We start from the raw sequence: 57,671 nt of genomic DNA, 5'->3' as shown, positions 1-57,671 counted from the left end.
TCGCCGGGTACACGGCGGAGTCGCGGCACCGCGCGGAGGGCCTGGGGCTGCCGCTGTTCGTCCTCGACCTGACCGGCACCCCACAGCCGGTCAACACCCCCGCCAACCGGCTGCTGCGCGCCGCTCCCTGACCGCGCCAAGCCGCACGCCCGCTCCGCACGCCACATCGGGTACGCCGGACGGACCGGGTCGGCTCCCGTCAGCCGACCGGTCGGCGCCCCGCGATGCGCGCCAACTCCCCACCAGGCGGGGGCACTTGCGGCCTGCTCGCCTGAGGTGGCCACCTCCCGCCCAATCCCGGTCGGTTGGCTGACCGGTCCCGTCGGGCACCGCCCAGCGCCCCGGGACAGCCTGGCGGCACCCGGCGACCGCACGGGATGATCGAGTCATGAGCACTGTCCGCGAAGCGCTGTGGAACGACTCGGTCGGACCGGCCTCGTACACCGAGCCGGAGGAGAGGTACCAGACCGCCCTGTTCGAGCAGTACCGGCTGTGTGTGGAGATGGCCGACCGGGTGAGCGCCCGGCGGAACATGCCAACACCTTCTTCCTGAGTCTCAACTGCCTTGTCGTCACCGCTCTCACCGGCGTGCTGAGCGGCCCGGGGGTACGGCCGACGCGGACAGCCCGGGCCCTCCTCGCGGTTCCGCTAGCCCAGGTCCTCCTCGCGGTACTCGGTGCCGGGGCCGTCCGTCTCGCCCGCCGCGTGGCCGCGCAGTTCGACCCGGCGGATCTTCCCGGAGATGGTCTTCGGCAGCTCCCCGAACTCGATCACCCGGAGGCGCTTGTAGGGCGCGAGCGCGGCACGGGAGTGCGCGAACAGCGCCTTGGCGGTCTCCGGCCCCGGCTCCCAGCCGTCGGTGGTCACCACGTACGCCTTCGGGACGGCGAGCCGCACCGGGTCAGGTGAGGGGACCACCGCCGCCTCGGCCACCGCCTCGTGCTCCAGGAGCGCGCTCTCCAGCTCGAACGGCGAGATCTTGTAGTCGGACGCCTTGAACACGTCGTCGGAGCGGCCGACGTAGGTGATGTAGCCGTCGGCGTCCCGCGCGCCGATGTCGCCGGTGCGGTAGTAGCCGCCCGCCATCGCCTCGGCGGTGCGCTCCGGGTCGCCGTGGTAGCCGGTCATCAGCCCGGCCGGGCGGGCGCTGAGGTCGAGGCAGATCTCGCCCTCCTCCACCCCGGCCTCCCCGGTGACGGGGTCCACCAGGACCACCGCGTACCCGGGGGTCGGCCGCCCCATGGAGCCCGTCTTCAGCGGCTGCCCCGGCGTGTTGGCGACCTGCACGGTGGTCTCCGTCTGCCCGAAGCCGTCCCGAGGGGTGACGCCCCACGCCTGCCGGACGTGCTCGATCACCTCGGGGTTGAGCGGCTCACCCGCCGCGACGACCTCGCGCGGTACGGAGCGCAGCTGCCGCAGGTCGGCCTGGATCAGCATCCGCCACACCGTGGGCGGCGCGCAGAAGGTGGTGACGGACGCCCGGTCCATCTCGGCCATCAGCCGGGTGGCGTCGAACCGGGTGTAGTTGAACAGGAAGACCGTGGCCTCCGCGTTCCAGGGCGCGAACACGTTGGACCAGGCGTGCTTCGCCCAGCCGGGCGAGGAGATGTTCAGGTGCACGTCTCCCGGGCGCAGCCCGACCCAGTACATCGTCGCCAGGTGGCCCACCGGATAGGAGAGATGGGTGTGCTCCACCAGCTTCGGCTGGGCGGTGGTCCCGGAGGTGAAGTAGAGCAGCAGCGGGTCCTCGGAGCGGGTGGGGCCGTCCGGCGTGAACTCGCCGTCCGCCGCGTACGCGTCCTCGTAGGCCAGCCAGCCGTCCTCGGCGATTCGCTCCCCCGGCTTCCCGCTGACCCCGATCCGGGTGTAAGTGCCGGGCACCGAGGCGAACTTGGCGGCGTCCTCGGCACGGGCCACCACGTGCCGCGCCTGCCCGCGCTCCACCCGGTCCACCAGGTCGACGGAGCCGAGCAGCGGGGTCGCGGGGATGACCACGGCCCGCAGCTTCATCACCGCGAGCAGCGTCTCCCACAGCTCCACCTGGTTGCCCAGCATCACGATGACCCGGTCCCCCGCCTGGACGCCGTTCGCCCGCAGCCAGTTGGCGACCTGGTTGGAGCGCAGCCGCATCTCGTCGAAGGTGCGGCGGGTCTCCCCGCCGTCCTCCTCGACGATGTGCAGCGCCGGACGCGCGTTGCCCTCCGCTATGGCGTCGAACCAGTCCAGCGCCCAGTTGAAGTGCTCGGGCCGGGGCCAGCTGAACCGCTCACACGCCGTGTCGTAGTCCGTGGCGTGTTCGAGCAGCAGGTCACGCGCGGCACGGAACTGTTCGGTGGGGGTGCCGGGTCCGGGCGTCGTCATCGGGGGGCCTCCTCGGTGCGGGTACGCGGCACATCGTGTACGCCACCCCGTGGTTTTCGCCATACCCGTCGCTGACTTGTCCCGGGTGGCGAGGGGGGTTGACGCCGCCCCGGGAGGCGCCGGGCCGGTCAACTCCCTGGTGAGCGCGGCGTGTACGGGCATCAGACCCCGCCGGGGGACGCCACCCACGACCTCCGCCCACACTCGTTCGAGGGAACTCCGAGGGGTCGGGGGGGGGGAGTCGCGGGGATCCGAGGGAACCCCGGCTCCCGCCACTCTCACCGTATAGCCGAGTGGGGGCCTTGCGGCAAGGCCCGGGGGCTGGCGCAGAATCCTCCGCCGTAGCCAGCGCCCGAGGGCACGCGGGCCGCGCGGCCCGCCCGTGACGTGGTCCCGGCGCGCTCCCGACCTACTTCCGGCGGGGCCCGGTGACCGGGGCGCGCGACCCGGGTGGCCAGCACCCGCGGTCCCGCCGTCCCACGGCACGACGACGCCAGGGCCCGAGCGGACCGCGTCCCCTCGTGACACGCGGTGGCTCCGGGGCGGTGGTTCCCGGGGCGAGGGGTTCTGGGGGCGAGGGGTTCCGGGGGCACGGGCGCGGCTGGCGTGAACGCACTTCGTCGAGTGGGGGATTCATGACTGACGTGATCATTGCCGGGGCCGGGCCGACGGGCCTGATGCTCGCCTGCGAGCTGCGGCTGCACGGGGTGCGGGTTCTCGTCCTGGAACGGGAGGCGGAGCCGCCCCGCGCCGTCCGGGCGCTCGGGCTGCATGTACGCAGTATCGAGCTGATGGACCAGCGCGGGCTGCTGGACCGGTTCCTCGCGCACGGCCAGCGGTATCCGATCAGCGGCGGCTTCGCGGCGTTCGCGGGGATCACCGTGCCCGCGCCGGAACGGCTGGACACCACCCATCCCTACGTCCTCGGTATTCGGCAGCCCGTCACGGACCGGTTGCTGGCCGAGCGGGCGGCCGAGCTGGGCGCCGAGGTCCGGCGGGGGCGCGCGCTGGTGGGCCTGGGGCAGGACGAGCGGGGGGTGACCGTCGAGCTGGACGACGGCGCGCGGGCGCGGGCGCGCTACCTGGTCGGCTGCGACGGCGGGCGCAGTACGGTGCGCGGGCTGCTCGGGGTCGGCTTCCCCGGAGAACCGGCGGCGGCCGAGACGCTGCTGGGCGAGATGGAGGCGACGGAGGAGCCGGAGACGATCGCCGCGATCGTCGGGAGGGTCCGCGAGACGGAGAAGCGGTTCGGCGTCGGGCGGCTCGGGGACGACGGGGCGTACCGCGTCGTCGTCCCCGCCGAGGGGGTGGCCGAGGACCGGGCGGTACCGCCGACCCTGGAGGACTTCCGGCGCCGTCTGAGGGTGTTCGCGGGGACCGACTTCGGGGTGCACTCGCCGCGCTGGCTCTCCCGTTTCGGGGACGCCACCCGGCAGGCGGAGCGCTACCGGGTCGGGCGGGTACTGCTGGCCGGGGACGCCGCGCACATCCACCCCCCGATGGGTGGGCAGGGGCTCAACCTCGGGGTGCAGGACGCCGTCAACCTCGGCTGGAAGCTGGCCGCCACCGTCCACGGCTGGGCGCCGGAGGGCCTGCTGGACAGCTACCACGCGGAGCGGCACCCGGTCGCCGCCGACGTGCTGAACAACACCCGCGCGCAGGCCGAGTTGGTGTCCACCGAGCCGGGGCCGCTGGCGGTGCGGCGGCTGCTGACGGAGCTGATGGGCTTCGAGGAGGTCAACCGCCACCTGATCGAGAAGATCACCGCCATCGGCGTCCGCTACGACCTCGGCGGCCACCACCCCCTGGTCGGACGCCGGATGCCCGACCACACCCTCACCCACGGCCGCCTCTACGACCACACCCACCACGCCCGCGGCCTCCTCCTCGACCAGACGGGCCGCCTCAGCGCCGCTGGCTGGACCGACCGCGTCGACCACCTCACCGACACCAGCGACACGCTCGAAACCCCCGCCGCCCTCCTGCGCCCCGACGGACACATCGCCTGGGCCGGCGACGACCAGCACGACCTCCACACCGCCCTCCGCGCCTGGTTCGGCGAGCCCACCGGCTGACCCGGCGCCGTCCCGGTGCCGCCCGTCGCCGGGACGGGCGGCACCCGGCGGCCGGGGGCGGCCTCGTCCCCGGGATGCGGCATCATCGTGGGGTGCACACGGGGGAGCGCGCCGAGCGCGAGAGACCTGGACAGCCCGGGACCACGCCCGCACCGCGCGGCGTGGGGCCCGGCCACGGCGACGGAGCGGGCGCCGGGCCCCGACGGCGCCGGGTGCGGCGCCCGTGGCTCACGGCCTCCGCCGTACTGCTGCTGCTCGTGCCCGTCGGTCCGCTGGTGCTGCGGGCCCTGGACGCGGACGGGCCGTCCCCCTTCCCGCAGCTGCTGGCCTTTCTGCCGTGGCTGCTGGTTCCGGGGTGGCTGGCGCTGGTGTGCGCGATCTTCGCCCGCCGGGTGCTGCTGATCGTCGTGGCGGTGGTGGTGCTGGCGGGCACCGGCTGGTTCGTCCAGCCCTACGGTCCGGACGCGCCCCCGGGCGCCGAGGAACGCCCGGGGAAGGCCCGGTTCCGGGTGCTGACCGCGAACCTGGAGTACGGCGGGGCCACCGAGGGCCTGCTGAGGGCGCTCCGCAGGGAGCGGCCGCAACTGGTCGCGGTACAGGAGTGCGACCACCGGTGCGCGAAGGCGCTGCGGAGCGCGGAGATGCGCGCCGAGTACCCGCACCGGGTGATCGCCACCGGGAGCCGGGCCGAGGGCTCGGCGCTGCTCAGCGTGTTCCCGCTGAGCGACCGGAGCGAGGTGCCCGGGCTGCTGTCGATGCCGGGCGCGGTCGCGGACGTACGGGGGACGGCGGTGCGGGTCCAGGTGGCGCATCCGATGCCGCCGGAGACGGACTCGCTCTCCACCTGGCGGGCCGAACTGGGGCGGCTGCGGGACTACGCGGCGGAGCGCGGCCGGACGCCCACGCTGATCGCTGGCGACTTCAACGCCTCCCAGGACCACGCGGCCTTCCGCGCCCTCCTGGACACCGGGATGCGGGACGCGGCACGGCAGACCGGGCACTCCCGCACCCCGACCTGGCCCACGCTCACGGCGCCGCCGCTGGGGGTGCAGATCGACCACGTGCTGCTGAGCGATCCGATGGTGCCGGTGGACGCGCAGTTCGTCGACCTGCCGAACACCGATCACCGGGCGCTCCTGGTGGACGTGAAGCTCTTCTGAGGGCGCCGCCCGGGCCCGCCCGGACCGACCCTCGGGCCCGCCCGGCCTGACCGGTCCTCGGGCCACCCGGCGTGACCGGTCCTCGGGTCCGTCTCCGCGTGACCGGTGGCCCCTCGGGGCGTCGGCGGGTCAGCGGGTGGGACGGGGGCCGGAGTCGCCGCCCTCCTCGGCGGCGACCTGCCGCAGGGTGCGGTTGCTGAGCACCGAGCGGGCGCGCTTCGGGTCGGGGGTGGCGTGCGGGGTGGGGTGGCCGTCGTTCTCCTTGACCATCAGCCACGCCTCGCGCTCCTCGTCGCCACCCCGGAAGCGGATGAGCGCGTAGCCGCCGCGCAGCTTCGAGCCGCGCAGCCGGAACGAGACGTGCCCGCGCTCCAGGGCCGCGGGGAAGTCCCGGGACAGGGGTTCGTAGCTGCCCCGGTCCCAGACGATCACCGAGCCGCCGCCGTACTCACCGCGCGGGATGACGCCCTCGAAGTCCCGGTACTCCAGCGGGTGGTCCTCGGTCGGCATCGCGAGCCGTCGAACGCCCGGGTCGGCCGAGGGGCCCTTCGGTACCGACCAGGACTTGAGCACCCCGCCGACCTCCAGCCGGACGTCGAAGTGCGTGGTGGTCGCCGCGTGGATCTGCACCACGAAGCAGGGCGCGCCCCCGGTCTCCGAGGCCGGTACCGCCGGTTCCGCCGCCGGAGCCGGTCGGCCGTGCGCGCCGGGGACCGGGGGCCCGGTCTCGTCCGGCTCCGGAGTCCCGTCCTGCTCCGGGGTCGCGGTGCCCGGCCGCTCCCGGGCCGTGGGTCTCCCCGCTCCGCTGGGCTCCGAGGTCCGGTTGAAGCGCCGCTTGCGGCGGTACTTCCGCAGCGCGTCGTCCTCACCGCTCACGGCGACGCCTCCTCTCCTCAGGCCGGACCGCCCCGGCCCGGGCCGGGGCACCTCGCCGGGCGCGTCGGCCGAGCGGCCCGTGCGACGTGCGGACCGTGTCCGGTGGGCCCGGCCGGGAGCCGCGCGGGTCCCCCGCCGCCGGGATCACGCCCCGCTGGTACGCGGAACGGGCGGCCGGTACGGGACGGGCGTGCGGGCCTCGGGTCGAGGGTGGCACCGCCGGGGAGGGCGCGCGAGCCGGGCGGGGCGACCGATCGGCGGCCACGCCGGACGGCGCGGGCCGGGATCCGGCCGGTGACGGGTGCGGGACCCGGCCGGGAAGGTGGGATCGCGGGTCAGGCGGCGGGGGCGGGAGCGGGACCGTCGCGGTGGCCGGGCACCGGGGGAACCGTGGCCTCGGCGTCCGGTCCGCGTCCGTCCGGCTCGTGGTGGATGGGGGTGTGCGCCCCGGTGAGGGAGACGCCGGAGCCGCCGCGCCGGTCCGCGACGATCTCCGCGACGATCGAGACCGCCGTCTCCTCCGGGGTGCGGGCCCCGAGGTCGAGGCCGATCGGCGAGTGGAGCCGGGCGAGTTCGGCCTCGGTCAAGCCAACGGCGCGCAGCCGGTCCAGCCGGTCCTCGTGGGTGCGCCGGGAGCCCATGGCCCCGACGTAGCCGACGGGCAGCCGCAGGGCCCGCTCCAGCAGCGGGATGTCGAACTTGGCGTCGTGGGTGAGGACGCAGATGACCGTGCGGCCGTCCACCTCCTGTCCGTCGAGGTAGCGGTGCGGCCACTCGACGACCACCTCGTCCGCCGCCGGGAACCGGCGTTCGGTGGCGAAGACGGGACGCGCGTCGCAGACGGTCACGCGGTAGCCGAGGAAGGATCCGGCACGGGTCAGCGCCGCGGCGAAGTCGATCGCGCCGAACACCAGCATCCGGGGCGGCGGCACGCTGCACTCCACGAAGAGCGTCACCAGCTCCCCGCACTCCGCGGGCGCGGGCTCCCCGGTCGCCGCGACCGGCTCGGCGCCGCCCGCCCACCCGACCCGGACGGTTCCGGTGCGACCCAGGTCGAGCAGGGCCGCGGCCTCGGCGGCGGCCTCGGCGTCCAGTGCGGGGTCGCCGTACAGCGAGCCGAGCCAGCCGCCGTCCGGCAGCACGGCCAGCGCCCCGGTGGCCGCCACGGCGGGCACCGGGGCGGACGGCTCCCGGCCGGGCCCCGCGCCGGGCGGGTCTCCGGTCCCGGGCCGGGGGCCGGGCGCCGGTCCGGACTCCGGGTCGCGCTCGACACCCGGCCCGTCCACGGGCCGGACCAGCGCGATCCCCGAACCGGCCGCCGAGGCCGCGAGCACCCGGCCCAGCACCGCGCGCGCCGGGGAGTCCGCGGGCACCGGCGTCACCAGGATGTCGATGGTCCCGCCGCAGGTCAGCCCGACGGCGAAGGCGTCCTCATCGCTGTAACCGAAGGTCTCGACCCGGCTGACCCCGCTGCGCAGGCTCTCCTGGCACAACTCGTAGACGGCGCCCTCCACGCAGCCGCCGGACACGCTGCCGACCGCCTCGCCCCCGGCGTCGACGGCCAGCGCGGCCCCCGGCTGCCGGGGGGCGCTGCCGCCGACGCCGACCACGGTGGCCACGGCGAACGCGCGGCCCCGCGCGCACCACCGGTCCAGCTCCTGCGCGATGTCCAGCATGGGTGCTCCTTCGTGCGGTCCGGTGCCGGGCGGGGACCCGCCGCCGGGGGTTACGCGGCGCCCAGCCAGCTCTGGAGGGGGCTGAGGGCGAAGTACGCAAGGAATATCAGGGCCAACGTGTACATCAGCCACCCAGGGTCCCGAAATCTTCCTCTGACCAGCTGGATCACCACGTGCGAGATCACGCCCGCCGCGATCCCGGCGGTGATCGAGTAGGTGAACGGCATCAGCACCACCGTCAGGAAGACGGGGATGGAGACGGCGGAGTCCGCCCAGTCGACGTGCCGGGCGTTGCTCAGCATCATCGCCCCGATCACCACCAGCGCCGCCGCCGCGACCTGGGTGGGGATGAGCCGGGCGAGCGGGGTGAAGAACAGGCAGAGCGTGAACCCGAGTCCGGTGACGAGGCTGGCCAGACCGGTGCGCGCGCCGTCCCCGACGCCCGCCGTCGACTCCACGAACACCGTCTGCCCGGAGGCCCCGGCCACCCCGCCGACGACCCCGCCGGCGCCGTCGACCACCAGCGCCCTGCTCAGTCCGGGCAGCTTCCCGTCCCGGTCGGCGAGGCCCGCCTGCTGACCGATGCCGATGATGGTGCCCATCGCGTCGAAGAAGCCCGCCAGCACCAGGGTGAAGACGATGACGCCGACGGTGACGGCGCCCACGTCCGCGATCCCGTCGAAGGAGACCTCGCCGAACAGCCCGAAGTCGGGGGCGCTCACCACGGATCCGGTGAACTCGGGGACGTTCAGCCCACCCCAGTCCCTCCCGGTCAGCCCGGCGGCCTGGTGGACCACGGCGGCCAGCAGGGTACCGCCGACGATACCCAGCAGGATCGCGCCCGGGACGGCGCGCACCTGGAGGGCGAAGATCAGCAGGACGGTGACGGAGAAGCACAGCACCGGCCAGCCGGTCAGCATCTCCCGGGTGCCGAGCTGGATCGGCTTCGATCCGACGTCCCCCGGATCGCTCGGCATCGAGCTGACGAACCCGGACTGCACCAGCCCGATCAGGCAGACGAACAGGCCGATGCCCATGGTGATCGCGTGCTTGAGCGCGGCCGGGATGGCCCGCATGATCGCCTCGCGCAGCCCGGTGACCACCAGCACCACGATGACCAGCCCGTAGACCACGCACATCGCCATGGCGTTGCCCCAGCTCATCACCGGGGCCACCTGGAAGGCCAGGACGGCCGACACGCTCAGCCCGGCGGCCAGCGCCAGCGGCACGTTGGCCACCAGCCCCATGACGAGGGTGGTGGTCGCGGCGGCGAAGGCGGTCGCCGTGACCAGCTCCCCGTTGTCGAGCCGGTGGCCCGCCACGTCCGGCACCGAGAGGATCACCGGGTTCAGCAGCACGATGTAGACCATCGCCATGAAGGTCGTGACGCCGCCGCGCACCTCCCGGCCGAGTGTGGAACCCCGCTCGGTGATCCGGAAGTGGCGGTCGGCCCAGGACGTGCTGGGGCGGCGGCTCCGGACACCGCTGGCGGGCTCCGGCGAGCCGCCGGGCACCCGGTCCGACGGGGACTTGTCGTGTGCGGAGGACATACGTGTCAACTCCCGGGGTCACGAGGGGTGCCCGCGCACGGCGCGCACGGGCTCGGAACGCCCGACCACCGGACGGGCCGAGGGACCGCGCCGGCCCAACCGGCCCGTCCGGCCCACCGTCCGGCCACCCACCACCCGGCTGGCCGCCCGGCCGGGGACGGCGAAGGTCCCCGGCCGGAGGGTTGCCGGGCGCCGGGCCCGGCCGGTGGGTGCGGCTATCCGGTGATGTGCTCCGGACGGACCGGGGTGCGGGGCAGTTCGGCGCCGGTGGCCTGCCGGATCGCGGCGAGCACGGCCGGGGTGGAGGAGAGGGTCGGCGCCTCGCCGACCCCGCGCAGCCCGTACGGGGCGTGCTCGTCGGCCAGTTCGAGGATGTCCACCGGAAGAGCGGGGGTGTCCAGGATGGTGGGGATCAGGTAGTCGGTGAACGAGGGGTTGCGCACCCTGGCCCCCGCGTCCACCTGGATCTCCTCCATCACCGCGAGGCCGAGTCCCTGCACCGAGCCGCCCTGCACCTGGCCCACCACCGCCTGCGGGTTGATGGCCCGGCCCACGTCCTGCGCGCAGGCCAGCTCCACCACCTTCACCAGGCCGAGTTCGGTGTCGACCTCCACGACCGCCCGGTGCGCCGCGAAGGAGTACTGGACGTGGCCGAACCCCTGGCCGGTGTGCGGGTCCAGCGCCTCGGTGGGCCGGTGCCGCCACTCCCGTTCGGTCTCGACGACCTCGTCGCCGAGCACCTCCGCCAGGTCGGCCAGCACCTCCCCGGCCTCGGTGACCACCTTTCCGCCCTCCAGCAGCAGCCCCGCGGTGTCCCAGCCGGGATGGTGGGCGGCGAACCGGGCCCGCCCGAGCTGGAGCACCCGCTCGCGCACCAGCTCGCAGGCGTGCTTCACGGCGCCGCCGGTGACGTAGGTCTGGCGGGACGCGGAGGTCGAACCGGCCGAGCCGACGCGGGTGTCGGCGGGCAGGATCGTCACCCGGTCCACGCCCAGCTCGGTGCGGGCGATCTGGCCGTGCACCGTCACCCCGCCCTGACCGACCTCGGCCATCGCGGTGTGCACCGAGGCGACCGGCTCCCCCGCCACGACCTCCAGCCGCACCCGGGCCGTCGAGTAGTCGTCGAAGCCCTCCGAGAAGCCGACGTTCTTGATACCGACCGCGTAGCCCACCCCCCGTACGACGCCCTCGCCGTGCGTGGTGTTGGACAGCCCCCCGGGCAGCGCCCGCACGTCGACCGCGCCCCCGCCGGACGAGGCGCCCGCGCCGCCGGTCTCCCACTGCCGGTCCGGCGGCATCGGCAGCGCCTGGACGCGGCGCAGCAGCTCCGCGACGGGCGCGGGCGAGTCCACCCGCTGCCCGGTCGGCATCAGCGAGCCCCGCTCCATCGCGTTCCGCCGCCGCAGCTCCACCGGGTCCATCCCGAGCCGGGCGGCCAGCTTGTCCAGCTGCGCCTCGTAGGCGAAGCACGCCTGCACCGCGCCGAAGCCCCGCATCGCGCCGCACGGCGGGTTGTTGGTGTAGAGCGCGAGCGCCTCGATGTCGACGTGCTCGATCTCGTACGGTCCGGCGCCCAGCGAGGCGGCGTTGCCGACGACGGCCGGGGAGGCGGAGGCGTAGGCCCCGCCGTCCAGCACGATCCGGCAGGTCAGATGGGTGATCCGGCCGTCCAGGGTGGCGCCGTGCTCGTAGCGCAGCACCGCCGGGTGACGGTGCACGTGGCCGAAGAAGGACTCCTCCCGGTTGTAGACGACCTTCACCGGGCGGCCGGTGCGCAGCGCCAGCAGACTGGCGTGGATCTGCATCGACAGGTCCTCCCGGCCGCCGAAGGCGCCGCCCACCCCGGAGAGCGTCATCCGCACCTTCTCCTCCGGCAGGCCGAGCACCGGCGCGATCTGCCGCAGGTCGGAGTGGAGCCACTGGGTGGCGACGTACAGGTCGACGCCGCCGTCCTCCGCGGGCACCGCGAGCCCGGACTCGGGCCCGAGGAACGCCTGGTCCTGCATGCCGACGTGGTACTCGCCGGTGACGACCACGTCGGCCCGCGCCCGGGCCGCCGCCACGTCGCCGCGCACCACCGGCTGCCGGTGCAGGACGTTGCCGTGCGGGACGTGCCGCAGGTGCGGGTCGTCGCGGTGCGGGTGGAGCAGCGGGGCGCCGGGGGCCAGGGCCGACTCCTCGTCGTGCACCACGGGCAGTTCCGCGTACTCGACGTGGATCTTCGCGGCGGCGCGGCGGGCGGTCTCCGGGTGGTCGGCGGCGATGATCGCGACCGGTTCCCCGTGGTGCCGCACCCGGCCGTGCGCGAGCACCGGGGTGTCCTGGATCTCCAGGCCGTAGTGGGTGACGGCGGCCGGGAGGTCGTTGTGGGTGAGCACCGCGTACACCCCGGCCTGGGCCAGCGCGGCCGAGGTGTCGATGGAGCGGATCTCGGCGTGCGGGTACGGGCTGCGCAGGGTGTGCCCCCAGAGCATGTCCTCGTCCCACATGTCGGAGGCGTAGGCGAACTCGCCGGTGACCTTGAGGATGCCGTCGGGCCGCGGGGTGGAGTCGCCGATCCGGCCTCCGGGGCCGGGGGCGCGGGTCGCCTCCCGGCCGTCGGGCGCGGCGCCCGGTTCGGTGCGTGCCGCGTCCGGGCCGCCGCGCGGCGCGCTGTGGGTGTCCCTCATCTCAGACCACCTCCCCCTCGCCGCCCCCGGTGGCGCCGGCCGTCTCGCCGCCCCAGGCGGCGGCCAGCCGGACCGCGTCGAGGATCTTCTCGTAGCCGGTGCAGCGGCACAGGTTGCCGGAGAGCGCCTCCCGGATGTCCGCGTCCGAGGGGTTCGGCTCCCGCGCGATGAGGTCGTCCGCCGCGACCAGCAGCCCCGGCGTGCAGAACCCGCACTGCACGGCACCCGCCTCGATGAACGCCCGCTGGACGGGGGAGAGTCGGGCCTGTTCCTCGGTGGCCTCCGGGGTGGGGAGGGCGGTCCAGCGGCGCGCGGCGTCCAGCGGGGTGCCGCCGGTCTCCCCCACGTCCGAAGCGTCCGTGCCGTCGGGGCGGTCCTGCTCCGGACCGCCGTGGGCGCGGCGCCCGGCGTGGTCCGCCAGTCCCTCGACGGTCACCACCTCGCGGCCCTCCACCTGCCCGGCCGCGACCAGGCAGGCGCAGACCACCTCGCCGTCCAGCCGGACCGTGCACGAGCCGCACTCGCCCTGTTCGCAGGCGTTCTTCGAGCCGGGCAGTCCCAGCCGCTCGCGGAGCACGTAGAGCAGGGACTCGCCCTCCCACACGTCGTCCGCCTCCTGCCGCCGCCCGTTGACGGTGAGTGTCACGCGCACTGTGCGTCTCCTTCGGTCGCCATGGTGCGGTACTGCTCCCAGGTCCAGCCGAGGGTGCGGCGCGCCAGCACGCCCACCGCCCGGCGCCGGTAGGCCGCGCTGCCGCGTACGTCGTCCACCGGACGGCAGGCGGCGGAGCACAGCTCGGCGAAGTGGGCGGCGACCGGCGGCGGGATCGGCCGCCCGCTGTCCCAGAACCCGCCGTCCCGCAGCGCCGCGTCGAGGTACTCCTCGGCCTCGGTGGCGCGCAGCGGGGTCGGCGCGGCGGAGCCGATACCGGTGCGCACGGTGCGCGTGCGCGGATGCAGGGCGACCGCGAACGCGCACACCGCGATCACCATCGCGTTGCGCGTGCCCACCTTGGAGAACTGCTGCGGCCCGTCCGCCTTCCGGATGCGGACGGCGCGGATCAGCTCGTCCGGGGCGAGCGCGTTCCGTTTGACGCCGGTGAAGAAGTCCTCCACCGGGATGAGCCGGGTGCCGCGCACCGACTCGGCCTCCACGTCGGCCCCGGCGGCGAGCAGCGCGGGGTGGGAGTCCCCTGCGGGGGAGGCCGCCCCGAGGTTGCCGCCCACGGTGCCGCGGTTGCGGATCTGCGGCGAGCCGACGGTGTGCGCGGCGAGCGCGAGCCCCGGAAGGTCGGCGCGCAGCCGCTCCATGATCCGGGTGTACGGCACGGCGGCTCCGAGCCGTACCGTCTCCGCGTCCGTCTGCCAGGTGCGCAACTCGTCGATCCGGCCCAGGTCGAGCAGCCGGTCCGGGCGGCGCTGGTCGAAGTTCAGCTCGACCATGACGTCGGTGCCGCCCGCGAGGGGCAGGGCGGTCGGGTGCTCGGCCTTGACGGCCAGAGCCTCCTCCCAGGTGGCGGGACGTAGGAACTCCATGGACTTCCCTTCTCCGGCCTCGTGGGACGCCGGGGTGCGGCACGGTGGTGGAACACGGAACGGACGGAGGAGACGGACGAGGGACGGGCATGCGGTGGTCCGGAGCGAGTCCGGACCGGGAGACGCCGGTTCCGGTCGGCGGGGGCTCGTGGGCCTCGGCGCTCTCCTGACGGTGGCGGGCGGGCGCCTCCGGCGGCACCGGGGCCCGGCGGGCCGGGCCGGAACGGCGGGGTGGTCCGGGCGGGTCGGCCGCCCGCCCGGAACCGGGTACGGAGCGGTGCGGGTGCTGTTCACCCGCCGCACGTCCAGTACACCGAGGTACGCCCCATCGGGTGCAGTCACCGAAACCATGAAGCCGGTAACCGGCCACCCCCGGTGTCTTGTAGATTCGAACGAAACCGGGGGACGCGGAAACCCGGCGGAATCCCCGCGTCCGGGGCCCGTGCCCCTCCGCACCCCCGGTCCGGCTCCGAGCCCACGGGGAAGGCCCTCGCGGAAACCACCACCAGTCCGCCACCCACCGGCGACGGCAGAACGGAAGGCCATCCGATGCGGCTGCGCACCCTGCTGGAGACCCGGTCGCTCGGGCTCCGCCTGCTCAGCGGGGACGAGGAGCTGGACCGCCCCGTACGCGGCGTGATGACCACCGACCTGCGCGACCCCAGCCGCTACCTCTCCGGCGGCGAACTGGTGCTCACCGGAATCGCCTGGCACCGCGAGGCCGCCGACTCCGAACCGTTCGTCCGCCGCCTGGTCGCCGCGGGCGTCGCCGGGCTGGCCGCCGGGGAGGCCGAACAGGGCGCGGTTCCGGACGACCTCGTCCAGGCGTGCGCCCGGCACCGGCTGCCACTCTTCTCCGTCTCCGAGGACGTCGCCTTCGCCAGCATCACCGAGCACATCCTGCGGCAGGTCTCCACCGAACGGGCGGGCGACCTCGCGGCCGTCGTCGACCGGCACCGGCGGCTGGTGGCCTCCGGGCCCACCGGCGGCGGACCGGAGGCCGTCCTGGACCTGCTCGGCTCCGACCTGGACCTCCGCGCCTGGGTCCTCTCCCCCACCGGACGCCAGATCGCCGGAGCGGACACCCCCCTGCCCCGGGCGACCCGGGCCGAACTGGCCGCAGCGCACCTGGCCGCCCACCACGGCGGACGCGCCGGGCCCCACCGCGCCACCGTGGACGGCGCCCCCTACTCCCTCTTCCCGGTCCACGCCGACACCCGACGGCACATCGCGCCCCGCCTCGCCGACTGGCTGCTGGTGGTGGCCGCGGACGCCGGGGAGTGGCCCGCCGAGCGGCGCGAACTCCTGACCCGCGTCACCCGGCTCATCGCGGAGGAACGCGAGCGCGGCGACGCGGCGCGCACCGTACGACGGGAGCTGGCGCGGGAGGTGCTGGAGCTGATCCAGAGCGGCGCGCCCCCCACGGAGATCGCCACCCGGCTCCGGGTGGCGAGCCCCGTCCTGCTGCCCGGCCACGACGCGGCGCCGCGCTGGCAGGTCGTGGTGGCGGGCGTCGCCTGGCGGCGGGGCGGCGCCGAGGACGGCCTGTCAGCGCGGGACCTGCTGGAGGAGGTCCTCACCGATCCGGCGGCCGCGGGCCCCGCGTCCGACCGCAACGCGGTGACGCACACCGGCGAGGAGGCGGTGGCGCTCGTCCCCCTCGACCCCCTCGCCCCCGGTAGCTCCGGCACCCCGGACGAGCCCGGCCCTGGCACCCCCGACGAGCCGCCCCCGGACGGGCCCGCGCCCGCCGGGTCGACCGCCACCGGCCTCGACGCGGGCGCACTCCGCGACGCCCTGCGGCCCGCCCTGGGGCACGGGCTCGGCGACGACGGCGGCCTCACCCTCGGGATCAGCGCCGTCGTCGACTCCGCGGAGGGGCTGCGCGGCGCGCTGGAGGAGGCCCGGCACGCCCGCCGCGTCGCGGCGGCCCACAGCGGGCCGGTCCGCGTCGCGGGACACGGCGAACTGGCCTCGCACGTCCTGCTGTTGCCGTTCGTCCCCGACGACGTCCGGCGCGCCTTCACCGCCCGGCTCCTGGACCCGCTGCACGCCTACGACCAGCGTCACCGCGCGGAACTCGTCGACACCCTCGACGCGTTCCTCACCGCCGACGGCTCCTGGACCCGCTGTGCCGCCCAACTCCACCTGCACGTCAACACCCTGCGCTACCGGATCGGCCGCATCGAGCAGCTGACCGGACGCGACCTCTCCCGCCTGGAGGACAAGCTCGACTTCTTCCTCGCCCTCCGCATGCGGTGACCACCCGGCGACGACCGCCCGGCGGACGGAACCGCGACCCGCGCGATGGACGGCACGACCGGACCGACGGCCCAACTCCCCGCGCCTCAGGCGGCGTCGGTCACCTCACCCACGCCCCGCCCCGGCACGCTCGCGACACCGGCGGCGTCCGGCCGGGCGTCGGCCGACGGGGCGCCCTCCACCGCGGGGCCGGGCACACCCGACGCCCACGCGGCCCCACCGGCGGACCCGGTGGTCCCGTCCGGAAAGAGCAGCCGCCACCGGTCACGCAGCACCCGCACCGTCTCCTCGATCGCGGGCCTGCGGCTGGCGCCCTCCCGCCACAGCGCGTACAGCCGCCGCACCGGAGTCGGCTCCAGCGGCAGCAGCGCCACCCCCACCGGCAGCGGCCCACTGCCCAGCCGGGGCACCAGCGCCACCCCGACTCCCGCCGCGACCAGGGCGACCTGCGTGTGGTACTCCGCCACCTCGTACGCGAGATCCGGCTCCCGGCCCGAGCCGCGCAGCATCCGCACCAGCCAGTCGTGGCAGACGGAACCGGGCGGCTGGCAGATCCACCGCTCCCCCACCAGGTCCTCGCCCCGCACCGCCTCCCGGTCCGCGAGCCGGTGTCCGGCGGGAACGACCACGGCGGAGACGTCCTCACCGATCGCCGCCCGCTCCACACCGTCCAGCCCCGGCAGCGGACTGATGTTCCAGTCGTGCACGATCGCCAGATCGATGACGCCCCGGGTGACCAGGTCGATCGAGTGGTGCGGGTCCACCTCCGACAACCGCACGTCCAACGCCGTGTGCTCACGCGCCAGTTGGGCCAGCACACCGGGCAACAGCCCCCGGGCGGCCGAGGCGAAGGCCCCGATGGCCAGCCTGCCCGCCGGACGTCCCCGCCGCCGCTCCAGCCCCGTCTCGGCCCGCTCCAGGATGCCCATCAACTGCTCGGCGGTGGCGGCGAGTTCCTCGGCGGCGTCGGTCAGCGCGATACCCCGGCCCCGGCGCTCCAGCAACGTGGTCCGGGTCTCCCGCTCCAACTTGGCGATCTGCTGCGACACCGCCGACGGGGTGTATCCCAGCGCGTCGGCCGCGGCCCCCACCGAACCGTGCACGGACACCGCGTGCAGCGCGCGCAGCCGGAACACATCGAGCACGACGCCCCCTTCGTCACTTCCCCGGCTCCGAGAACCGACTCCTGAACGCCGCTACATCCAACCATGTAGCAACCCGTGCTGGTGCGGCACCGGAGTTCTGACGATCCTCTACCCCATGCGCCCGATCCATATCGCCCTCGCCGTGCTCGTCGCGGCCCTGTGGGGAGCCAACTTCGTCGTCATCGAAGCGGGACTCGACCACTTCCCACCGCTGCTCTTCTGCGCCCTGCGCTTCCTCGCCGCCGCCGTGCCCGCCGTGTTCTTCATCGGCAAACCCCCGGTCGCCTGGCGCTGGATCATCGGCGTGGGACTGGTCCTGGGCGTCGCCAAGTTCGGGGTGCTGTTCATCGGCATGGACCAGGGCATGCCCGCCGGCCTGTCCTCGCTCGTCGTCCAGATCCAGGCCGTCTTCACCGCCGTCTTCGCCGCGTTCGTACTCGGTGAACGACCCGGCCGGATACGGATCGTCGGCATGACCATCGCGCTGTCCGGCATCGTGCTGGCCGCGGTGGACGAGGGCACCTCCGGGCCGGTCCTCGGCTTCACCCTGGTCATCGCCTCCGGCGCGGCCTGGGGCGTCTCCAACATCATGACCCGCAAGGCCTCCCCCTCGGACAGCCTGCGCTTCATGATCTGGGTCAGCACCATCCCGGTGCTCCCGCTCTTCGCCCTCTCCCTCATCTTCGAGGGACCCAGCGAGGGCCGCGAGGCGATCGCCTCCCTCGACTGGAGCGGTATCGGCGCCGTCGTCTACGTGGCCTGGGTGACCACGCTGTTCGGTTTCGCCGCCTGGGGCTTCCTGCTGCGCACCTACCACGCCTCCACCGTCGCCCCGTTCTCCCTGCTCGTCCCCGTCTTCGGGATGAGCTCCGCCGCGCTCCTGCTCGGCGAGAACATGAGCCTGCTCCAGTGGCCCGCCGCCGCGCTGCTCGTCGGCGGCGTCGCCCTCACCGTCCTCCAGCGCCGCCCCGCCCCCTCCACCCCCGGCGACGACACCCCAGCCGACGCCCCGGCCGACGGCACGAGCCCCGGCGCCGTGCCCCAGCCCACCGGCACCGCCCCCGCCGAGGAACCCACCCCGGCCCCCGCCCAGACCGCCACCGCCACCGCCACCGACGACCCCGACCCGGACGGCAGCCCCCGCGTCCCCTCCTGACCCACCCACGCCCACCCGTCGGCCGCCCCCACACCCGGGGCGGCCGCCGCCGTCTCAGCCGCACAACTCCACACCACCGAACCGGAGCCACCACCACGCCACCCCCAGGCCCGACGACAGACGGCCCACCCGCACCCCCACATCCGAACGCCCCTACTCCCGGGCCCTGTTGCCACATCGACCAGCCCCACCATCCGGCACCTGCCCCACATGGCACGAAACCCGACCGAGAACCGTAGAACCGCGGCAGGCAAGTCCCCACGACTACCCAGGGACGCCCCGCCTCAGGAACCCTTCTCCGGGGAGAACCTCACCTTTCCCGGATCCGTGAACTGCACCTTGTTCGTGCACTTCAAAAGACGCGTCGTCGTTCTCATGGACTTATTCACGATCTCCGCACGCGCCCGCTCGGACAGCCCCACCCGCTCCGTCAAACTCAACCGCAACGCAAACCTGTCCCCCTTCACCTTCCGCTCAAGATCCGGCCGCCGACAATCGACGACCAACTCCACCCGATCAAACCCCGACGCAGCCTGCACACGCCGATACACCACCTTCTCCCCGCCCTTCCAAGCGACATCAGAGGACCGCTCCGGCCCCCAGTTGTGCCGCAACGCGAACAGAGCCCTCTCCTTCTCATCAGTGATCCAGCAACTGATGAGATCGCGCTTGTGATTCTTCATCTGACCTAAGTAGGTGTCATTCTTTATCAGGAACAGAGACCCGTCCCTTTCGACACCACTAGGATGCTGAACCCTTTTCATCTTCTTCCTGATCTCAGGAAGGGAATCGATATCAAACACACGATTACAGTCCCTCCTCTCGATCCGCACCATATCCGGCCCAGGGGACGACGACTCACCCCCACCGTCAGGACTTCCCGAAGAACAGGCGGAAACCACACCGAACAAGACCCCACAGAATCCAACAACCAGCGGACGACGACGCCAGGACAAACCGCTGAACCTACTCATCATCCTTCACCTCATTGAATCCCCTACTGTAGGCGTTCTCAATTTCACTCCCGGCATTCGAGTACCACATTGCTACTCCTTCAGTCAGATGACCGTTGCCTGAAATATACGCGTTGAATGGTTCTTTCACGCGCTCCTTCCCGGCCTGAAGTACGTCAGAGCGCTCCCTCTTTGCTTCCAGATCTTCCTTCTTGTTGTGCTCGTCCGTCTGCTCCTGAAGTTTTTCGTCGATCTTGATTCCCTGCTGCGTCTCCACGGCACCGGTCACAGCCTCCACCAGAGGAACAGCGAAGGCTGCCCGCGCGCCCCCACCCAGGGCAACTTCAGTCACGGCCGACACCAAGCCCGCCCCCTGACTCCAGCCATATTTCTTCCATTCCGCCACCTTGGAAAATTCTCTCTCCTTATCTTCGTTGTTTCCTTCGGCCTCCTCCTTGATCGAGAGCACCCGCGCCCCATCCAGGATCCCATGTGCCTGAGCGTTTCCTGCGAACGCTTCGTGCAACACAGCATCGGCCTCCGGATTCATTCGAACCCTACTGGAGATGAACTCCGACTGAGCCGCTGAGAGTATGTCGTAACCTTTCTCCTCACCACCCACCACACGCATGAATTCGGTCGCATTCTGATGGTTCATCTTCCAGTCATTCTGTTCGGGGTCCCCGAAAGCGCGATTGTAGACCTCGACGTCCACCTCACTATTGCTCTCATTGGCGATCGACCAGGTCAGATAGTCCGTGTACCCGGCCCCCATGCGCGCGATGCTGTCCCCAAGATCCTGCCGCCCAGCTTTCTCGCTCTCATCGAAAAAATCGGGGTCGGCGGCCACGGTCTGGACGATCTGCCGCATGACGTTGGTGCTTTCAATCGAGCGGTCGAGACCCATGTCCGGGCGGTCGTAGGGGTGACCCAAGGTCGCCGCCTCCAGTGCGTGCCCGAACTCGTCGTACCCGCGCCCGCGTTCACCTGGGGCATGGGGGCCACCATCTGGCCATTCACGGTCCAGTAGGTATTGGAGGTTGGGGTTCACCTTTTCGGACTCTACTCCGAACCCCTTCTCGTAGAAGAGTTTTTGGGCGGCTTCAGGATTTCTCCCCAAGCCCTCCATGTAACCGGCCATCGGATCCATTCCACGGTCACTGCCTGCTCCGTAGTTGAGTGTGGAGTGGTAGCCGTCCGGGTTGTAGAACTCGACGAGACTTCCATCCTTTGCTGCCTTCTTGTCGAACTCTAGAAGCCCTTGAACCTTTTCACCGTCGTGCGTGTAGCCCTTCCCGTACTGATAGAGGAAGTCCTTGTCGTACTCCCCGTTCCGCATGAGGGAACTCATGATCTGGAACCCGTACGGCCCTGGCCTCGAGGAGCCTGAACCGCCCTGAGAGCCCAGGTTCGCGTCAGGGAAACGCTCACTGCCGAGCTTGATGACGTCGCGTTTCCACTCCTTCATTTCCCCTGTGTCAACCTGGGAGGCGGTAGCCAGAGTGAGGCCATAGAACTTCTGAAGCTTGGCCACTTCTTTGCGACGCTCTTCGTCGCCCCACCCGATGTCCGCGTTGCGTTGCCAGAACTGGAGGGCGCCGCGGGGGCCGAGGTCGGTCGCCATCTTCCCGGCGAAGTAGGGGTCGCCTTCGTGGCGGCGGAGGTAGGTGTTGGCGCGCTTCAGTTCCTCGGGGCTGAGTTCGCGGTGGTCGGTGGAGGCGAGTTTGACGAACGCGGCCGCCGCGCGGGACGCCTCCTCGCGGGCTTCCCTGGCCGCCGAGAAGGAGTTGGGGCCCGTCGAGTCGAAGCCTTGCCTGCGGCCGTTGGGGTCCTGCCGCAGGTACCAGCCGAGCGTTTCGTCCGTTTCGGTGGCGCGGTGCAGCACCTTCTGGATGGCGCTGTTGTACTCCCGGACGATCTCCGCGTAGTTCCGGCGCCGGGCCGCCGCGTCGGCGGCGTCGAGGTCGCTCTCTTCCTTGGGGTCGTAACTCACCTTGCCCTGGGCGTCGATGGTGAGGTTCTTGTCGGAGTCGATCTCTTCCTTGTAGCGCTGGAGAGTGCGCTGGCACTTCTTGAGGGTCTCGTGGGCGCCGTCCAGGACCCGGTGCACGTCGGCCGCCTCGCCGGCGGCGGCGTCGATCTGTCTGTCGACGTAGGTGAGTTTCTGGCGGGCGGCGTCCGCTGCCTTGCCATCCCAGTCGCCGCCGCTCAGGCCCTTGCCGACCTGCCGGGTGTAGGACCGTCCGATCTCCTTGAACTGTCCGGGGAGGGCGCGCCAGGCGGGCAGCGCGTCGTGTAACCGTGTGAGGTCGGCCTTGCGGAGCGCGTCATAGGTGACCATGTTCACGTTCTCCGATCCGTCGGGCCGGGGCGGCACCGGCTGGGGTGGGGCGGGCGTTCGACTGTGAGCCCACGGTCATTCCCGTGGCCGTGATCATTTCTTCTTCGGGTACTTGCCCGACTCGTCGTCCTCGTTCTTCTTGAAGTCACCGGCGGCCTTGCGGAGGGCGCGGGGCACGACCTCTCCGAGCTGCCGGTGCACATGGCGCGTCTGGGCGGTCCAGCGCTCCTCGAAGTCCTGGAAGGCGCTGGCGCAGGTGAATCCCGCCAGTCCGCCGCCGATCCGGCCCATGCGGCGCACAGCCTTGTCGTCGGCCGCGCGGAAGCTCTTGGCCAACGGCACGGCCTTGCCCGCCCGTTCGCGCAGGAGTTTCGGGTCGATCCGGAGTTTGTCGCCGGCGCCCGCGGAACCGCCGCCGTCCGCGGCGAGTTGGTTGAGCTGGGTACGGGCGGCGCGGTCCGCTTTGGCCGCCGCGACGTGCTGGGCCCACTGTTCGTCGAAGGACACTGCGTCCGTCTCTCCGGTTCTGCTCGCCGGGTGGTGCCGCACCGCCGGACGCGGTGTACGCACACGTCGGGCCACGTCCCCGTGCGCGTGAACTCCCCGTCGTGGTACGCGACATGGGTGCGCGCCAGGTCAACGCTCCCGTTCGGGCCCCACCGTTCCGTCCGCGTACGGCGGTCCGCTGGGGGGTAGGGCGCGCGGCCGTGGGGCGTCGGGGGTTCCGCGTCTGCGGCACGCGGCCACTCGTCCCGTGGTGGTTCGGTGCCGCGCGCGAGGATAGCCGCCGCCACCGGCTGAAACACCCTGGCTCGCCCCTCAGTTGACCGTCGGCGGCGGCCTGGGGCGAGGACCCCACGGTGGGGCGTGGAGGCGCGCGGCGGACCCATCCGTGTCCGGGACGTGTACGGCGGGGCGCGCCCGCGCGCTCGGCCGACGGTGTCGCCCGGACGGGGGATGGCGTTGACCGGTGTTCGGGAGGCGTGGTGCACTGGCCGGTCGCGTGTCCGGCCGATCTTCGGCCCGGTGACGCGACGGCACCGTCTCCGGAAGGGCGGCGGGCCGACGGCACGAGAGGGAGCTGTCCGTTGACGAAGCGCGCTGGGGGCTCGACGGCCCGCCCGACGTCCCTCGGTGTGCTCGGCGTTCTCGGGGTGCTCGGCGCCCTCGGACTGGGGCTCACGGGCTGCGGTCTCGGGGACGACGGGGACGCGGAGAAGCCGGACGCGACGAAGAGCGGCCCCTACGACCCGGCCAAGGCCGTCCGTACCAAGGCCGACGTGCGCGCGATGCTGCCGGGGGACGGGGAGGTCCCGGGCGGCTGGGAGGACGCTGTCGACGGTCCGAAGGCGCTCAGCGGCCACTACGCGGAGCGCTACTGCGGGAGCTGGGCCGGCAAGGGCTGCTCGAAGGCCCTGGTGATGGGTGAGACCTCGTACGCGTACGACGGCAACGTCAACTTCCGGATCCTCACCTTCGCGGACAAGTCCGCAGCCAGGGCGGCCTATCGCGGGGTGTTCGCGACCGAGGAGAGCACCGGCGAGCGCACCCCCGGCAAGGCGCAGCGGGTCGGCAGCGAGAGCAGGACGCTGCGCGCCTCCGGGGACCGGGCGGACGCCGTCACCATCCTGCGGGTGGGCACCGTCGTGGCGCGCGTGAACTCGTACCTGAACGGCCCGGGCCCGGACGGCGACGAGGTGGCCGCGATGCAGGCGGACCGTATCGCGCAGGTCCTGCGCGGCGAGAAGCCGACCGCGACCCTGCGCTGACCCCGCCCACCGCGCGCCGTCACCCCGCGTCACCGGGCAGGCGGACGGGGGAACGGCTGGACGCGCTCGTGCGGCGGCCGGTCAGCGGGTGAACGCGACTCCCCGGCCGCCGGACGGCTCCCCGGCCCCGGCCTGACGGCCGCCCCGACAGTCATCTCGCCCTCGGCATGGGGCCGTTCGGCGGGGACGTGGTTCCTTTCCCGGGGAGCGGGCCTCCCCTCCGGGACGGGACGTGACTCCCCCGGGGAGGGAACGGTTCCGTGCGTACGCACCCCGGGTCAGGTGGGGGCGGCGGGTATATGGAACCGAACCGGAGGGGGTGTGGACCGAGTTGGGTGGGCGTTCCAGCAGGACTTGTCAGAATCGGCTGCCGGGTAAAACCTTGTGAAGTGATTCACAGTTTCCTCTTGGCTGAGTACCGCTCGCCGTGCTGAGATTCCGGCACACCAGCTCAATGGCGCGCTAGGGGAGGGCACTGTGGCGGAGACCGCCATGTCAGGTTCGGTAGGGTCCGGTTCCGGGAAGGACGGCGATCCTGTCGGACACGCAATCTGGCGTCTTCGCTCTCGGGGCTGCTGGGTGGACGCGGCGGCCCTGCTGGAGCCCGCCGCTCCCGACAACGCCGACGCGGCGGTGCGCCGGGCGGCGCTGCTCGGTGAGGGCTGCATGTTCACCGGGACGGGCTGGGCCGAGGCGGAGGACGCGCTGCGCGCGGCCGAGGCGGTCGCCCGCACGGACGACGAACGGGCCGCCGCCGCCTGTGAGCGCGGTCATCTGGCGTACGCGGCCACGGTGTTGGGCGTCCGGGACCGTGCCGACGAGGCGCGGGCGGCGCTCGGCCGGTCGGCCGCGCTGCTCGCCCCGGCGGCGCGGGGGCGAGCGCTGCTGGACTTCCGGCGCGGGCTGCTCGCCGAGCATCTGAGCGAGAGTCCGCAGGCCGCCCGGGCCGCCTACCGCCGGGCGCACGCGGCGGCCTCCTCGCAGGGCGACACTCTGCTCTGCTCGTTCACCTGGCGCCAGCTGGCCGGGTTGGCGCTGCGCGACGGGGAACTCGCCGAGGCGCGGCACGGGTTCGAGGAGTCCCTGCGGCTGCGGGAGGAACTGGGCTTCCTGGTCGGTATCGCGCCCGCGCTCGCGGCGCTGGCCGAGGTCCGCCCGGAGGAGGAGGCGGCCCAGCTGCGGGAGGAGGCGGCCCGGTTGCTGCGGTTGCTGGGCAACGTCCCCGCCTGGCTGTCGGAGCAGTTGAACGCCGCCTGAACACCGTCGGTCCGGTACCGGTCGCGCGGCACGGCGCGGCCGGTGGGTGGGCGTGGGGTCCGCGCGGGGCGGATGCGCGGCGCCCCTCCCCCGGTCAGCCGGGGGTGAGGTGGGCGCGGGCGACGCGTTCGGCGGTGACGAGGTCGCGTTCGGCCAGCGCGTCGAGCAGCTCCACGTGCTCGGCGGCGCTGGCGAGCAGTTCGCTCGGGAAGGACGCGCGGTGCCCGAGGGGGGCGCGCGGCGACCCCAACGGCCTCCGGACGACGGCGCGTTGACCGCGCAGTCGCACCTCCTCGGCCACGGCGACGAGTTGCCGGTTGCCGGTGAGTTCCAGCAGCCCCCGGTGGAAGGCCCGGTCGGCGTCGGCGAACGCGGTGTGGTCGCCGCGCGCCGCCGCCGTGAGCGTGAGTTCGGCCAGCGGGCGCAGCGCGTCCCAGCTCTCCCTGGGGAGGGTGCGGGCCAGCGCGAGGACCGCCGGGATCTCCAGCATCGCCTGGACCTCGCCGAGTTCGGCGACGTCGCGCGGGCTGTGCTCGGCCACCCGGAAGCCCCTGTTGGGCACCGTCTCCACGGCCCCCTCGCCGGCGAGTTGCTGCATCGCCTCGCGTACGGGGGTGGCCGAGACGCCGAAGCGGGCGGCGAGCGCGGGCGCCGAGTAGACCTGGCCGGGGGCCAGGTCGCCGGTGAGCAGGGCCTCGCGTAGCGCGCCGAGCACCTGTGCGCGTACCGAGTGGCGGCGCGGCAACGGGACGCCGGGCGGGCGGGGTTCGCTGTGGACGTGCTCACCGCGCGCGTGCGGGCCGCCGGGGACGGTGGGCTGGTCGGCGCTCAGCGCGCCGGGCGGCGGGTGGGTGGCCCCGGCGCCCGGGGGGCCGTGGAGGCCGGTCATGGCGTGTGGCTCGGGCGGGGTCGCGGACCGCTCCGGTGGGCGTTCCGGGACTCCGGCCGCTCCCGGTGGCACGGCGCGCTCCCGCGCGCGGGGCTGTGCGGGGACACGGTGCGGGCGGGTGCTGTCCCGGGCTGCCCCTATGGGCCCCTCCGCGCGGGTCTGCTCCATCTGTCCCTCCAGGTGTCGCAGAGCACGATAGGCGGAGCGGGCCCGAGATCAAACCTCGATCTTGTCGGGTAAGGTAAGCCTTACCTGTCAACGTCGTCGATTCGGTGCCGCTATGACCGTGCTCGTCCATGCCGGTGTCCCCTCCGGTATCTCTCCCCTGACCGCCGCCTACGGGCGGCTGAGCGAGGTGCTCCCCGCCCTGCGGATCACCGTGGACGGCGCGCCCGCGACCGGCGAGGGCTGGGTGCGGGCCACCGAACTGGCCGCCGGGGAGGCCGCGTTCGAGGACTACCTCGCCCACGAGGCGGCGGAGACCGTCCGTGTCTACGGACAGCCGGGGCGGGGCGACGTGGTGGCGGGCTTCGGACTGCACCGCTACGCCTGGCCGCTCTGCCTGGCGATCACCCTGCCCTGGTTCCTCTCCCGCAGGGTGCCGCGGCTGCCCGCCGGGAACGTCGCCTTCCACCGGGAGTCCTGGCACCTCTCGCTCCGCGTCGACGAGTTCGCCTGCCTCCCGGACGATCCGGCCGCCGGGCGGGCGGACGCCCGCCCCGTCCGGGACGAGGAGGAGCTGCGGACCGCCGTACGGGAGGCGGTGGCCGAGCATCTGACGCCGCTGCTGGAGGCGTTCCGGCCACGGATGCGGCGCGGGACCAGCGCCATGTGGGGCGCGGTGACGGACGAGATCACCGAGGGCCTCTGGTACGTCGGCGGGCTGCTCGGCGAGGAGCCGCGCGCCGTGGCCGAGGCGGAGCGGCTGCTGCCGGGAAAGACCGCGCCGTACGCGCGGGGCGCCGCGTTCCGTGAGCTGACGGGGGCCTCGGGCGAGCGGCTGCGCACCCGGGACCGGGCCAGCTGCTGCCTCTACTACACGCTCCGCCCCGACGAGACCTGCGTGACCTGCCCCCGCACCTGTGACACCGAGCGGGTGCGGCGGCTCGACGGCTGAGCCCCGGGGGCCGCGCCGGACCCACCGTGCCCGGAACCGGACCCGGCCGGGCGGCACGGTGTCGCTCAGGGAGCCGCCGCTCGCCGTCCTGTTCGGGGCAGAACGCCCCAATCCCCGCCCACGAACGCCCCTTTGGCGGGCTCTTGGACCGAAATCCCCTGTGCCTGACGGCGTTTCCGTCAGGATGCTCGGCGACAGCGAAGCAAGCGAGCGCGAGCGCGGCGTCATGGTCCTGGCGTTCGGCCGGGACCGGCCGGGCGGCAGGGAAACTCCCATGGGATTGATGGAAACGCCGCTGAACTGGGTGGCGGCGGGCGCGGTGCTGCTCGCCGGTGCGCTGGCGGCGGTGGTCGTGATGGGGCGGGGGCGGAAGCGCGACACGGGCGGCGCGGCCGGAGAGCCCCAGGAGCGGATGGAGGAGCGCCACCGGCGCAAGGAGACCGTCTACGCCACGGCCGCCTATCTGCTGCTCTTTTGCTGCGCCGGGGTGGCCGCCGCGCTCTCCTTCCACGGCCTGGTCGGCTTCGGGAGGCAGAACCTCAACCTGTCCGGCGGCTGGGAGTACCTTGTGCCGTTCGGACTGGACGGTGCCGCGATGTTCTCGGCGGTGATCGCGGTGCGCGAGGCCAGCCACGGGGACGCCTCGCTCGGCTCCCGGCTGCTGGTGTGGACGTTCGCGGCCGCCGCGGCCTGGTTCAACTGGGTGCACGCGCCGCGCGGTGCGGGGCACGCCGGGGCGCCGGAGTTCTTCGCCGGGATGTCGCTGTCGGCGGCGATCCTCTTCGACCGGGCGCTGAAGCAGACCCGCCGTGCGGCCCTGCGGGAGCAGGGGCTGGTGCCGCGCCCGCTGCCGCAGATCCGGGTGGTGCGCTGGCTGCGGGCGCCCCGCGAGACGTACGGAGCCTGGTCGCTGATGCTGCTGGAGAACGTGCGCACGCTGGACGAGGCCGTCGACGAGGTGCGGGAGGAGCGGCGTCAGCGGGAGCAGGAGCGGGCCCAGCGCAAGGAGCACGCGCGGCTGGAGCGGGCCCAGGTCCGTGCCCTCAACCGGCAGCACCGGCTGTGGAGTTGGGGCGGGGCGAACCGGCGGACGGGGCTGTCGCCGGGCACGGCCGCCCAGCAGGGGGCGGGGCCGTCGGGCGGTACGGGTCCGGCGGAGGCACTGCCCCCGGCGCCGTCGGCGCGGGCGGCGCTGGAGCCCGCCACCGAGGACGAGGGTTCGGGCCGGTGGCACCGCGTCCACGGGACGGTGCCCGGCGCCCGCACGGAGCAGGACCGGCTGGGCGACCGCGCCGAGCGCGCTCCGGAGGAGCGGCGGGAGACGGCCGCCGAGCGCCGGGCGAAGCGGAGGGCGGCGGCCGAGTCCAGCGGGGCCTCCTCCGCTCCGCCGCACCCGCGGCTGGACTCGCTGGAGGAGAAACTCGCCGAGATCGAGAGGCAGTTCGGCTGAGCCCCGGGCACGACGCGCGCGCCGTGCCCGGACGTCCACGGCGCGGTTGGGCGCCACGGCCGAACGGGCCCTCTCGGCGCGGGCGCACGGGGAACGGCCACCCGGTGGCGTCCCCGGGGGCCTCAACGCGGGGGCGCGTGGGGCGGGTTGGGGACGTGCCAGGTGGCCGTGGGACGCTTCGGCGCCGGTTGGGGGTCAGCCCCGGGCGTAGGGGGCGCGGAAGGCGAGGTCCGCGTCGGCGTTCCGGGCGAGCCCCAACTCGGTGCGGCGCTCGGCCGGAAGGTCGAGGGCTGCTCGGTGCGCGAGGTGCAGCGCCACGTGTCCGGCGCGCAGATCGCCGCCGCCCAGGGCGGAGTTGAGGGCGACGGCGCCGCGCTGGGTGAGCATCGCGCGTCCGTCCAGCCGCAGTTCGCCGTCGGCGAGGAGCCGCGGCTTGCCCGGCATGAAGCGGGCCACGTCGGTGGCGCGGCCCGCGACGCGGGCCCGTACGGCGCCGGTCGAGAGGTCGATCTCGATGTTCCGCACCGGTACGCGCTTGCCCGCCTCCCCGCGCAGGATCAGCCCCCGCTCGTAGCGGAGGGTGCCGCCCAGCAGCCGGCCGTCCGCGATCCGCACCTCGCTGCCGGAGCGGAGCACCAGCGTCCCGGGCAGGGCGGTGTGTGAGCCGTCCGGGTTGACCATGCTCACCCGGGCCGTCCCCCACAGCACGGGGACCTGCCCGGACTGGGTGGACGTGGCCTCCAACGCCCCGGCGGCGCGGGCGGGGACGGCCCGGTCGGCGGCGAGCGCGGCGCCCGGCGCGCAGAGGGCGCCGGTGGCGAGGAGGACGCAGGCCACGGCGGTCGCGGGACGGCGGCGGGGACGGGGACGGGGTACCGGAGCGGACTGCCGTGGCTGGGGGGACGTCGCGGTCATGGCTTCCTTCCAGGGCGGGGACAGCGCGGAACGCCGGAGGCGTGACGGGCCGGGAGGGCCGGACCGCGCGGTGTTCCCCCCGTATTCCCCCCGGCCGCCGGGTGTCCGGCTCGCCGTCCGGGACGACCACCCGTACGGCTCACCTCCCCGAACGGGCCCGTTCAGCCCTCCCAGACGGCCACCGCCGAACGGTCCGCCGTGTGTCCCTCGACGGTCTCCCCGACCTCGGCGAGGAACCCGGCCAGCCCCGGAACGCCGCCGCCCGCCCAGCTCCCGGCCAGCCGGTCCGCGAACCACGGTGCGGCGCGCAGGGGTTCGGCGAGCCCGGCGCCACTCAGCAACAGGGTGTCGCCCGGCCGGGCGACCGGGGCGCGGAAGAGGAACGGCGCCTCGCCCGGGGTGTCGGCCTCCGCTCCGAGGGCGGCCGGTGGCCCGTTCCCCGCCACGGTGGGCGTCGGTGCCGGGTGCGCGCCGGTGCCGCCCGGGTCGGCCACCTCCCCGGGCCGTGCGGCTCCGCCGCCGGGCGCCGAGGTGACGCCGAGGTTCATCGTGGGGCGGGGGTCCGGTTCGAGGCCGTCGGCGTCCTGGCTGGCGGACGGCTCGATGTCCTGCCAGGCGCCGTCCCGCAGCCGGAACAGCCCTCCGGCGCCCCGTCCGAAGAACACCCGGATCTGGCAGCGGGGGTCGGCGGGCAGCAGCAGACAGCGCAGCCCGGCGGTGTACTCCGCGGCGGGCAGCCCGAGCGCCTCGGCCTGGGCGCGCAGCTTCCCGTAGCAGCGGTCGGTGAGCCGGGTCAGGCCCGCCTTGAGGGACCCGCGGCGGCCCGCCCGGATGTCCTCCGCCAGCCGCGCGTGGCTGCGCCCGACGGACTCCCCGATCGAGTAGCAGACGTCCCGGGCCGCGCGGTGGGCGGCGGGGGTGGGGGCGCCGGAGGCGAGCGCGACGAGCAGCAGGCCGCTGCCGCCGGTGCCGAAGCGGGCGGTGAGCACCGCGTCGCGGCGGGGCTCCCCGGCTTCGCGCGCGGCGTCGCCGCGCAGGGAGGCGACGCGGACGGTGAGGCCGCCCAGGGTGCCGCCGTCCAGCACGGTGTCGGGGACGAGTTCGGCCAGCGCGGCCGGGTCAGCGGGCGGCAGCGCGGCGGGGGTCGTCGCGGCGGCACCGGCTCCCCCGGCCGCGTCTGGACGGGCGGTCTCGCCGGGGGCGGCGCCGCCGGGGCCGATCCGCGGGAGGGAGGTGGTGCCGGTGCGCGGGTCGACGGAGGGCGGCGTCACGCTGGGCGCGGTCCAGTCCGTGCCCGTCCAGCTCACCTCGGGCGGGGCCGGAGTGCCGGGCAGCCCCGGTGTGTCCGGCACCTCGGGGCCACGGGGCACGCTCGGCCCGCCGGGCAGGTTCGGGGACTTGGGCAGGCCGGGCGCGTTCGGCGGGCCCGGTGCGCTGGGTGGCCCGGGAGTGGTGGGCAGGCCCGCGCCTCCCGGCCGCTCGGGGGCCGCCGGGGTCTCCTCCCGCAGGCCGAACACCGGGGTCGGCGGGTCCCCGGCCGGGGCCGCCCCGGCGAGGCCCACGCCGAGCGTCGGCCCGCCGGAGTCCGGTACGCCCGGCGGCGGGGCGCCGGGCCCGGGGTCCGGCGGCCCGCTCCCGGCGGCCTCGCCGGTCACCCGTGGAAAGGTCATCGTCCCCTCGGCACCGGGGGGTTCGGCCACGGGACGGACATCCGGCGCCCCGGAGGAGGGGCTTCCGGGGGACGGCGCTCCGGAGGAGGGGCCGCCCGGTTCCGGGCCCATCGCCGCGTCCCCGGGTGAGCCGGACGCGGCCGGGGCAGCGCCGGTGCGCGGGTCGGGGGCGCCCGGCGGATCCGTCGGATCCGGCCCGGCGGGCGCGGGCACGCCGCCGACGGTGCGTGTCACCGAGGCGAAGCGGTCGTCGATGGTGTCACCGGTGCGGGAACGGCCGGTGTCGGTGGTGTCCCCGTCGTACAGCTGGTTCCACCAGTCCTCGTCTCGCTCGGCCGGTGGGCGCCGCTCCCCCTGCTCGTCCATGCCCTCATTGTGTCGTGAGCGCGCGGCGGCGGAAGTCCGTACGCCGGATCCCGCCATGTTCCGGCCCGCGCCGCCCCGTCGGCCCCTCCGGGCGCGGCGGCCCCGGAGGCCCAACGGGCCCGCGACCGGGGCGTGTTCAGCAGGGCACGCCCTCCAGCTCCAGCAGCCGCCGCTTGCGGTCCAGGCCACCGGCGTACCCGGTGAGGGCGCCGGAGGCACCGATCACACGGTGACACGGGCGGACGATCAGCAGCGGGTTGGCCCCGACGGCGCCGCCCACCGCCCGCACCGCCCCGGGGGTGGCACCGGCCCGCGTGGCGAGGTCGCGGTAGCTGACCGTCTCGCCGTAGTCGAGAGCGTCCAGCGCCTCCCAGACGCGGCGGGTGAACTCAGGGGCGGGGGCGTGCAGTTCGAGCTGGAAGGCGGTGAGGTCCCCGGCGAAGTAGGCGTCCAGCTGCTCCCGGGCGGCGGCGAACGCCCGCTGGTCGTGGGTCCATTCGGGCAGCGGCTGGACCACGCCGCGACCCCGCTGGCCGGGGACGGTGACGGACGCCAGGGCGTGACCGTCCCCGGTCAGCAGCAGCTCGCCCAGCGGACTGGGGTGGGTGGTGTAGACGGTGCGCATGGTGCGGGTTCCCAACTGGTCGGACGGTGCGCGCGAGCGCGGTGCGAGGGCGGTGTGCGGACGGCACGAGGGCGGTCTGCGGGCGGTCTGCGTCAACTCAGCTCGTCTCGGGGGATGTTGGCGGCTGGGCGGCGTGCCAGAGGCAGTGCACGGCGTAGGAACGCCAGGGGCGCCAGCGCTCGCTGGCCGGGGCGGCGAGGCCGAGGGCGGTCAGCCCGTGCCGCACCCCGGCGTCGGCCGGGAGGAAGACGTCGGGGTCGCCCAGGGCCCGCATCCGGACGTAACCCGCCGTCCACGGCCCGACGCCGGGCAGGGCCCGCAGCCCCCGCGACGCCTCCTCCCGGTCGGCTCCGGGACCGAGCTGGACCGTTCCGGCGGCCAGCGCGGCGGCGACCGCGCGCAGCGCCCGGCGGCGCGAGTCCGGCATGCCCAGCTCCTCCAGCGGGGCCTCGGCGAGCGTCTCGGACGCGGGGAAGAGGTTGGTGAGCCCGCCGGCCGGCGCGGCGAGGGGCTTTCCGTACGCGGCGACGAGCCGCCCGGCCAGGGTGCGGGCGGCGCCGACCGACACCTGCTGGCCGAGCACCGCGCGGACCGCGAGTTCGGCGGGGTCGGCGGCGCCCGGTGACCGCAGTCCGGGCACGGCGTCGAGGACCGGGGCGAGGGCGCCGCCGGACAGCCGCTCGGCGACGGCGTACGGGTCCGCGTCGAGGTCGAACAGGGCGCGCAGCCGCCGCACCCCACTGGCGAGGTCGCGGGGGTCGGTCAGGTGGAGGCGGCAGTCGAGCCAGCCGCCCCGGCCGGGCTCGGCCGCGCTCCGCGGGTCGCCGCCCGCCTCCTCGACCTCGGCGGTGGCCGGGCCGTGGGGCAGCGCCAGCGTCCGGCGGTAGGTGCGGCCGCCGGGGGATCCGAGCACCTCCTCGACGCCGGGTACGGCCCGCCGCTCCAGGAAGCCGAAGACCTGCCCGTGCGCGTAGGGGCCGCGGTAGGCGAGCCGCAGCGGGATCGGCCCGCCGGGCACGGCGTCCCGTCCACGGTTCCCGGCGGGCCGGTGGCCGCCGTGCGCCGAGGCCGCCCGGAGGGCGCTCGGCGTGCGGCCGTAGACCTGCCGCACGGTGTCGTTGTACTGCCGGACGCTGGCGAAGCCCGCCGCGAACGCCACCTGGGTGCTGGGGAGTTCGGTGGTCTGGAGCAGCAGCCGCGCGGTGTGCGCCCGCTGGGCGCGGGCCAGTGCCACCGGCCCGGCCCCCAGTTCGGCGGTCAGCTGCCGCCGCAGCTGGCGGGCGCTGTACCCGAGCCGCGCCGCGAGCCCGGCGACTCCCTCCCGGTCGACGGCGCCGTCCGCGATGAGGCGCACGGCGCGGGCCACCACGTCCGCGCGGACGTTCCACTCCGGCGAGCCGGGCGTCGCGTCCGGGCGGCAGCGGCGGCAGGCGCGGAAGCCCGCGCCCTGCGCCGCGGCGGCGGTGGGGAAGAAGCGGACGTTCTCCCGCTTCGGGGTGACCGCGGGACAGCTCGGACGGCAGTAGATGCCCGTGGTGCGCACGCCGAGGAAGAACACCCCGTCGAACCGCGCGTCCCGGCCACGCACCGCCTCGTACCTGCTGTCCGCTGTCGTCATGCCCTCCAGTGTGCGGCGCGGGAGGGACGGCGACTGGCGGATATCGGACACCGTGCTCGGCGGGCGGGAGCGGGCCGTCCGCGACCAGCGGCGGGCGGGGGCCACGACGGTGCGGGCGGGGGCTGTCGGCGGACGGGCCCCTGGACGTGGCCTGGCCGCTAGGCGCGGTAGCCCGGGCCCCGCTTCCGTTCCATCATGTGGCGGCCGAACGCCTTGCGCCGCTTCATCGCCTGTTTCTGCTCCTGCCGGAGCCGGGCGTCGGCGAGCGCCGCGAGCCGCTGGTTCTCGCGCAGCAGCTTTCCGTAGCTCTCCAGCCGTCGTTCGGGCAGGGTGCCGTCCTCGACGGCGGCGAGCACCGCGCAGCCCGGTTCGTCACCGTGCTGGCAGTCCTGGAAGCGGCACTCCTCAGCGAGGGCGGCGATCTCGGAGAACGACTGCTCCACGCCGTCCTCGGCGTCCCACAGGCCGACCCCGCGCAGCCCCGGGGTGTCGATCAGCACGCCGCCGCCGGTGGCCGCGGGCAGCGGCAGCAGGTCCCGGGTGCTGGTGGTGTGCCGCCCCTTGCCGTCGCCGTCGCGGATCGCCTGGACTGTCTGCGGACCCCGGGCGGCGCGGCCGGGGCCGGCGCCCAGCAGGGCGTTGCTCAGTGTCGACTTGCCGACTCCGGACTGCCCGAGCAGCACCGTGGTGCCCCCGGCGATCGCGGCCCGCAGCTCGGGCAGCCCCCGGCCGGTCTCCGCGCTGACGGTCAGCACCGCGACGCCCGGTACGACCGCCCGTACGTCGGCGGCGAGGTGGGCCTCCGTCTCCGGGGCGGCCAGCAGGTCGGCCTTGGTCAGCACGACCAGCGGCTGCGCGCCGCTCGTCCACGCCAGCGAGACGAAGCGCTCCACCCGCCCGAGGTCCAGCTCGGCCGCGAGGGAGACGGCGATCAGCGCGTGGTCGACGTTGGCCGCGAGCACCTGCCCCTCGGAGCGGGTGGACGCGGTCGAGCGCAGGAAGGCGGTACGGCGCGGGAGCAGCGCGCGCACCACCGCCTCGCCGTCCGCGGCGAGTTCCAGCGCGGCCCAGTCGCCCGTGCACACCGCGCGGGTCTGGTCGGCGCCGGCCACCGGGTGGGTGGCCGCGCGGATCGGGCCGAGCGGGGTGATGGCGAGGCAGCGGGCGCCCCGGTCGACGCGGAGCACGCGGGCGGGGAGCAGTCCCTCGTCCTCGTAGGGGGAGAAGGCGTCCGCCACGTCCTCGTTCCAGCCGTACTCGCCGAGGCTGGTGAGCTCGGACTCGGCGGACTCGGCGCAGGTGTCCCCGGAGTCGGCGGCGGCGGACCCCCCGGGCAGGGGGTCAGTTGTGGTGGGGCGGGTGGGACGGGCGGACTCGATGGGTTCCGGCATGGCGGGATGTGCCCTTCACGAACGGTCCCGGTGCGGCGGTACGTCAGCCGACGGCCGGGGAGGACGGAGCGGTGGACCTCCGGAGAACGGGGTCCACGGCAGGGACGGTCGTCACGGTTCCCACCCCCTGTGTTCGGGGCCATCCGCGCCTCGTGGCGATGGCCGGCCTTCCGCCTGCGTACCGCAGCCTACGGCGCCACGCGGCCGGGCCAAAGCGGATTTCCCCCGACGGCCCGGGGCGGCGGCGGGGCTGGGGCGAACTCCGGGGCGGGCCGGGCGCCGCCCGGTGGCGGACGGTGCGGCACCCTGACAGACGCTGTCGGACGGCTGCCCGCCGTCCCACCGGGCGCGTCAGTCGCGGTCCCGGGAGCGCAGCCGCCCCCGCAGGTCCGCGGGGGGCAGGAAGCGGGGCCAGCGTTCCGGGAACTCGGCTGGCGGGTCCTCCTCCGCGCCCTCGCCCTCCGCGTCCCGCATGGCGCGGCGGGCGGCCGCCGCCGCGACCACCTCCGCCGCGGCCTCCTCGCGCACCCGCTCGGTGGCGCGACGGGCGGCGGCCGTCGCGACCGACGGCCAGACGCGGTCCACGGCCGCGTTCACCGCGGCGCCGACGAGCACCGCGAAGGCCGAGACCCCGATCCACAACAGCACCGCGACGGGCGCGGCCAGCGAGCCGTAGATCGTCGGCCCCTCGATGGTGTTGGTCAGGTAGAGCCGCAGCAGGAAACTGCCGAACAGCCACATCAGCAGGGCGATCAGCGCCCCCGGGATGTCCTCCCGCCAGGGCGAGCGGACCGGCACGGACACGTGGTACAGCGTCGTGAGGAAGGCGACGGACAGCAGCACCACGACCGGCCAGTAAAAGATCGTCACCAGCGCCTGGGTCTGGGGCAGCAGCCGGGTCACCGCGTCCGGCCCGGCGACCATCAGCGGCAGCGCGATCGCCCCGGCCACCAGCGCCACCAGGTAGAGCAGGAAGGCCAGCAGCCGGGTCTTGACGATCCCCCGGTGACCGTCCAGCCCGTACATCACGGTGATGGTGTCGATGAACACGTTCACCGCGCGCGAACCGGACCAGAGCGCCAGCGCGAAGCCGAGGGAGATGACGTCCGGCCGCCCACCCTCGATGACGTCGTCGACGAGCGGCCGGGCCAGCTGGTCGACGCCCTTCTCGGACAGGACGGTCGACGACGCGTCGAGGAGGTTGAACCGGATCGAGTCGATGGTGTCGGTGCCGATCCAGGCGTCGAGGTAGCCGAGCAGCCCGACGAGGCCGAGGAGGAGCGGCGGGATGGAGATCAGGGTGAAGAACGCCGCCTCCGCGGCGAGGCCCACGACCCGGTGCTCCACACAGGAGTTGACGGTGTCCTTGAGCAGCAGCCACGCCATCCGGCCCTTGGGTACGTCACGGTACGTGGCGCGGGCCGCGCGCTGCTTTCCCGGTGGTGGCTCGGGGGTTTCGTTGCCTGACTGCACCTCCTTAACGTATCCGTATGCCTGCCACAACACATACGGTGACCAACCAGGCTCCGCCCCTGGTCGACTACGATGTCTTCGCTTCGGACGCCGCGCTCGCGGAGGGTGTCGCCCGCTACGTCGCGCCGGAGCGCGCCGAGGAGGTGCGCGCGGAGCTGAGCGAGCTGGGGCGCGCCGCCGGCCGCGCGGAGACCCAGGAGTGGGGTGTGCGGGCCAACACCCATCCGCCCGTTCTGCGGACCCACGACCGGTACGGGAACCGGATCGACGAGGTCGAGTTCCACGGCGACTACCACCGGCTGATGCGGCACGCGGTGGCGGCCGGGATGGCCGATCCGTGGACCCGCCCGGACGGCCAGCTGCGCCGCAGCGCCGCCTTCTACGTCTGGAGCCAGGTCGAGCAGGGGCACAGCTGCCCGATCTCGATGACGCACGCGGCGGTGCCCGCGCTGCGCCACGAACCCACGCTGGCCGCCGAGTGGGAGCCGCTGCTCACCTCCCGGGAGTACGCGCCGGGCCTGGACCGGCCGGCCGCGCTGAAGCCCGGGGCGCTCGCCGGGATGGGGATGACGGAGAAACAGGGCGGCAGCGACGTCCGGGCGAACACCACCCTCGCCCAACCGCTGACCGCTGACGGCGAGTACACCCTGACGGGTCACAAGTGGTTCTGCTCAGCCCCCATGTCGGACGCCTTCCTGGTGCTGGCGCAGGTGGAGCCGGGCTCCTCCGGGGGCGGCGGACTGACCTGCTTCCTGCTGCCCCGGGTGCTGCCGGACGGCAGCCGGAACACCTTCCGGATCCAGCGGCTGAAGGACAAGCTCGGCAACCGCTCGAACGCCTCCAGCGAGGTCGAGTTCGACGGCACCACCTGGGCCCGCCGGGTCGGCGCGGAGGGCCGCGGGGTGGCGACCATCATCGAGATGGTCGCGGCCACCCGCATGGACTGCGTGACCGGCTCGGCCGCGATGATGCGGCAGGCCCTGGCGCAGGCCGCGCACCACACGGCGCACCGCTCGGCGTTCGGCGGCACGCTGGCGGAGAAGCCGCTGATGCGGAACGTCCTGGCGGACCTGGCCGTGGAGTCCGAGGCGGCGACGGCGCTCACGCTGCGGATCGCCGCCGCGCACGACCGCGCGCAGGCGGGGGACGAGCACTCCAGGGCGCTGCTGCGGCTGGCCGTTCCGGCCGCGAAGTACTGGGTGACGAAGCGGTGTACCCCGATGATCACCGAGGCGCTGGAGTGCCTGGGCGGCAACGGGTACGTGGAGGAGTCCGGCATGCCGCGGCTGCTGCGCGAGTCGCCGCTCTACTCGATCTGGGAGGGTTCGGGGAACGTCCAGGCGCTGGACGTGCTGCGCGCGATGCGCCGCGAACCGGAGGCGCTGACCGCGGTGCTGACCGAGATCGGCGCGGCGCGCGGCGCCGACCACCGGCTGGACGGCGCCGTCAAGGACCTGCTGAACGAGCTCGCCGACCTGGAGACCGTCGAGGTCCGCGCGCGGCGCGTGGTGGAGCGGCTCGCGACCGTGCTCCAGGGGTCGCTGCTGGTCCAGCACGCGCCGGAGGAGGTCGCGGACGCGTTCTGCGCCTCCCGGCTGGGCGGCGACTGGGGGTCGGCCTTCGGCACGCTGCCGACCGGCCTCAACCTTCGGGCGATCGTCGAGCGGACGACGCCCGCCGGGTGAGCCCGTGCCGCCTGGCGTGGGTCAGGTGAGCGCGGATCAGGGCGAGTTGGGGTGGGCGGGGCGGGCGGGGCACGTCCCCGCCCACCCCGCGCGACCTCGGGCGAGCGGCGACCTCAGACGAGCAGGTCGCCCTCCAGCACCGTGACGGCCCGCCCGGTCAGCGCGACCCGCTCGCCCCGCAGCTCCATCCCGACCTCGCCGGACCGCTCCGAGACCTGGAGCCCGGTGAACCGGTCCCGGCCCAGGCGGACGGCCCAGTAGGGGGCCAGCGCGGTGTGCGCGCTGCCGGTCACCGGGTCCTCCGCGACGCCCTGCGCCGGTGCGAAGAAGCGGGACACCACGGCGTACTCCGCCTCCGGGCGGTCCGCCCCCGCGGTCACGATGACGCCGCGCGCCCCCGCGTCCCGGGTCAGGGCGTCCAGCGCCTCGACGTCCGGGCGCAGGTTCCGCACAGTGGCCTCGTCGGGCAGGACGACCAGCAGGTCACCGAGGTCGCCGGTGGAGTGGACCGCCTCCGGCGCGACGCGCAGTGCCTCGGCCAGCCCGTCCGGGACCGGGGCCGGGGTGACGACGGCGGCGGGGAAGTCCAGCGCGACCCGGCTCTCCCGCGCGGTCCCGCCGGGCTCCGTGTGGGTGGTGAGGACGCCGCTGTGGACCGTGCGGAACCGGACCGTTCCGGTCACCCCGCGGTCGGTCCGCAGCACATGGCCGGTGGCCACGGTGGCATGCCCGCAGAGGGCCACCTCCACGCTCGGCGTGAACCAGCGCAGCCCCCAGTCACCGTCCGCCCCCTCCTCCAAAGGCAGCGCGAACGCGGTCTCCGCGTGTTTCATCTCCGCGGCGACCTGCTGCATCCACCGGTCCCCCGGCCAGGGGCCGGGGTCCAGGAGACAGACCCCCGCCGGGTTCCCCGCGAAGGGACGGGCACTGAACGCGTCAACGACATGAATACGCATGACCGCAGCGTAGAACGCCAACCGTACGACCACAGAGTCCAATTCAGCAGGACTGGACTGGTCTATGACCCTCACCTCCCCGTCCGGCCCGGACTCTCCCGGTCTTTCCCCGGCCCCCTCCGGACTCCCCCGGTCCTTCTCCGGCCTCCTCGGGCCACCCGGCCCCACCTTCCGCTCCTGATGGCCCGGCTCGTCGCGAGCCGGTGTTCGCGGCGTGTGGCCCGCCCGGCGCGGCGCGTACGCCCGGGTGACCACGGGGCGGGCGGCGCGGACCCGGGTGCCCGGATCAGCGGAGGGCGTCACGGACCTCGCGGTAGACGCGCTCGTCGGTCAGCAGCTCGACGTGGCCCAGCCCCTCGGGCGCCAGCCGGTTGTCGGCCCCCTCCAGTGGGGTCGAGGCCGCCGGCACCACCTCGTCGGAGAGCGAGCGCCAGGTGACGTAGGTGGTGTGGCCCGGTGTCGGGTCACCGGCGTTCAGCGCCCGGAGGAAGCGGGAGCCGCGCCGCATCTGGCAGGCGTCGGTCTCGGTCCGCTCCGGCGCCGCGCAGCCCTCGGTGAGCGGGGTGTCCATCCCGCGGTTGGGGCCCGCGAGCCCGGCGAAGTCGTCCACCCGACCGGTGCCACCCAGCATCGTGAGGTAGTGCCGGGCCGAGAGGTTCCCCATGGAGAAGGCCACCAGGTCGACCTGGTGGGCCCCCGTCTCCGCGAGCAGCCGACGGACGGCGTCCCGCAGCTGCCACGCGTTGACGTCGTTCGGCTGCCCGGCGGGCAGGTCGAGCGCGAGGAGCCGGTCCGTGGGGTAGCCGTTCCGCTGGAACCAGCCACGGAACGTCCGCCAGTCGGCCGAACTGCCACCGAGGCCGTGGACGAAGACCACCGGGTCGGGGCGGGCACCGGCCGCCGTCGGGTCCTGTTCGCCGTCCGGCTTCCGGCCGTCGTCCCCGCCGCAGGCGGTGCCGCCCAGCGCGAGCAGGACGGACAGCGTCAGCAGCGAGGCTCGTATGACGTGGTCGCGCCCACCGCGCCGGACGCCACGGCCCGTCCGGCCCCGCCGGGGTGCTGGGCCACGCCGGGGTGCGCCGCCGGTTCGGTCACCGCCACTCTGGGACACCGGCCCTCCTTCCGGTTCGCGCGCCCGGTCAACGGCACCGTACGACGCCCGCCGCCCGGCTGCCTCCCCTCGGAAGGGACGGACCCTCCCCTCGGAAGGGCGTAGGTCCCGGGCCACCGCACGTCGTGGGCCGCCGCACAGGCACCGGGTGGAGCGGGACCCGCCCTCTCGACGGCGAGGGCGCACATGATCAAATGGCTGGAAACAGACGGAAGATGGGGGCGTCATGGGGGTAGCCGAACAGGGTGACGCACGGCGCGCGGCCAACTCCCCGGCCCGGCGTTGGGGGCTCGCGCTCCTCATCTCCACCGGTCTGCTGCTCGTCACCGTCGGTCCGGCCTGGCTCGGGCCGCAGGTCGGGGCCTTCGTCAACGTCGGCCTGGCGTTCGCGGTGGCCGGGATGCTGGCGGCGGTCAGCTTCCTGATCTGGGCGGTCATCCGGGTAGACGACCGCGGTGAGGGCTCCCGGTTCCTGGGGGTGCCGCTGGGCGTCGGCGTCCTCGCCTCCATCGCCTCGGCCGCCGTGATCCACACCTCGGCGGACTCCTGGGCCCTGAAGACCCGGGGGAAGTGGACCGAGGCGACCGTGGTCAAGTTCCAGCCGCACGAGAGGTACACGACGTCCACCGGCAAGAGCGTCACCCTCAAGCAGACCTGCAAGCTGGTCACCGCCGAGGGCCAGCCCATCAGGCCCCGGCTCACCGAACCCCGGGGCTGCGTCGGCCTCGGTGAGGGAAGCCGTGTCCGGGTGCTCCACGACCCGAGCGGCACCGTGCGGCCCCGCGCCGACGAACCGCCCATGTACACCGCGGCCGTGCTGGGGCTGAGCGGCACGGCCCTGCTCGCCAACACCGTCGCCCTCGTCGCCATGCGCGGGAGCGCCCCGGGCGGCGGCGCCCCACGGCTGCGCCGGTAGCGCGCGCCTACCCCGGACTCCCCGGCCTCCGGCACCCGCGTGGGGCGGGGGCCGGTGGGCTCCTGCGGGGTTCTGTATCGTCGGCCTCCGGACACCGGAACCGCTCCACGACCGGCGGAACGGCGACGGAGAACGGCGCGCCGCGGGCGCCGCCCGCGGCCGAGAGGGAAAGTGGGGAAGCGCACTGTGCGACGTTCCGGAGGCGGACGCCCGACCGGCGGAGACCGGCCAGGCGGGTACCACGGCGGGCCGCGGCGGGAGGACCGCGGCGGACGGCGGGAGGAGCGCGGCGGGCACCGGAGCGGACCGCGCGGCACGCACCGCGACCGCGACCACGCGCCGACCCCGCCCCGTGGCCCGCGTTCGGGCCTCGACCGGGAACTGGACCAGCTGGACGGCGCCCCGTACGGGCGGTACAAGTCGCTGACCGGTCCCTGGGAGATGCCGGGTGGGCCCGGCCGGAGCCTGGTCGTCGAGCTGGTGCGCGGGCAGGCGGACCCGTTCGCCCCGCCCGCGCGGGTCGCCGTCCGGGTGCCGCCGGAGCACGCGGGTTTCCCCCGGGAGCTGTGGGAGACGCCGGTGCGCCGCCGGGCGCTGGCCGCGCATCTGCTGCGGCTCGCGGCGCGTGAGGCGCGGCACGAGCGCGCCCTCCAGGTGGACGGCGGCGGGCAGGAGGTACTGGAGCGCAGCGCCTGCCAGATCAGCGCGGAGGACGGCGGGGTGGTCCTGCGGCTCGGTGTCGCGCTGCCCGGCAACGGCCGCCGTATCGACGGGCGCGGCGCGCGGCGGCTGCTGTGCGGGGTGCTGCCCGATATCGCGGAGCGCGCCCTCCGGTACGCGGCGCTCGACCCGGAGCGGGTGCGCCGGTTCGTGGAGACCGTCGAGGACTCCACCGCGCTGCGGGCCGCGCTGCCGGAGCGCGGGCTGGTGGCGTTCGTCGCGGACGGGGCGGTGCTGCCGCGCCGCTCGGGGGTGGACGACCGCCCGGCGGAGGGCGCGGGCGTGGTGCCGTTCGCCTCCCCCGAGGAACTGCGGGTGACGGTCGAGCTGCCGCACGCGGGCCGGGTGACCGGTATGGGCGTCCCGGAGGGCGTGAGCCTGGTGGTCGGCGGCGGCTTCCACGGCAAGTCGACGCTGCTGCGCGCGCTGGAGACCGGCATCTGGGATCACCTGCCGGGCGACGGGCGGGAGTTGGTCGCCGCCCGCGCGGAGACGGTCAAGCTGCGCGCCGAGGACGGGCGGCGGGTGGAGCGGGTGGACGTGCACGCCTTCGTCGACCACCTGCCGGACGGCTCGGACACCACCGACTTCTCCACCGAGAACGCCTCGGGCTCCACCTCACAGGCGGCCTCGCTCTGCGAGGCGGTGGAGGCGGGCGCGCGGGTGCTGCTCATCGACGAGGACACCGCCGCGACGAACCTGATGATCCGGGACGCCCGGATGCAGGCGCTGGTCGCCAAGGACCGCGAGCCGCTGACCCCGCTGGTGGACACGGTGCGCTCGCTCCACCGCGACCACGGGGTCTCCACGGTGCTGGTGATGGGCGGTTCGGGTGACTACCTGGAGGTCGCCGACCGGGTGCTGATGATGGACGCCTACCAGCCGTCGGACGTCACCGGGCGGGCCCGCGAGGTGGCCTCGGTACCCACCGGGCGGCGCGCGGAGGCGGAGGCGTTCCCGGGGGTCGTCCACCGCTCCCCCGACCCCGCGACCCTGGACGCCACGGTCAAGGGACGCGCGCGCATCCGGGCGCGCGGGGAGGACGGGCTGTCCTTCGGCGACCACGAGGTGGATCTGCGCGCCGTGGAGCAGCTGGCCGACCCGCGCCAGGTGACGGGGGTCGGGCTGGCGCTCGAACTGCTGGTGCGCCACGGCCATCTCGACGGCCGCCGCACCCTGGCCGAGGCGCTCGACCTGCTGGACGCCGAGCTGGCCGGGGGCCGGGGCGTGGACGCGCTGCTCGCCGTCCGCGACGAGGACTTCGCGCTGCCGCGCCGTTTCGAGACGGCCGCCGCGCTGAACCGGCTGCGCGGCCTGCGGGTCCGCCGGAGCTGAGCCTCGCGCCGCCCCGTGCCCGCGCGATCCCGGTGCCTCCGCGCGGGCGGGGAGTTCCGCGCGGGGCACGGGCCGGGTGTGCCGCGCGGTGACGGCTGTGCTGAGCTTGCGCCATGAACAGCAGCAGCACCGCCGTCACCACCTGGTCCCTGGAACAGCTCGCGCCGGAGGACCTCGTCCCGCCCGGCCCCGAGGCACCCCGGGGGGTGCGGGTGGTACGGGCCGAGGTGCCCAGCCCGGAGTTCAGCCGCTTCCTGTACGACGCGGTCGGCGGCGACTACCAGTGGGGCGACCGGCTGCCCTGGACGTACCGCCAGTGGCTGGAGTTCCTGGACCGCCCGGCCATGGAGACCTGGGTCGCCTACGAGTGGGGCACCCCGGCCGGGTACATCGAACTCGACCCGCAGGAGGAGGGCACGGTGGAGATCAGCCACTTCGGGTTGCTGCCCGCCTTCCAGGGGCGTGGCGTCGGCGGGCACCTGCTGACCTGGGGAACGGCGCGCGCCTGGGACCTGGCCGAGCGGTGGCCCGAGCGGCCCGCCACCCGCCGGGTGTGGGTGCACACCTGTAGCCGGGACAGTCCGGCGGCGCTCGGCGCCTACCAGGCGCGCGGCTTCCGGCTGTTCCGCACCGAGGAGAGTTCGGAGCCGACGGTCCCGCCGTCCGCGCCCTGGCCCGCCGGGTGAACGGAGGCGGTCGGCGCCGGCTCCACGGGATCCCGCACGGGATCCGCGTCTCACATCATGGACGATGCGGACCCGGGCGCTGCAACTCCGCCCCGTACGACGGCCGTTGACCGTCCGCTCCATCTCCGTCCCACTCCACTCCGCTCCGACCCGGCTCGGACCGCCCCCACCAGCTGCCCGAGTGCCCTTCTCCGCCCCGGAACGTCCCCGACCGGATCGCACAGCGGCCCCACACCGGATGACGCTCACTCGCCCATAGCACGGCAGGGCGGACAAAAAGGAGGATCGCGAGAAGTGGGATAAATGGGAGAAACGGTGAACGTGCTCCAAACTCCCGCCTTTCCGGGCGAACCAGAAGGGAACGGGTGAACGTCGGCGCACCCACCGGCGCGCGCCGCCACGCTCGGAGTCTCCACCGCCCCACCTCCCCCGGCGCCACTCCCCCGTCACCTCCGGGGCGCGCCCTCCAGGCCGCACCGGCCACCGGGCACCCGGGCACCCGGGCACCCGGGCACCCCGGCCACCGAACAGGGCGGTGGCAGAGCCGACGACGGGACGGCGGGTGGCGCGGGGTGGACGACCCAGCACCGGCGGAGTGGCGACGAACGGGCCCGCGCCGGGGTCAACGGGCTGTCGGCGCACGGCGCTTGGGTGAGCGCGCGGGTCCAGCGGATCGCGGGCGCCGCGCCGGGGAACCGGCGCGAGCGGAACCGTTGGCTCACATGACGAGACTCTTTCGTCCATATTACGGAAGACGGTGGACTGGCCTCAGATGGCCATGCCACGCTTCCTCCATGTCCCGCGCTGGAATCGCCCTGGTGAGTCGACGCCACGTCGACTACGGCCGCATGTCCAGCGCCATCTGTCGCGCGGGCTGACAGTCCCAGCACCTCCAGCACCGCCGTCATCCGGAGCCGCCCGCAACGCGGCGGGTGAGCCCGCCCTCCCGGCACCGCACCGCTGAGTCACGTGCGGCGAGCGCGCATCCGCGCTGGCCAGAAGCTGTTCGTAGCGTCCCCGCAGTCCACCTGAGCCTGCCCGAGCCTGCCCGAAGGACCTGTCGCCATGGCCGACTCCCCGCCAGCACGCCCCACTTCCCCGAGCCGCCGCAAAGCCGGACGCCACCGGGGTGAGGGCCAGTGGGCCGCTGGCCACCTCACCCCGCTGAACGGAAACGAGCAGAACAAGAAGGACGACGACGGTCTCAATGTACGGACACGTATTGAGACGATCTACGCGCACCAGGGATTCGACTCCATCGACGGCGCGGACCTGCGGGGCCGGATGCGCTGGTGGGGTCTCTACACCCAGCGCAAGCCCGGCATCAGCGGGGGCAAGACCGCCGTCCTCGAACCGGAGGAGCTGGACGACGAGTTCTTCATGCTCCGGGTACGGATCGACGGCGGACGGCTGACCACCGGCCAGCTGCGCGTCCTGGGCGACATCTCCCAGGAGTTCGCGCGCGGCACCGCCGACATCACCGACCGGCAGAACGTGCAGTACCACTGGATCCGGGTGGAGGACGTGCCGGAGATCTGGCGCCGTCTGGAGGGCGTCGGGCTCTCCACCACCGAGGCGTGCGGTGACACCCCGCGCGTGATCCTGGGCTCCCCGGTCGCCGGGATCGCCGCCGACGAGATCATCGACGGCACCCCGGCCGTCGAGGAGATCCACCGCCGCGTCGTCGGCAACCCCGCCTACTCGAACCTGCCGCGCAAGTTCAAGAGCGCGATCTCCGGATCGCCCCTGCTCGACGTGGCCCACGAGATCAACGACGTGGCCTTCGTCGGCGTCGAACACCCGGAGTACGGGCCCGGGTTCGACGTGTGGGTCGGCGGGGGCCTCTCCACCAACCCGAAGATCGGTGTCCGGCTCGGCGCCTGGGTGCCGCTGGAGGAGGTCGCGGACGTCCACGAGGGCGTCGTCTCGGTGTTCCGGGACTACGGCTACCGGCGGCTGCGCACCCGCGCCCGCCTCAAGTTCCTCCTCGCGGACTGGGGTCCGGAGAAGTTCCGGCGGGTGCTGGAGGACGAGTACCTGCTGCGCCGCATGGCCGACGGCCCGGCGCCGGAGGCGCCCACCCACCGCTGGCGCGACCACGTCGGCGCGCACCGGCAGCGCGACGGCCGCTACTACGTGGGCTTCGCGCCCCGCGTCGGCCGCGTCGACGGCGCCAAGCTCACCAAGATCGCGGATCTCGCGGAGTCACACGGCTCCGGGCGGGTGCGGACCACCGCCGAGCAGAAGATGCTGATCCTGGACGTCCCCGAGGACCAGGTGACCTCCCTCACCGAGGGGCTGGACGCGCTCGGGCTGACAGCCGAGCCGTCCGTGTTCCGGCGCGGCACCATGGCCTGCACCGGCATCGAGTTCTGCAAGCTCGCCATCGTCGAGACCAAGGGGCGCGGCTCCTGGCTGATCGACGAACTGGAGCAGCGCCTCCCGGAGTTCGACGAACCGCTCACCATCAACCTCAACGGCTGCCCCAACTCCTGCGCCCGGATCCAGACCGCCGACATCGGCCTCAAGGGACAGCTGGTGACCGACGCGCAGGGGCGGCAGGTCGAGGGCTACCAGGTGCACCTGGGCGGCTCCCTCGGGCTGGAGCCCGGCTTCGGCCGGAAGGTGCGGGGGCTCAAGGTCACCGCGGACGGGCTGGCCGACTACGTCGAGCGGGTACTGCGCGCCTTCCTGGCACAGCGGCGGGACGGCGAGCGGTTCGCCCAGTGGGTGGCCCGCGCGGACGAGGGGGACCTGGCATGAGTGAGCGCGCCGCCCCCTTCTACTGCCCCTACTGCGGAGACGAGGACCTGCGGCCCTCCGAGGCGGCCACCGGCCGCGCGGCGGGCGCCTCCTGGGAGTGCGCCGCCTGCAACCGCGCCTTCGCGCTCTCCTTCCTCGGGCTGCTCGCCTCCGGGCTGCCGCACCACCCCGGGCACGACCACCCCGTCCACCACCGGCACTCCGTCTGGAGCGGCCACCACGAGGGGAGCCGGGCGATATGACCGTCACCGAACGGCACTCGGCGTCGGAGCTGCGGGAACTGGCCGAACGGGCGGGCCGGGAGCTGGAGGAGGCCCCCGCCCTGGAGGTGCTGCGCTGGGCCGCCGCCACCTTCGGTGACCGCTTCGCCGTCACCTCCTCGATGGAGGACGCGGTCGTCGCCCACCTGGCGTCCCGGGCCCGGCCCGGGGTGGACGTGGTCTTCCTCGACACCGGCTACCACTTCCCCGAGACCCTCGGCACGCGGGACGCGGTCGACGCCGTGCTGGACGTCCGCGTGGTCACGCTCACCCCGGAGCGGACCGTCGCCCAGCAGGACGCGGAGTACGGCCCGAAGCTGCACGACCGCGACCCCGACCGCTGCTGCGCCCTGCGGAAGGTGGCGCCCCTGGAGACGGGGCTGCGGCCCTACGACGCCTGGGCGACCGGGCTGCGCCGGGACGAGTCGCCGACCCGCGCCCACACTCCCGTCGTCGCCTGGGACGAGCGGCGGCGCAAGGTGAAGATCGCACCCATCGCCCGCTGGACCCAGGACGACGTGGACGCGTACGTGGCCGAGCACGGCGTGCTCACCAACCCGCTGCTGACCGACGGCTACGCCTCGGTGGGCTGCGCCCCCTGCACCCGGCGGGTGCGGGAGGGCGAGGACGCGCGGGCGGGCCGCTGGGCGGGCAGCGGGAAGACCGAGTGCGGAATCCATCTGTGAGCGCGGCACCGGGAAGAACCCGGGGGACGGCGCGCTACGAAGCGGACCACGGTCGGCGAACGGGAGTTGAGCGGGAGATGAGTGAGCGCGGCACCCCGGTGGGGGCCACGGTCTGGCTGACCGGCCTGCCCAGCGCGGGCAAGACGACGATCGCGCGGGCGCTGGCCGAGCGGCTGGCCGCCGAGGGACGGCGGGTCGAGGTGCTGGACGGGGACGAGATCCGCACCTTCCTCTCCGCCGGGCTCGGCTTCACCCGCGGTGACCGGGACACCAACGTCCAGCGGATCGGCTTCGTCGCCGAACTGCTGGCCTCACACGGGGTGACCGTCCTCGTGCCGGTCATCGCGCCGTACGCGGACAGCCGGGAGGCGGTCCGCGAGCGGCACCGGGCGGAGGGCACCGGCTACCTGGAGGTGCACGTCGCCACCCCCGTCGAGGTCTGCTCCCAGCGGGACGTGAAGGGCCTCTACGCGCGGCAGGCCGCCGGGGAGATCTCCGGGCTCACCGGGGTGGACGACCCCTACGAGCCCCCGGCCTCCCCGGACCTGCGGATCGCGGCACACCAGCAGAGCGTGCCGGAGTCGGCGGAGGCGCTGCGCGCGCTGCTATCGGAGCGGGGGCTCCTGTGAGCGAGACGCACCCGGCAAGGACTCACCCGAACGAGAGGGGCAGAGCGTGACCACGGCAATCACGTCCACGGCGAACGCGGCGGCCGGGGGGACCGGGAACCGTCCCCACGGGCTGTCCCACCTGGACGCGCTGGAGTCGGAGGCGGTGCACGTCTTCCGCGAGGTGGCGGGCGAGTTCGAGCGCCCGGTCATCCTCTTCTCCGGCGGCAAGGACTCCATCGTCATGCTGCACCTGGCGCTGAAGGCGTTCGCCCCGGCGCCGCCGCCCTTCGCGCTGCTGCACGTCGACACCGGCCACAACTTCCCCGAGGTGCTGGACTACCGGGACCGCACCGTCGCCCGGCACGGGCTGCGGCTGCGGGTCGCCGCGGTGCAGGAGTACCTCGACTCCGGGCGGCTGCGGGAGCGCCCGGACGGCACCCGCAACCCCCTCCAGACGGTGCCACTGCTGGACGCCATCAACCAGGACCGGTTCGACGCGGTCTTCGGCGGCGGACGGCGGGACGAGGAGAAGGCCCGCGCCAAGGAGCGGGTGTTCTCCCTGCGCGACGAGTTCGGCGGCTGGGACCCGCGGCGGCAGCGCCCCGAGCTGTGGCAGCTGTACAACGGGCGGCACGCGCCGGGCGAGCACGTGCGGGTCTTCCCGCTCTCCAACTGGACCGAGCTGGACGTGTGGCAGTACATCGCGCGCGAGCGGATCGAACTCCCCTCGATCTACTACGCGCACGAGCGGGAGGTCTTCGCCCGCTCCGGGATGTGGCTGGCCCCCGGCGGGTGGGGCGGCCCGGGCGAGGGCGAGACGGTGGAGCGGCGCCGGGTGCGCTACCGCACGGTCGGGGACATGTCCTGCACCGGCGCCGTCGACTCGGAGGCGGACACCATCGAGAAGGTCATCGCGGAGATCGCGGCGTCCCGGCTGACGGAGCGGGGCGCGACCCGGGCCGACGACAAGCTGTCCGAGGCGGCCATGGAAGACCGCAAGCGCGAAGGGTACTTCTAGTCATGACCTCTCCCACGCACCCCACGCACCCCGAGCACCCTGTCGACGAGGCGGGTCTCGCGCCGGCCTCGCTGCTGCGCTTCGCCACCGCGGGCTCCGTCGACGACGGGAAGTCCACCCTGGTGGGGCGGTTGCTGCACGACTCCAAGTCGATCCTGAGCGACCAGCTGGAGGCCGTCGAACGGGCCTCGCAGAGCCGGGGCCAGGAGGCTCCCGACCTGGCGCTGCTCACCGACGGGCTGCGGGCCGAGCGGGAGCAGGGCATCACCATCGACGTGGCCTACCGCTACTTCGCCACCCCACGGCGGCGGTTCATCCTGGCGGACACCCCCGGGCACGTGCAGTACACCCGCAACATGGTCACCGGCGCCTCCACCGCCGAGCTGGCGATCCTGCTGGTCGACGCGCGGCACGGGGTGGTCGAGCAGACGCGGCGGCACGCGGCGGTCGCCGCGCTGCTGCGGGTGCCGCACGTGGTGCTCGCGGTCAACAAGATGGACCTGGCCGGATACGCGGAGCCGGTCTTCGCCCGGATCGCCGAGGAGTTCACCGCCTACGCGACCTCGCTGGGCGTGCCCGAGGTGACCACCATCCCGATCTCGGCGCTGGAGGGCGACAACGTGGTCACCCCCTCCGCGCACATGGACTGGTACGGCGGGCCGACGGTGCTGGAGCACCTGGAGACCGTGGCCGTCACGCACGACCCGGACGAGGAGGTCGCGCGGTTCCCGGTGCAGTACGTCATCCGCCCGCAGACCGCCGAACACCCCGACTACCGTGGCTACGCCGGCCAGTTGGCCTCCGGCGTACTCCGGGTCGGGCAGCGGGTGACCGTGCTGCCGTCCGGCCGGACCAGCACCGTGGAGGGCATCGACGCGCTCGGTGAGCCCGTGGACCTGGCCTGGGCCCCGCAGTCGGTCACCCTGCGCCTCACCGACGACCTGGACGTCTCCCGAGGGGACGTGATCGTCCCGGCGGACGCCGGCGTGACCCCCAGCCAGGACCTCACCGCGACCGTCTGCCACCTGCACGACCGCCCGCTGGCCCCAGGCGACCGGGTGCTGCTCAAGCACACCACCCGCACGGTGAAGGCGCTGGTGCGGGAGATCCCGTCGCGCCTCACGCTGGACGACCTCTCCCAGCACCCGGAGCCGGAGCGGCTGGAGGCCAACGACATCGGGCGGGTGGTGTTGCGCACCGCCGAGCCGCTGCCCGTGGACCCGTACGCGGTCTCCCGGCGCACCGGCTCCTTCCTGCTGATCGACCCGGCCGACGGCACCACGCTGACCGCCGGGATGGCGGGCGAGGCGTTCCGCGCGGGACCGGGTGGCGACCCGGTCGCGGAGGAGGACGAGGGCTGGGACTTCTGACGCGCCCCCCGGGGCTCCGGCGACCGCCGGACGCCCCGATTCCGCCCGGCGGCCGGGCCGTTGGGACCGGCCGCCGCACCACCGAGGAGAGGACTGACCGTGCCCGTGAAACTCGACGCGCCGCCCCGCGCGCGGGCCACCGCACCGGCCACGGCCGGGCCCCCGGTGGCGTCCGCGCCGGGCACGGCGGAGGACGCCATCCGGCTGGAGGGCGTCTCCAAGTCCTTCGGGGGGCGCCGCGGCGCCCAGCGGGTGCTGGACGGCGTCGATCTGCGCGCGGCGCCCGGCGAGTTCGTCTGCCTGCTCGGGGCCTCGGGATGCGGCAAGTCGACCCTGCTCAACCTGGTCGCCGGGCTGGAGCGGCCGAGCGAGGGCACCGTGCGGGTGCCGTCCGGGCGCCCGGCGCTGATGTTCCAGGACCACGCGCTCTTCCCCTGGCTGACCGCGGGCCGCAACGTCGAGCTGACGCTGCGGCTGGCCGGGGTGCCAAAGGCCGAACGGCGCGAGCGGGCCGAGGAGTTGCTGCGTCTGGTGCGGCTGCCGGACGCCTACCGCAAGCGGGTGCACGAGATGTCCGGCGGGATGCGGCAGCGCGTCGCGCTGGCCCGCGCGCTGGCGCAGGGCAGCGAGGTGCTGCTGATGGACGAGCCGTTCGCGGCGCTGGACGCCATCACCCGGGACCTGCTGCACGAGGAGCTGACCCGGGTGTGGACGGAGCGGCGGCCCACCGTCGTGTTCGTCACCCACAACGTCCGCGAGGCGGTCCGGCTCGGGCAGCGCGTGGTGCTGCTCGCCTCGCGCCCCGGGCGGGTCGCCCGTGAGTGGGACATCGACATCCCGCACCCGCGCCGGATCGAGGACACCGACGTCACCTCGGTGGCCCGGGAGATCACCGGGCACCTGCACGAGGAGATCATCCGCCATGCCCGGCGCTGACGCCGCCACCCGCGCCGCTCCGGGCCCGTCCGAGCCCGGCGGCCCGGACGAGCCCGACGACCGCGACGCTCCCCACGCCCCCGCCGGTGGGTCCGGTCCGGCGGAAGCGGAGGCCCCTGAGGACCGGATGGCCTCCGGCCTGGACGCGCTGGAGACCCGGGAGGGCGGCGGCGGTGCCCGCTGGCGCCGCGCAGCGGGCGCGGTGGGGCCGCCGCTGGCCGCGCTGGCGCTGGTGCTCGGACTCTGGCAACTCGCCGTCGTCCTCAACTGGTCGGCCCGGCTGCCCTCCCCCGCCGAGGTCTGGGGTGACCTGGCCGGGGCGTGGTCGGACGGCACCCTGCTGCCCGCCCTGGGCCAGAGCGTGCTGCGCTGCCTGATCGGCTTCGGCGTCTCCGCCGCGATCGGGGTGCCGCTCGGCATGCTGCTGGCCCGCGTCCGGCTGGTGCGCTCCACCCTCGGACCGGTGCTGTCCGCCGTGCAGTCGCTGCCCGCCGCCGCGCTGGTGCCGGTCGCGGTGATCGCGCTCGGCGAGTCGGAGGGCGCGGTCTACGCGGTGGTGTTGCTGGGCGCGGTGCCCTCGATCGCGGTGGGGGTGCTCTCGGCCGTCGACCAGGTGCCGCCGCTGCTGCTGCGCGCGGGCCGCTCGATGGGCGCCACCGGGGCGGCGGGCGCGCTGCACGTCCTGGTCCCCGCGGCGCTGCCCGGTCTGATCGCGGCGCTGCGGCAGGGCTGGACGTTCGGCTGGCGGGCGCTGATGACCGCCGAGCTGATCACCGCCACCCCGCTGCCCGGCGTCGGGCGGATTCTCGACGAGGGGCGGCAGCGGGAGGACCTGAGCCTGGTGCTCGCCGCCGTGCTGCTGATCCTCGCCATCGGCGTCCTCATCGAGTCGGCGCTGTTCGCCCCGCTGGAGCGGCGCGTCCTGCTCCACCGCGGCCTGGCCACCACCCGAGCCTGAACGGACCCCAGCCATGCTCCCCTTCGCGACCGCCCCGGGAACACCGGGGACGCCCGGGCACCCCCCGCGCCCGGCGCTGCTGCTCGTCGCGCACGGCAGCCGCGACCCCCGGCACGCGGTGACCGTCGCGGCGCTCACCGCGCGGGTGCGTGCCCTGCGCCCCGAACTCCGGGTCGCCGCCTGCTACCTGGAGTTCGACGCCCCCTCGGTGCCGCGCGCCCTGGAGGAGCTGTACGCGGACGGGGTGCGCGAGGTCGTGGCGGTACCGCTGCTGCTCAGCCGGGCCTTCCACGCCAAGACCGACATCCCGGCGGCCCTCGCCGGTGCCCTCGCCCGGCTGCCCGGCATGGCGGTGCGCCAGGCCGCGGTGCTCGGCCCGGACCCGCTGCTCGTACGGGCGCTGGAGCGGCGGCTGCGGGAGTGCGGGCCACCGGCTCGCCCACGGCACGCGACCGGTGTGGTGCTGGCGGCGGCGGGCTCCTCGGACCCGGAGGCGATCGCGGTGACCGCGGAAACCGCGCGGGAGTGGTGGCGCACCGCCCAGTGGTGCGCCGTGCGGCCCGCGTTCGCCTCCGCGGCGGCTCCCCGTACCGAGGACGCGGTACGGGCGCTCCGAGCCGCCGGGGCCGACCACGTGGTGGTCGCCCCCTACGTCATCGCCCCCGGTTTCCTGCCGGACCGGATCGCCGCCGGGGCGCGGGAGGCCGGGGCCGACCTGCTCGCCCCGGTGCTGGGTGACGCGCCGGAGTTGGCCCGGCTGCTGGTGCGACGGGCCGAACAGGCCCAGGCCGCCCGGCCGTTGGCCCTCGCCGCCGCCTGACCCCGGCCCCGCTCCCGGCCCGCCGGACGCCCGCCGCGCCCCGCCCGGGGCACGCCGCCACGCGGACGCCACCGTCCGCCCGCCGCACGGGGGTTGACGGCCGTCCGCCCCCAACTCTCCCTGCTCAACGGTCGGTTGAAGGTACGGGCGCCGGAACGGGCACGGCGCTCCGCCACGTCCCAGGGGGAGGGGACGGGGGCGGAGCGCCGTGCTGGCCGTTCCGGGGTCATGCGGCGGACGCCGTGCCGACCCCGGCGTCACGCGCCGTGTGTCACTCGCCGACCTTGAGGAGCTTGTTCGGGGTGCTGCCGGTCGGGTTGGTGATGGCGTCCTGGGTCGCCCCGTCGGTCAGAGCCGTGGAGACCTGCTCCGGGGTGGCGTCCTGGTTCGCGGACAGGTAGACCGCCGCCGCGCCCGCGACGTGCGGAGCCGCCATCGAGGTGCCGTCCAGCGTCTCGGTGGCGTCGTCGCCGGTGTTGGTCGCGGAGGTGATCTTCACGCCGGGGGCGTAGAGGTCCACGATCTCGCCGTGGTTCGAGAAGGACGCCTGCGCGTCCGCGTCGTCGCTGGCGGCGACGGTCATCGCCTCGGGCACCCGCGCGGGCGAGCTGGCGTCCGCGTCCTGGCCCTCGTTGCCCGCCGCGACCGAGTAGCTGACCCCGGCCTCGATGGACTTCTTGACGGCGGCGTCCAGCGCCTCGTCCTGCGGGCCGCCGAGGCTCATGTTGGCGACGGACGGACCGGAGGCGTTCTCAGTCACCCAGTCGATGCCCTTGACGACCTGCTCGGTGGTGCCGGAGCCCTGGTCGTCCAGCACGCGGACGGCGACGATCTTGGCCTTCTTGGCGACGCCGTGGTCCTTGCCCGCGACGGTGCCCGCCACGTGGGTGCCGTGGCCCTGGCCGTCGTCCGCCTCGTTGTCGTCGTCCACCGCGTCGTAGCCGTGCTCGGCGCGGTCCTCGAAGTCCTGGTGGGTGATGCGCACACCGGTGTCGATGATGTACGCGGTGACGCCCTCCCCGGCGGTGTCGGGGTAGGTGTAGGCGTCGTCGCCCGCCGTCTCCTCCTGGTCGATGCGGTCCAGGCCCCAGGACGGCGGGTTGTCCTGCGTGGCGTTGATGGTGAAGCGCTTGTTCTGCACCACCTTCTCGACCTTGTCGTCCGCCGCGAGTTCCTTGGCCTCCTGCTCGCTGAGGCCCTTGGCGGAGAAGCCGTTCACGGCCGACGAGTAGGTGTGCTTGACCTTGCCGCCGTACTCCTCGGTCAGCTCCTTGCCGGAGGAGGTGGCCTTGACGCCCTTCTCGTCCTTGAGCATCACGACGTAGCTGCCGTCGATCGCGCCCTTCGCGTTCGTCCCGTAGACGGTGCCCTCGGCGGGCGAGGCCCCGGCGGGCAGGGTCAGCAGGGTCGCACCGCCGGCGACGGCGATGGCGGCACCGACGGCGATCGAAATCCGCCGCTTTCGAGGCATGGGAGTAGCCATGACGAGGGTCCTCCTCGTGTGATGTGGGGGGTTTATGTCGTTTTCGCGCACGCCTGGCAGCGCATCAAGATCCGTGCCGGGAGTGGTCGAAACCCTGTCGGATTGACGCGCCCAGCTCAAGCTCTCCGGGCGGGTGTGAGATATACAACGCGCTCTCGGAGATCCAAATCCCGCGAAACCGCACTAAGTTGGGTCTGCCCGCGTCATGTACTGTTCACACTGGGCTATCCCATCCGAACGGAATCCCGTGCCTCAGGCGGCCGTTCACCGACACCGCCCCGCCTGGCCCCACACCCCCCGTCCGGACCCGGCGGCCGAACCCGCCAACCCCCGCCCCACGCACCTGAGCAGGGATGACATCCGGCTGACGCCGGGCGGCGAGGAACCCGCGACGGCACCGGACGACCCCGTCCGCCCCGCCAACTCCCCCACCCGGCACCGAACGGCGGCCCCCGACCGCCCCCGAACACCCACGAGTCCGGTGACCGTGCGCACCCACACGCCGCCGCCCGCCCGCCCAACGCCCCGGCGCGCCACGGAGCGTGCTCAACCCCCGTACGGCACACGGCGGTTGGTGGCCACACGCTACGGGAGCCGGGCCGGGCGGCATGGGCACGGCCGGAACGGCCGGAACACCGCCGGAACAGGAGCGTTCCGAACGGGGCCGCGCGGTGGGCTAGTTCGTCGGGGCCTCCCGGGGGTTGCGTGCCACCGTCTTCCCCTCGGTGTTCACCCGCATCGACGCGGTGCCGTAGTCGTCACTGACGTAGAGCGCCAGCACCACCCCGTGGTCCGGGGAGAACTCCAGGCTCATGTGGCTGCGTTTGGCCTGCTTGATGCCCAGCCCGGTCTGCGCCTTCCGCCACACCCCGGGCAGCATGTCCCAGTCGAACCTGGCGAAGTCGACGCGGGGCGGCCCCTGGGCGAGACCCGCGGGCCCCCTGTTCTCCGCCTTGCCGTCCCGGTAGGAGTACGAGTGCATCAGCGACGGGTCGTCCTTGCGCGGGGCGCTGGCCGACATGTGACTGCCGTGCGACGACATCGAGGTCACCTTGGTCCCCCCGATCAGTGGCTTCAGCTTCGCCAGCCCCTCGCGCACGCCCTTCGGCGTGAAGAGGTGGTTGTCGTCCTTCTCCGCGTCGTCTCCGTCGCCGGAGCCCGCGTCCGCCACGGCGTCGGCGGCGGCGCCCACGCCCTCCAGCTTCCGCAGCAGGTCAGGCGTGTAGTTCAGCCCGGTGACGATCAGGGCCAGGGCCACCGCCGTCTTCACCAGACCCATGACGAACCGCCGGCCGCCCCGGGACCGGGAGGAGGTGATGGTGACGGGTTCCGGCCCGTCACCCCCGGGCCGCTTCGCGCCCCGGCCGACCCCGGCCGTGGCCGAGGTCGCCGGATCCCCCTCCGTGGACCCGGACTCCGCGGCACCGGACTCCTGTGCCGCGGGCTCCGGTTCGGCGACGGACCGCCGGACGAGGGCCTTCGACGCGGGGGCGGGCGTGGCCTCGGGTTCCGGTTCGGGGGCGGACCGCGGTTCGGCGGGCTCGGGTTCGGGGGTGGCCGTGGGCTCCGGCTCGAGCGCGGGGGCGGACTTCCGGTCGGCGTCCGGGTCCGGCTCCGCCCCGTCGCGCTTCTCGGGCCCGGCGGCGGGCGCCTCGGTGTCGTCCCCGGTCGTCCCGGACGGCTCCGCGCCCTCCGGTGGCGTGCCCGGCTCGGCGGCGGACGGCGTCGCGGGACGGGCTCCGGAGCGCGTGGTGGCGGCCGCGTATCCGGGCGCCGCCGGAGCCGGAGCGGGGCGCGGGGCGTGTGTCTCCTCCGGGTCACCGGGCGGGGGCTGCGGCGCGACACCCGGCTGGGTCGGCAGGGCGGCCACCTCGGCCCCCGAACTCACCACACTTCCGGGGCCGTTCGGCTCCTCCTCGGCCCTCGGCCCCGCCTCCCCTCCGGCCTCGACCGCGGCGAGCAGTTCGTCCAGGCGCGCGGCGTCCGGCCGGGCGTCGGTGTCCCGGTCGAGCAGCGCGGTCAGCACGGAGGTGAGCGGACCCGCGCGGGTGGCCTCCGGCACGGGAGCGTCCAGCACGGCGCCGAGGGTCGCCAGCACCGTGTCGCGGCGCAGCGGATGCCTCCCCTCCACCGCCACGTAGAGCACCAGCCCCAGCGACCAGAGGTCCGAGGCCGGGTTGCCCTCCTGCCCCCGGACGCGCTCCGGGGCGATGTACTCCGGCGAGCCGACGAGCGCCCCGGTACTGGTCAGCGCGCTCAACTCGCCCAGAGCCGCGATCCCGAAGTCCGTCAGGACGGGGCTGCCGTCCTCCCGCAGCAGCACGTTGCCCGGCTTCACGTCCCGGTGCAGGATGCCCGCGGCGTGCGCCGCCCGCAGCCCGGCCAGCACCCCGCGCCCCAGCCGGGCGGCCTCGACGGGCCCGAGCAGGCCCCGGTCCAGCCGGTCCACCAGGGAGCCGCCGGGCACCAACTCCATGACTAGCCACGGGAAGTCGGTCTCCGGGGCGGTGACGATATGGAAGATCGTGACCACCTGCGGATGGCGCAGCCTCGCGAGCGCCCGCGCCTCGCGCAGCACCCGTTCGCGGAGTACCCCGGCCTCCTGGGTGGGGCTGTCGCTGAACCTCGGATCGGGCGGGCGCACCTCCTTGAGGGCGACCTCCCGGTGGAGTTCGGTGTCCCGAGCGCGCCAGACCAGCCCCATCCCGCCGCCCCCGAGCCGCTCCAGCAGCTCGAACCGGTCACCGATGACGCGTCTCGCCCCGTTGTCGTCCGCCATGGCAGCAGTTTACGGAGGCCGGAGCCGTACCCGGACCCTGCGCCGCCCCTCCCCGCTCACCCACAGGCCGCCCAACTCCCGTACCTACACGATCAGTTGCACGCCGACGAGCGGCGGGGGCACGGACGGCACGAGGGAGCCACGGGGACGGCGAGGGGACACGCGGGGAACGGGCCGGAGGACGGGACACGGAGGTGTCCGTGGGCCAACGTCAGGAGACGGGGCGGGAGTCCGTCCACACGGACTCGAACTCCTCCCGGTAGGTGGCGAAGAGACCC

The 57,671-nt window shown here is 74.4% G+C and carries 46 protein-coding genes (2 of these 46 running past the window's edge); 23 read left to right on the top strand and 23 right to left on the bottom strand.

The genetic code is table 11. The features are described from left to right. Both E0L36_RS14725 and E0L36_RS14720 read left to right on the top strand, forming a co-directional pair. A protein-coding gene (locus E0L36_RS14725; RefSeq protein WP_219636569.1) for a hypothetical protein crosses the window boundary here: on the top strand, window positions 1-131 show its 3' end. It extends 832 nt beyond the left edge of the window; 131 of the gene's 963 nt are visible here — the last part of the coding sequence; its start codon lies beyond the left edge, outside the window; it ends in the stop codon at window positions 129-131. 257 nt (window positions 132-388) lie between these two features. Beyond that, the gene (locus E0L36_RS14720; RefSeq protein ID WP_180929474.1) at window positions 389-553 is read left to right on the top strand and encodes a hypothetical protein; all 165 of its coding nucleotides are present in this window, start codon (window positions 389-391) and stop codon (window positions 551-553) included. A gap of 95 nt (window positions 554-648) precedes the next feature. Here E0L36_RS14720 and E0L36_RS14715 read toward each other — a convergent pair whose 3' ends face one another. Next, entirely contained in the window at window positions 649-2,361 is a 1,713-nt protein-coding gene (locus E0L36_RS14715; RefSeq protein ID WP_180929473.1) for an AMP-binding protein, read from the bottom strand. A 635-nt stretch (window positions 2,362-2,996) separates the two neighbouring features. Between E0L36_RS14715 and rox the strand changes: the two genes are divergently transcribed. Continuing rightward, entirely contained in the window at window positions 2,997-4,436 is a 1,440-nt protein-coding gene (gene rox, locus E0L36_RS14710) for a rifampin monooxygenase (RefSeq protein ID WP_180929472.1), read from the top strand. 92 nt (window positions 4,437-4,528) lie between these two features. Then, complete coding sequence (locus tag E0L36_RS14705) at window positions 4,529-5,596, top strand: endonuclease/exonuclease/phosphatase family protein (protein WP_219636568.1); 1,068 nt, start codon at window positions 4,529-4,531, stop codon at window positions 5,594-5,596. Between the two features lie 129 nt (window positions 5,597-5,725). On the opposite strand, the gene E0L36_RS14700 is transcribed toward E0L36_RS14705, so the two are convergent. From E0L36_RS14700 to E0L36_RS14675, 6 genes are all read right to left on the bottom strand, one after another. Beyond that, entirely contained in the window at window positions 5,726-6,472 is a 747-nt protein-coding gene (locus tag E0L36_RS14700; protein ID WP_308416764.1) for a DNA polymerase ligase N-terminal domain-containing protein, read from the bottom strand. A 335-nt stretch (window positions 6,473-6,807) separates the two neighbouring features. Continuing rightward, a complete protein-coding gene (locus E0L36_RS14695; RefSeq protein ID WP_180929471.1) occupies window positions 6,808-8,148 on the bottom strand; it encodes an XdhC family protein in 1,341 nt (446 codons plus the stop codon). Window positions 8,149-8,198: 50 nt separating this feature from the next. Further along, window positions 8,199-9,698, bottom strand: a complete 1,500-nt coding sequence (locus tag E0L36_RS14690; protein WP_180929470.1) for an NCS2 family permease — start codon at window positions 9,696-9,698, stop codon at window positions 8,199-8,201. Window positions 9,699-9,913: 215 nt separating this feature from the next. Then, window positions 9,914-12,367 (bottom strand): xanthine dehydrogenase subunit D, encoded by a 2,454-nt coding sequence (pucD, locus tag E0L36_RS14685; RefSeq protein WP_180929469.1) that lies wholly within the window; start codon window positions 12,365-12,367, stop codon window positions 9,914-9,916. 1 nt (window position 12,368) lies between these two features. Then, window positions 12,369-13,019 (bottom strand): (2Fe-2S)-binding protein, encoded by a 651-nt coding sequence (locus tag E0L36_RS14680; RefSeq protein WP_180929468.1) that lies wholly within the window; start codon window positions 13,017-13,019, stop codon window positions 12,369-12,371. Beyond that, complete coding sequence (locus E0L36_RS14675) at window positions 13,010-13,903, bottom strand: xanthine dehydrogenase family protein subunit M (RefSeq protein WP_180929467.1); 894 nt, start codon at window positions 13,901-13,903, stop codon at window positions 13,010-13,012. Before E0L36_RS14675 ends, E0L36_RS14680 begins: the two co-directional genes overlap by 10 nt. 549 nt (window positions 13,904-14,452) lie before the next feature. Here E0L36_RS14675 and E0L36_RS14670 point away from each other — a divergent pair. Next, on the top strand, window positions 14,453-16,165 hold the full coding sequence (locus E0L36_RS14670) for a PucR family transcriptional regulator ligand-binding domain-containing protein (protein WP_180929466.1): 1,713 nt from the start codon (window positions 14,453-14,455) through the stop codon (window positions 16,163-16,165). Window positions 16,166-16,251: 86 nt separating this feature from the next. On the opposite strand, the gene E0L36_RS14665 is transcribed toward E0L36_RS14670, so the two are convergent. After that, window positions 16,252-17,310, bottom strand: coding sequence for a LysR family transcriptional regulator (locus E0L36_RS14665; protein WP_180929465.1), 1,059 nt, complete (start codon window positions 17,308-17,310; stop codon window positions 16,252-16,254). A gap of 115 nt (window positions 17,311-17,425) precedes the next feature. Between E0L36_RS14665 and E0L36_RS14660 the strand changes: the two genes are divergently transcribed. Further along, entirely contained in the window at window positions 17,426-18,466 is a 1,041-nt protein-coding gene (locus tag E0L36_RS14660) for an EamA family transporter (RefSeq protein ID WP_180929464.1), read from the top strand. Window positions 18,467-18,750: 284 nt separating this feature from the next. Here the strand turns inward: E0L36_RS14660 and E0L36_RS14655 are convergent, their stop codons facing one another. The 3 genes from E0L36_RS14655 to E0L36_RS14645 form a co-directional block, all read right to left on the bottom strand. Continuing rightward, on the bottom strand, window positions 18,751-19,269 hold the full coding sequence (locus E0L36_RS14655) for a hypothetical protein (RefSeq protein ID WP_180929463.1): 519 nt from the start codon (window positions 19,267-19,269) through the stop codon (window positions 18,751-18,753). A 163-nt stretch (window positions 19,270-19,432) separates the two neighbouring features. Continuing rightward, window positions 19,433-21,766, bottom strand: coding sequence for a hypothetical protein (locus tag E0L36_RS14650; protein ID WP_180929462.1), 2,334 nt, complete (start codon window positions 21,764-21,766; stop codon window positions 19,433-19,435). Window positions 21,767-21,853: 87 nt separating this feature from the next. Then, the gene (locus E0L36_RS14645; protein ID WP_180929461.1) at window positions 21,854-22,267 is read right to left on the bottom strand and encodes a hypothetical protein; all 414 of its coding nucleotides are present in this window, start codon (window positions 22,265-22,267) and stop codon (window positions 21,854-21,856) included. Between the two features lie 581 nt (window positions 22,268-22,848). Here E0L36_RS14645 and E0L36_RS14640 point away from each other — a divergent pair. Both E0L36_RS14640 and E0L36_RS14635 read left to right on the top strand, forming a co-directional pair. After that, the gene (locus E0L36_RS14640; protein ID WP_180929460.1) at window positions 22,849-23,529 is read left to right on the top strand and encodes a hypothetical protein; all 681 of its coding nucleotides are present in this window, start codon (window positions 22,849-22,851) and stop codon (window positions 23,527-23,529) included. Between the two features lie 492 nt (window positions 23,530-24,021). Continuing rightward, window positions 24,022-24,786 (top strand): hypothetical protein, encoded by a 765-nt coding sequence (locus E0L36_RS14635; RefSeq protein WP_219636567.1) that lies wholly within the window; start codon window positions 24,022-24,024, stop codon window positions 24,784-24,786. Between the two features lie 94 nt (window positions 24,787-24,880). Here the strand turns inward: E0L36_RS14635 and E0L36_RS14630 are convergent, their stop codons facing one another. Continuing rightward, window positions 24,881-25,675: a GntR family transcriptional regulator gene (locus E0L36_RS14630; RefSeq protein WP_258016167.1), complete on the bottom strand. Its 795-nt coding sequence runs from the start codon at window positions 25,673-25,675 to the stop codon at window positions 24,881-24,883. A gap of 280 nt (window positions 25,676-25,955) precedes the next feature. Between E0L36_RS14630 and E0L36_RS14625 the strand changes: the two genes are divergently transcribed. Both E0L36_RS14625 and E0L36_RS14620 read left to right on the top strand, forming a co-directional pair. Further along, complete coding sequence (locus tag E0L36_RS14625; protein ID WP_180929457.1) at window positions 25,956-26,792, top strand: (2Fe-2S)-binding protein; 837 nt, start codon at window positions 25,956-25,958, stop codon at window positions 26,790-26,792. Between the two features lie 274 nt (window positions 26,793-27,066). After that, window positions 27,067-28,242, top strand: coding sequence for a DUF2637 domain-containing protein (locus E0L36_RS14620; RefSeq protein WP_180929456.1), 1,176 nt, complete (start codon window positions 27,067-27,069; stop codon window positions 28,240-28,242). A gap of 195 nt (window positions 28,243-28,437) precedes the next feature. Here E0L36_RS14620 and E0L36_RS14615 read toward each other — a convergent pair whose 3' ends face one another. From E0L36_RS14615 to E0L36_RS14590, 6 genes are all read right to left on the bottom strand, one after another. Then, complete coding sequence (locus E0L36_RS14615) at window positions 28,438-29,157, bottom strand: hypothetical protein (protein WP_180929455.1); 720 nt, start codon at window positions 29,155-29,157, stop codon at window positions 28,438-28,440. A gap of 161 nt (window positions 29,158-29,318) precedes the next feature. Further along, a complete protein-coding gene (locus tag E0L36_RS14610; RefSeq protein WP_180929454.1) occupies window positions 29,319-31,193 on the bottom strand; it encodes a protein phosphatase 2C domain-containing protein in 1,875 nt (624 codons plus the stop codon). Window positions 31,194-31,329: 136 nt separating this feature from the next. Beyond that, entirely contained in the window at window positions 31,330-31,818 is a 489-nt protein-coding gene (locus E0L36_RS14605; protein ID WP_180929453.1) for a methylated-DNA--[protein]-cysteine S-methyltransferase, read from the bottom strand. Between the two features lie 97 nt (window positions 31,819-31,915). After that, on the bottom strand, window positions 31,916-33,436 hold the full coding sequence (locus tag E0L36_RS14600; RefSeq protein WP_180929452.1) for a DNA-3-methyladenine glycosylase 2 family protein: 1,521 nt from the start codon (window positions 33,434-33,436) through the stop codon (window positions 31,916-31,918). Window positions 33,437-33,594: 158 nt separating this feature from the next. Next, a complete protein-coding gene (gene rsgA / locus E0L36_RS14595; protein ID WP_180929451.1) occupies window positions 33,595-34,827 on the bottom strand; it encodes a ribosome small subunit-dependent GTPase A in 1,233 nt (410 codons plus the stop codon). Between the two features lie 351 nt (window positions 34,828-35,178). Continuing rightward, window positions 35,179-36,300: a YihY/virulence factor BrkB family protein gene (locus tag E0L36_RS14590; protein ID WP_180929450.1), complete on the bottom strand. Its 1,122-nt coding sequence runs from the start codon at window positions 36,298-36,300 to the stop codon at window positions 35,179-35,181. Between the two features lie 17 nt (window positions 36,301-36,317). On the opposite strand from E0L36_RS14590, the gene E0L36_RS14585 reads away from it, so the two are divergent. Beyond that, complete coding sequence (locus tag E0L36_RS14585; RefSeq protein WP_180929449.1) at window positions 36,318-37,985, top strand: acyl-CoA dehydrogenase family protein; 1,668 nt, start codon at window positions 36,318-36,320, stop codon at window positions 37,983-37,985. Between the two features lie 113 nt (window positions 37,986-38,098). Here E0L36_RS14585 and E0L36_RS14580 read toward each other — a convergent pair whose 3' ends face one another. Next, entirely contained in the window at window positions 38,099-38,941 is an 843-nt protein-coding gene (locus E0L36_RS14580) for a PhzF family phenazine biosynthesis protein (protein ID WP_180929448.1), read from the bottom strand. 286 nt (window positions 38,942-39,227) lie between these two features. Next, window positions 39,228-40,052: a triacylglycerol lipase gene (locus tag E0L36_RS14575; protein ID WP_180929447.1), complete on the bottom strand. Its 825-nt coding sequence runs from the start codon at window positions 40,050-40,052 to the stop codon at window positions 39,228-39,230. 226 nt (window positions 40,053-40,278) lie between these two features. On the opposite strand from E0L36_RS14575, the gene E0L36_RS14570 reads away from it, so the two are divergent. From E0L36_RS14570 to E0L36_RS14515, 12 genes are all read left to right on the top strand, one after another. Beyond that, the gene (locus tag E0L36_RS14570) at window positions 40,279-40,968 is read left to right on the top strand and encodes a hypothetical protein (protein WP_180929446.1); all 690 of its coding nucleotides are present in this window, start codon (window positions 40,279-40,281) and stop codon (window positions 40,966-40,968) included. 186 nt (window positions 40,969-41,154) lie between these two features. Beyond that, entirely contained in the window at window positions 41,155-43,023 is a 1,869-nt protein-coding gene (locus tag E0L36_RS14565; RefSeq protein WP_308416763.1) for an ABC-ATPase domain-containing protein, read from the top strand. 113 nt (window positions 43,024-43,136) lie between these two features. Next, a complete protein-coding gene (locus tag E0L36_RS14560; RefSeq protein WP_180929445.1) occupies window positions 43,137-43,709 on the top strand; it encodes a GNAT family N-acetyltransferase in 573 nt (190 codons plus the stop codon). 1,065 nt (window positions 43,710-44,774) lie between these two features. Next, window positions 44,775-46,472, top strand: a complete 1,698-nt coding sequence (locus E0L36_RS14555; RefSeq protein ID WP_180929444.1) for a nitrite/sulfite reductase — start codon at window positions 44,775-44,777, stop codon at window positions 46,470-46,472. After that, window positions 46,469-46,714, top strand: coding sequence for a hypothetical protein (locus tag E0L36_RS14550; protein ID WP_180929443.1), 246 nt, complete (start codon window positions 46,469-46,471; stop codon window positions 46,712-46,714). Before E0L36_RS14555 ends, E0L36_RS14550 begins: the two co-directional genes overlap by 4 nt. Continuing rightward, on the top strand, window positions 46,711-47,418 hold the full coding sequence (locus tag E0L36_RS14545; protein ID WP_180929442.1) for a phosphoadenylyl-sulfate reductase: 708 nt from the start codon (window positions 46,711-46,713) through the stop codon (window positions 47,416-47,418). The genes E0L36_RS14550 and E0L36_RS14545 overlap by 4 nt, the downstream gene beginning before the upstream one ends. 77 nt (window positions 47,419-47,495) lie before the next feature. Further along, window positions 47,496-48,047, top strand: a complete 552-nt coding sequence (cysC, locus tag E0L36_RS14540; RefSeq protein WP_180929441.1) for an adenylyl-sulfate kinase — start codon at window positions 47,496-47,498, stop codon at window positions 48,045-48,047. Window positions 48,048-48,105: 58 nt separating this feature from the next. Beyond that, a complete protein-coding gene (gene cysD, locus E0L36_RS14535) occupies window positions 48,106-49,047 on the top strand; it encodes a sulfate adenylyltransferase subunit CysD (protein WP_308416807.1) in 942 nt (313 codons plus the stop codon). 2 nt (window positions 49,048-49,049) lie between these two features. Next, window positions 49,050-50,417, top strand: a complete 1,368-nt coding sequence (locus E0L36_RS14530) for a sulfate adenylyltransferase subunit 1 (protein ID WP_180929439.1) — start codon at window positions 49,050-49,052, stop codon at window positions 50,415-50,417. Between the two features lie 165 nt (window positions 50,418-50,582). Continuing rightward, window positions 50,583-51,353, top strand: a complete 771-nt coding sequence (locus E0L36_RS14525; protein ID WP_180930009.1) for an ABC transporter ATP-binding protein — start codon at window positions 50,583-50,585, stop codon at window positions 51,351-51,353. Next, window positions 51,340-52,311 carry an ABC transporter permease gene (locus E0L36_RS14520; RefSeq protein ID WP_180929438.1) on the top strand — a complete coding sequence of 324 codons (972 nt, stop codon included), beginning with the start codon at window positions 51,340-51,342 and terminating at the stop codon, window positions 52,309-52,311. The genes E0L36_RS14525 and E0L36_RS14520 overlap by 14 nt, the downstream gene beginning before the upstream one ends. 13 nt (window positions 52,312-52,324) lie before the next feature. Further along, complete coding sequence (locus E0L36_RS14515; RefSeq protein WP_180929437.1) at window positions 52,325-53,131, top strand: sirohydrochlorin chelatase; 807 nt, start codon at window positions 52,325-52,327, stop codon at window positions 53,129-53,131. Window positions 53,132-53,402: 271 nt separating this feature from the next. On the opposite strand, the gene E0L36_RS14510 is transcribed toward E0L36_RS14515, so the two are convergent. The 3 genes from E0L36_RS14510 to E0L36_RS14500 form a co-directional block, all read right to left on the bottom strand. Next, on the bottom strand, window positions 53,403-54,614 hold the full coding sequence (locus tag E0L36_RS14510) for a S8 family peptidase (RefSeq protein ID WP_180929436.1): 1,212 nt from the start codon (window positions 54,612-54,614) through the stop codon (window positions 53,403-53,405). 676 nt (window positions 54,615-55,290) lie between these two features. After that, window positions 55,291-57,393 (bottom strand): serine/threonine-protein kinase, encoded by a 2,103-nt coding sequence (locus E0L36_RS27000; protein WP_219636566.1) that lies wholly within the window; start codon window positions 57,391-57,393, stop codon window positions 55,291-55,293. A gap of 211 nt (window positions 57,394-57,604) precedes the next feature. Further along, window positions 57,605-57,671: the 3' end of an SAV2148 family HEPN domain-containing protein gene (locus E0L36_RS14500; protein ID WP_180929435.1), read on the bottom strand. Its footprint extends 1,205 nt past the window's final position; the window shows 67 of its 1,272 coding nt (coding positions 1,206-1,272); the start codon falls outside the window, past its right edge; its stop codon occupies window positions 57,605-57,607.

Source organism: Streptomyces sp. AJS327 (genome assembly GCF_013450295.1).
Taxonomy (GTDB): domain Bacteria; phylum Actinomycetota; class Actinomycetes; order Streptomycetales; family Streptomycetaceae; genus Streptomyces.
The sequence above is the reverse complement of the archived record's forward strand: the minus strand, read 5'-3'. Positions and strand labels throughout refer to the sequence as shown.

Coding starts and splice junctions, on each gene's coding strand:
- E0L36_RS14620 (WP_180929456.1), top strand. CDS start 27,067: ATGGGATTGATGGAAACGCCGCTGAACTGGGTGGCGGCGGGCGCGGTG.
- E0L36_RS14510 (WP_180929436.1), bottom strand. CDS start 54,614: ATGGCTACTCCCATGCCTCGAAAGCGGCGGATTTCGATCGCCGTCGGT.
- E0L36_RS14715 (WP_180929473.1), bottom strand. CDS start 2,361: ATGACGACGCCCGGACCCGGCACCCCCACCGAACAGTTCCGTGCCGCG.
- E0L36_RS14580 (WP_180929448.1), bottom strand. CDS start 38,941: ATGCGTATTCATGTCGTTGACGCGTTCAGTGCCCGTCCCTTCGCGGGG.
- E0L36_RS14555 (WP_180929444.1), top strand. CDS start 44,775: ATGGCCGACTCCCCGCCAGCACGCCCCACTTCCCCGAGCCGCCGCAAA.
- E0L36_RS14520 (WP_180929438.1), top strand. CDS start 51,340: ATGCCCGGCGCTGACGCCGCCACCCGCGCCGCTCCGGGCCCGTCCGAG.
- E0L36_RS14560 (WP_180929445.1), top strand. CDS start 43,137: ATGAACAGCAGCAGCACCGCCGTCACCACCTGGTCCCTGGAACAGCTC.
- E0L36_RS14630 (WP_258016167.1), bottom strand. CDS start 25,675: ATGACCGGCCTCCACGGCCCCCCGGGCGCCGGGGCCACCCACCCGCCG.
- E0L36_RS14625 (WP_180929457.1), top strand. CDS start 25,956: ATGACCGTGCTCGTCCATGCCGGTGTCCCCTCCGGTATCTCTCCCCTG.
- pucD (WP_180929469.1), bottom strand. CDS start 12,367: ATGAGGGACACCCACAGCGCGCCGCGCGGCGGCCCGGACGCGGCACGC.
- E0L36_RS27000 (WP_219636566.1), bottom strand. CDS start 57,393: ATGGCGGACGACAACGGGGCGAGACGCGTCATCGGTGACCGGTTCGAG.
- E0L36_RS14550 (WP_180929443.1), top strand. CDS start 46,469: ATGAGTGAGCGCGCCGCCCCCTTCTACTGCCCCTACTGCGGAGACGAG.
- rox (WP_180929472.1), top strand. CDS start 2,997: ATGACTGACGTGATCATTGCCGGGGCCGGGCCGACGGGCCTGATGCTC.
- E0L36_RS14585 (WP_180929449.1), top strand. CDS start 36,318: ATGCCTGCCACAACACATACGGTGACCAACCAGGCTCCGCCCCTGGTC.
- rsgA (WP_180929451.1), bottom strand. CDS start 34,827: ATGCCGGAACCCATCGAGTCCGCCCGTCCCACCCGCCCCACCACAACT.
- E0L36_RS14695 (WP_180929471.1), bottom strand. CDS start 8,148: ATGCTGGACATCGCGCAGGAGCTGGACCGGTGGTGCGCGCGGGGCCGC.
- E0L36_RS14600 (WP_180929452.1), bottom strand. CDS start 33,436: ATGACGACAGCGGACAGCAGGTACGAGGCGGTGCGTGGCCGGGACGCG.
- E0L36_RS14545 (WP_180929442.1), top strand. CDS start 46,711: ATGACCGTCACCGAACGGCACTCGGCGTCGGAGCTGCGGGAACTGGCC.
- E0L36_RS14530 (WP_180929439.1), top strand. CDS start 49,050: ATGACCTCTCCCACGCACCCCACGCACCCCGAGCACCCTGTCGACGAG.
- E0L36_RS14660 (WP_180929464.1), top strand. CDS start 17,426: ATGCGCCCGATCCATATCGCCCTCGCCGTGCTCGTCGCGGCCCTGTGG.
- E0L36_RS14635 (WP_219636567.1), top strand. CDS start 24,022: ATGTCAGGTTCGGTAGGGTCCGGTTCCGGGAAGGACGGCGATCCTGTC.
- E0L36_RS14605 (WP_180929453.1), bottom strand. CDS start 31,818: ATGCGCACCGTCTACACCACCCACCCCAGTCCGCTGGGCGAGCTGCTG.
- E0L36_RS14720 (WP_180929474.1), top strand. CDS start 389: ATGAGCACTGTCCGCGAAGCGCTGTGGAACGACTCGGTCGGACCGGCC.
- E0L36_RS14675 (WP_180929467.1), bottom strand. CDS start 13,903: ATGGAGTTCCTACGTCCCGCCACCTGGGAGGAGGCTCTGGCCGTCAAG.
- E0L36_RS14515 (WP_180929437.1), top strand. CDS start 52,325: ATGCTCCCCTTCGCGACCGCCCCGGGAACACCGGGGACGCCCGGGCAC.
- E0L36_RS14615 (WP_180929455.1), bottom strand. CDS start 29,157: ATGACCGCGACGTCCCCCCAGCCACGGCAGTCCGCTCCGGTACCCCGT.
- E0L36_RS14570 (WP_180929446.1), top strand. CDS start 40,279: ATGGGGGTAGCCGAACAGGGTGACGCACGGCGCGCGGCCAACTCCCCG.
- E0L36_RS14610 (WP_180929454.1), bottom strand. CDS start 31,193: ATGGACGAGCAGGGGGAGCGGCGCCCACCGGCCGAGCGAGACGAGGAC.
- E0L36_RS14690 (WP_180929470.1), bottom strand. CDS start 9,698: ATGTCCTCCGCACACGACAAGTCCCCGTCGGACCGGGTGCCCGGCGGC.
- cysC (WP_180929441.1), top strand. CDS start 47,496: ATGAGTGAGCGCGGCACCCCGGTGGGGGCCACGGTCTGGCTGACCGGC.
- E0L36_RS14670 (WP_180929466.1), top strand. CDS start 14,453: ATGCGGCTGCGCACCCTGCTGGAGACCCGGTCGCTCGGGCTCCGCCTG.